Annotated in this window: 52 protein-coding genes (2 of these 52 only partly in view); 43 read left to right on the forward strand and 9 right to left on the reverse strand. The window is 37.1% G+C overall.

The window, feature by feature from the left end; translation table 11 throughout:
* The 23 genes from GON26_RS11385 to GON26_RS11495 all read left to right on the forward strand — a co-directional run.
* Positions 1–217 carry the 3' portion of a rhodanese-like domain-containing protein gene (locus GON26_RS11385; protein ID WP_041516039.1) on the forward strand. The gene continues 98 nt to the left of window position 1, outside the view, so only the last 217 of its 315 coding nucleotides appear in the window; the start codon falls outside the window, past its left edge; it ends in the stop codon at positions 215–217.
* Positions 210–839, forward strand: a complete 630-nt coding sequence (locus GON26_RS11390; protein ID WP_041516040.1) for a methyltransferase — start codon at positions 210–212, stop codon at positions 837–839. Before GON26_RS11385 ends, GON26_RS11390 begins: the two co-directional genes overlap by 8 nt.
* Before the next feature lie 4 nt (positions 840–843).
* On the forward strand, positions 844–1,053 hold the full coding sequence (locus tag GON26_RS11395; RefSeq protein ID WP_084607906.1) for a YgaP family membrane protein: 210 nt from the start codon (positions 844–846) through the stop codon (positions 1,051–1,053).
* Positions 1,050–1,307, forward strand: coding sequence for a heavy-metal-associated domain-containing protein (locus GON26_RS11400; protein WP_084607907.1), 258 nt, complete (start codon positions 1,050–1,052; stop codon positions 1,305–1,307). The genes GON26_RS11395 and GON26_RS11400 overlap by 4 nt, the downstream gene beginning before the upstream one ends.
* A gap of 2 nt (positions 1,308–1,309) precedes the next feature.
* Positions 1,310–1,543: a hypothetical protein gene (locus GON26_RS11405; RefSeq protein ID WP_041516041.1), complete on the forward strand. Its 234-nt coding sequence runs from the start codon at positions 1,310–1,312 to the stop codon at positions 1,541–1,543.
* A 40-nt stretch (positions 1,544–1,583) separates the two neighbouring features.
* Entirely contained in the window at positions 1,584–2,201 is a 618-nt protein-coding gene (locus GON26_RS11410) for a class I SAM-dependent methyltransferase (RefSeq protein WP_041516142.1), read from the forward strand.
* 181 nt (positions 2,202–2,382) lie between these two features.
* Positions 2,383–2,946, forward strand: coding sequence for a YeeE/YedE family protein (locus GON26_RS11415; RefSeq protein ID WP_160374919.1), 564 nt, complete (start codon positions 2,383–2,385; stop codon positions 2,944–2,946).
* A gap of 12 nt (positions 2,947–2,958) precedes the next feature.
* Entirely contained in the window at positions 2,959–3,456 is a 498-nt protein-coding gene (locus GON26_RS11420) for a DUF6691 family protein (protein WP_103913865.1), read from the forward strand.
* Positions 3,457–3,465: 9 nt separating this feature from the next.
* The gene (locus tag GON26_RS11425; protein WP_041516044.1) at positions 3,466–4,212 is read left to right on the forward strand and encodes a DUF2490 domain-containing protein; all 747 of its coding nucleotides are present in this window, start codon (positions 3,466–3,468) and stop codon (positions 4,210–4,212) included.
* Positions 4,213–4,282: 70 nt separating this feature from the next.
* Positions 4,283–5,758 carry an MBL fold metallo-hydrolase gene (locus tag GON26_RS11430; protein WP_041516143.1) on the forward strand — a complete coding sequence of 492 codons (1,476 nt, stop codon included), beginning with the start codon at positions 4,283–4,285 and terminating at the stop codon, positions 5,756–5,758.
* Between the two features lie 108 nt (positions 5,759–5,866).
* Positions 5,867–6,286, forward strand: coding sequence for a hypothetical protein (locus GON26_RS11435; protein ID WP_041516045.1), 420 nt, complete (start codon positions 5,867–5,869; stop codon positions 6,284–6,286).
* 111 nt (positions 6,287–6,397) lie between these two features.
* Complete coding sequence (locus GON26_RS11440; protein WP_041516046.1) at positions 6,398–7,780, forward strand: TolC family protein; 1,383 nt, start codon at positions 6,398–6,400, stop codon at positions 7,778–7,780.
* 10 nt (positions 7,781–7,790) lie between these two features.
* Positions 7,791–10,967 (forward strand): efflux RND transporter permease subunit, encoded by a 3,177-nt coding sequence (locus GON26_RS11445; RefSeq protein WP_103913867.1) that lies wholly within the window; start codon positions 7,791–7,793, stop codon positions 10,965–10,967.
* 20 nt (positions 10,968–10,987) lie between these two features.
* Positions 10,988–12,097 carry an efflux RND transporter periplasmic adaptor subunit gene (locus tag GON26_RS11450; RefSeq protein ID WP_052480059.1) on the forward strand — a complete coding sequence of 370 codons (1,110 nt, stop codon included), beginning with the start codon at positions 10,988–10,990 and terminating at the stop codon, positions 12,095–12,097.
* Positions 12,098–12,101: 4 nt separating this feature from the next.
* Positions 12,102–12,668, forward strand: coding sequence for a TlpA family protein disulfide reductase (locus GON26_RS11455; RefSeq protein WP_041516048.1), 567 nt, complete (start codon positions 12,102–12,104; stop codon positions 12,666–12,668).
* An 11-nt stretch (positions 12,669–12,679) separates the two neighbouring features.
* Complete coding sequence (locus tag GON26_RS11460) at positions 12,680–13,126, forward strand: protein-disulfide reductase DsbD N-terminal domain-containing protein (RefSeq protein WP_041516049.1); 447 nt, start codon at positions 12,680–12,682, stop codon at positions 13,124–13,126.
* Between the two features lie 10 nt (positions 13,127–13,136).
* Complete coding sequence (locus tag GON26_RS11465; RefSeq protein ID WP_160374920.1) at positions 13,137–14,816, forward strand: protein-disulfide reductase DsbD family protein; 1,680 nt, start codon at positions 13,137–13,139, stop codon at positions 14,814–14,816.
* 24 nt (positions 14,817–14,840) lie between these two features.
* Positions 14,841–15,419: a TlpA family protein disulfide reductase gene (locus tag GON26_RS11470; protein ID WP_041516051.1), complete on the forward strand. Its 579-nt coding sequence runs from the start codon at positions 14,841–14,843 to the stop codon at positions 15,417–15,419.
* 18 nt (positions 15,420–15,437) lie between these two features.
* Complete coding sequence (locus GON26_RS11475) at positions 15,438–16,064, forward strand: TlpA family protein disulfide reductase (protein ID WP_041516052.1); 627 nt, start codon at positions 15,438–15,440, stop codon at positions 16,062–16,064.
* Positions 16,065–16,074: 10 nt separating this feature from the next.
* Entirely contained in the window at positions 16,075–16,530 is a 456-nt protein-coding gene (locus GON26_RS11480; RefSeq protein WP_041516145.1) for a DsrE family protein, read from the forward strand.
* A 33-nt stretch (positions 16,531–16,563) separates the two neighbouring features.
* Complete coding sequence (locus tag GON26_RS11485; RefSeq protein ID WP_041516053.1) at positions 16,564–17,952, forward strand: bifunctional metallophosphatase/5'-nucleotidase; 1,389 nt, start codon at positions 16,564–16,566, stop codon at positions 17,950–17,952.
* Positions 17,953–18,041: 89 nt separating this feature from the next.
* Complete coding sequence (locus GON26_RS11490) at positions 18,042–18,758, forward strand: RteC domain-containing protein (RefSeq protein ID WP_230407927.1); 717 nt, start codon at positions 18,042–18,044, stop codon at positions 18,756–18,758.
* Positions 18,643–19,713, forward strand: a complete 1,071-nt coding sequence (locus GON26_RS11495; protein ID WP_317164708.1) for an IS91 family transposase — start codon at positions 18,643–18,645, stop codon at positions 19,711–19,713. The genes GON26_RS11490 and GON26_RS11495 overlap by 116 nt, the downstream gene beginning before the upstream one ends.
* Before the next feature lie 234 nt (positions 19,714–19,947).
* Here the strand turns inward: GON26_RS11495 and GON26_RS11500 are convergent, their stop codons facing one another.
* Positions 19,948–20,937 carry an alpha/beta fold hydrolase gene (locus tag GON26_RS11500; protein ID WP_160374922.1) on the reverse strand — a complete coding sequence of 330 codons (990 nt, stop codon included), beginning with the start codon at positions 20,935–20,937 and terminating at the stop codon, positions 19,948–19,950.
* A 273-nt stretch (positions 20,938–21,210) separates the two neighbouring features.
* Positions 21,211–21,432, reverse strand: a complete 222-nt coding sequence (locus GON26_RS21870) for a helix-turn-helix domain-containing protein (protein WP_160374923.1) — start codon at positions 21,430–21,432, stop codon at positions 21,211–21,213.
* Between the two features lie 505 nt (positions 21,433–21,937).
* On the opposite strand from GON26_RS21870, the gene GON26_RS11510 reads away from it, so the two are divergent.
* The 3 genes from GON26_RS11510 to GON26_RS11520 are packed head-to-tail and all read left to right on the forward strand — an operon-like array spanning position 21,938 to position 29,041.
* Complete coding sequence (locus GON26_RS11510; RefSeq protein ID WP_160374924.1) at positions 21,938–24,961, forward strand: SusC/RagA family TonB-linked outer membrane protein; 3,024 nt, start codon at positions 21,938–21,940, stop codon at positions 24,959–24,961.
* Between the two features lie 9 nt (positions 24,962–24,970).
* The gene (locus tag GON26_RS11515; RefSeq protein ID WP_160374925.1) at positions 24,971–26,374 is read left to right on the forward strand and encodes a RagB/SusD family nutrient uptake outer membrane protein; all 1,404 of its coding nucleotides are present in this window, start codon (positions 24,971–24,973) and stop codon (positions 26,372–26,374) included.
* 3 nt (positions 26,375–26,377) lie between these two features.
* Positions 26,378–29,041, forward strand: a complete 2,664-nt coding sequence (locus GON26_RS11520) for a S9 family peptidase (RefSeq protein ID WP_160374926.1) — start codon at positions 26,378–26,380, stop codon at positions 29,039–29,041.
* A gap of 59 nt (positions 29,042–29,100) precedes the next feature.
* On the opposite strand, the gene GON26_RS11525 is transcribed toward GON26_RS11520, so the two are convergent.
* From GON26_RS11525 to GON26_RS11535, 3 genes are all read right to left on the reverse strand, one after another.
* The gene (locus tag GON26_RS11525) at positions 29,101–29,361 is read right to left on the reverse strand and encodes a hypothetical protein (RefSeq protein ID WP_160374927.1); all 261 of its coding nucleotides are present in this window, start codon (positions 29,359–29,361) and stop codon (positions 29,101–29,103) included.
* Positions 29,362–29,464: 103 nt separating this feature from the next.
* Positions 29,465–30,982 (reverse strand): MauE/DoxX family redox-associated membrane protein, encoded by a 1,518-nt coding sequence (locus GON26_RS11530; RefSeq protein ID WP_160374928.1) that lies wholly within the window; start codon positions 30,980–30,982, stop codon positions 29,465–29,467.
* Positions 30,983–31,275: 293 nt separating this feature from the next.
* The gene (locus GON26_RS11535) at positions 31,276–31,569 is read right to left on the reverse strand and encodes a hypothetical protein (RefSeq protein ID WP_160374929.1); all 294 of its coding nucleotides are present in this window, start codon (positions 31,567–31,569) and stop codon (positions 31,276–31,278) included.
* A 361-nt stretch (positions 31,570–31,930) separates the two neighbouring features.
* Here GON26_RS11535 and GON26_RS11540 point away from each other — a divergent pair, with 361 nt between their 5' ends.
* The 5 genes from GON26_RS11540 (at position 31,931) to GON26_RS11560 (ending at position 37,915) form a co-directional block, all read left to right on the forward strand.
* Positions 31,931–32,323, forward strand: coding sequence for a plasmid mobilization protein (locus GON26_RS11540; protein ID WP_160374930.1), 393 nt, complete (start codon positions 31,931–31,933; stop codon positions 32,321–32,323).
* Positions 32,308–33,597 carry a relaxase/mobilization nuclease domain-containing protein gene (locus tag GON26_RS11545; protein ID WP_160374931.1) on the forward strand — a complete coding sequence of 430 codons (1,290 nt, stop codon included), beginning with the start codon at positions 32,308–32,310 and terminating at the stop codon, positions 33,595–33,597. Before GON26_RS11540 ends, GON26_RS11545 begins: the two co-directional genes overlap by 16 nt.
* A gap of 17 nt (positions 33,598–33,614) precedes the next feature.
* Complete coding sequence (gene mobC, locus GON26_RS11550) at positions 33,615–35,591, forward strand: conjugal transfer protein MobC (protein WP_160374932.1); 1,977 nt, start codon at positions 33,615–33,617, stop codon at positions 35,589–35,591.
* 33 nt (positions 35,592–35,624) lie between these two features.
* A complete protein-coding gene (locus tag GON26_RS11555) occupies positions 35,625–36,590 on the forward strand; it encodes a PDDEXK nuclease domain-containing protein (RefSeq protein WP_160374933.1) in 966 nt (321 codons plus the stop codon).
* 89 nt (positions 36,591–36,679) lie between these two features.
* The gene (locus tag GON26_RS11560) at positions 36,680–37,915 is read left to right on the forward strand and encodes a competence protein CoiA (RefSeq protein ID WP_160374934.1); all 1,236 of its coding nucleotides are present in this window, start codon (positions 36,680–36,682) and stop codon (positions 37,913–37,915) included.
* Between the two features lie 53 nt (positions 37,916–37,968).
* Here the strand turns inward: GON26_RS11560 and GON26_RS11565 are convergent, their stop codons facing one another.
* Both GON26_RS11565 and GON26_RS11570 read right to left on the reverse strand, forming a co-directional pair.
* Positions 37,969–38,463, reverse strand: a complete 495-nt coding sequence (locus GON26_RS11565; RefSeq protein ID WP_160374935.1) for a hypothetical protein — start codon at positions 38,461–38,463, stop codon at positions 37,969–37,971.
* Between the two features lie 63 nt (positions 38,464–38,526).
* Complete coding sequence (locus GON26_RS11570) at positions 38,527–39,666, reverse strand: hypothetical protein (protein ID WP_160374936.1); 1,140 nt, start codon at positions 39,664–39,666, stop codon at positions 38,527–38,529.
* Between the two features lie 316 nt (positions 39,667–39,982).
* Here GON26_RS11570 and dinB point away from each other — a divergent pair, with 316 nt between their 5' ends.
* The 3 genes from dinB (at position 39,983) to GON26_RS11585 (ending at position 45,440) form a co-directional block, all read left to right on the forward strand.
* On the forward strand, positions 39,983–41,167 hold the full coding sequence (gene dinB, locus GON26_RS11575; RefSeq protein WP_160374937.1) for a DNA polymerase IV: 1,185 nt from the start codon (positions 39,983–39,985) through the stop codon (positions 41,165–41,167).
* Positions 41,168–44,218, forward strand: coding sequence for a DNA polymerase III subunit alpha (locus tag GON26_RS11580; RefSeq protein WP_160374938.1), 3,051 nt, complete (start codon positions 41,168–41,170; stop codon positions 44,216–44,218).
* 214 nt (positions 44,219–44,432) lie between these two features.
* Positions 44,433–45,440, forward strand: a complete 1,008-nt coding sequence (locus GON26_RS11585) for a DNA/RNA non-specific endonuclease (RefSeq protein ID WP_160374939.1) — start codon at positions 44,433–44,435, stop codon at positions 45,438–45,440.
* A gap of 60 nt (positions 45,441–45,500) precedes the next feature.
* Here the strand turns inward: GON26_RS11585 and GON26_RS11590 are convergent, their stop codons facing one another.
* Together GON26_RS11590 and GON26_RS11595 are read right to left on the reverse strand one after the other, a co-directional pair.
* Entirely contained in the window at positions 45,501–45,860 is a 360-nt protein-coding gene (locus GON26_RS11590) for a hypothetical protein (RefSeq protein WP_160374940.1), read from the reverse strand.
* A 174-nt stretch (positions 45,861–46,034) separates the two neighbouring features.
* On the reverse strand, positions 46,035–46,292 hold the full coding sequence (locus GON26_RS11595; RefSeq protein ID WP_160374941.1) for a hypothetical protein: 258 nt from the start codon (positions 46,290–46,292) through the stop codon (positions 46,035–46,037).
* Between the two features lie 542 nt (positions 46,293–46,834).
* On the opposite strand from GON26_RS11595, the gene GON26_RS11600 reads away from it, so the two are divergent.
* From GON26_RS11600 to GON26_RS11640, 9 genes are all read left to right on the forward strand, one after another.
* Positions 46,835–47,224 (forward strand): single-stranded DNA-binding protein, encoded by a 390-nt coding sequence (locus tag GON26_RS11600; RefSeq protein ID WP_160374942.1) that lies wholly within the window; start codon positions 46,835–46,837, stop codon positions 47,222–47,224.
* A gap of 37 nt (positions 47,225–47,261) precedes the next feature.
* A complete protein-coding gene (locus GON26_RS11605; RefSeq protein WP_160374943.1) occupies positions 47,262–47,621 on the forward strand; it encodes a DUF7222 domain-containing protein in 360 nt (119 codons plus the stop codon).
* 30 nt (positions 47,622–47,651) lie between these two features.
* Entirely contained in the window at positions 47,652–48,032 is a 381-nt protein-coding gene (locus GON26_RS11610; RefSeq protein WP_160374944.1) for a PcfK-like family protein, read from the forward strand.
* Positions 48,029–49,345, forward strand: a complete 1,317-nt coding sequence (locus GON26_RS11615; protein ID WP_160374945.1) for a PcfJ domain-containing protein — start codon at positions 48,029–48,031, stop codon at positions 49,343–49,345. The genes GON26_RS11610 and GON26_RS11615 overlap by 4 nt, the downstream gene beginning before the upstream one ends.
* Before the next feature lie 238 nt (positions 49,346–49,583).
* A complete protein-coding gene (locus tag GON26_RS11620) occupies positions 49,584–50,054 on the forward strand; it encodes a JAB domain-containing protein (RefSeq protein ID WP_160374946.1) in 471 nt (156 codons plus the stop codon).
* A gap of 438 nt (positions 50,055–50,492) precedes the next feature.
* On the forward strand, positions 50,493–51,143 hold the full coding sequence (locus GON26_RS11625) for a hypothetical protein (protein WP_160374947.1): 651 nt from the start codon (positions 50,493–50,495) through the stop codon (positions 51,141–51,143).
* A gap of 62 nt (positions 51,144–51,205) precedes the next feature.
* On the forward strand, positions 51,206–53,296 hold the full coding sequence (locus GON26_RS11630) for a coiled-coil domain-containing protein (RefSeq protein ID WP_160374948.1): 2,091 nt from the start codon (positions 51,206–51,208) through the stop codon (positions 53,294–53,296).
* Positions 53,296–55,086: a hypothetical protein gene (locus GON26_RS11635; RefSeq protein WP_160374949.1), complete on the forward strand. Its 1,791-nt coding sequence runs from the start codon at positions 53,296–53,298 to the stop codon at positions 55,084–55,086. Before GON26_RS11630 ends, GON26_RS11635 begins: the two co-directional genes overlap by 1 nt.
* Positions 55,087–55,172: 86 nt before the next feature.
* A protein-coding gene (locus GON26_RS11640; protein ID WP_160374950.1) for an SMEK domain-containing protein crosses the window boundary here: on the forward strand, positions 55,173–57,671 show its 5' portion. It continues 2,040 nt past the right edge of the window; the window shows 2,499 of its 4,539 coding nt (coding positions 1–2,499); the start codon lies at positions 55,173–55,175; its stop codon lies off the right edge, out of view.

Here is a 57,671-nt window from a genome sequence, read left to right on the forward strand (position 1 = left end):
CGAGTTTTCGGCAGGCAGTGCAAAAGGAGCGGTAAATATTCCATTGGATAAAGTACCAATGGAATTACCAAAATTCAAGGGCAAGAAAAATATCGTTGTTTTTTGCAGAAGTGGAAATAGAAGCGGACAGGCAAAAAGTATTTTGGAGCAGAGCGGTTTTCAGAATGTTATAAACGGTGGCACTTGGGAAAATGTAAATCAGTTGATAAATGAGTAAAGAAGAAAATAATATAGCCTGTTGCGTAACACAATGCGAAAACCCACTTGACCAAAACTATTGGAATGAACGGTGGCAGAAAAATGAAACAGGATGGGATATGGGACAGGCTTCGCCCGCTATTACGGAGTATATGACACAATACCATGATAAAAATGCAGCTATTCTTATTCCGGGTTGTGGCAATGCCTATGAAGCAGAATTTTTGATAGCGAATGGATTTACGAACATTACACTAATAGATATTGCACCAAAAGCAGTTGAAGCGTTAAAAGAAAAGTTTGCTGACAAAACACAGATAAACGTTTTGTGCGAAGACTTTTTCAATCATCAGGGTAGTTACGATTTGATCATTGAGCAAACATTTTTTTGTGCCATTCCACCTGCTAGAAGAATTGAATATTCAAAAAAAACAGCTTCAATACTCAACGGAAACGGTAAAATAATAGGTGTGCTATTCGACAAACAATTTAACCAACCGTTTCCACCTTTTGGAGGTTGCCCTTGCGAATACAAACCTGTTTTTGAACCGCATTATTTCATCAAAACAATGGATGAATGTTATAACAGCATTCCTTCAAGAGCCAACTCGGAAGTGTTTATTAACCTCATAAAAAAATAGAGAAATGAAAAAGAACATGGGAACAGTCGATAAAGTAATCAGAATACTAGTTGCTGTAGTTATAGGTGTTTTGTACTTTACAAATGTCATTTCAGGAACATTGGCAATCATATTAGGCATATTAGCAGTAGTATTTGTGCTTACATCATTCATTAGTTTTTGCCCCTTGTATTTGCCATTTGGCATTAGCACTTTTAGAAAGAAAATAAGATGATACACAATATAGCAGTAGAAAACATTAAATGTGGTGGCTGTATGAACAGCATAAAAACCGCTTTAATGAAAATAAATGGTGTTGAAAATGTAAGTATTGACAAAGACACCGAAACCGTAACTATTGATGCTACGGTTGAAAAAATATTTCTTATAAATGCTCTTTCAAAAATGGGTTATCCCGAAAAAGGAAATAATGACCTATTAAAAAAAGCAAAATCGTATGTGAGCTGTGCTATTGGAAAAATAAATTGATTATGAAAAACTATCTAAGAACTTGGAATTTTATGCGTGTATTGCGATTGGCATTAGGCATTTTCGTGATAGCACAGGGTATTCAGTCAAAAGAATGGTGGTTTGTGGTAATGGGTGGATTATTTTCTTTAATGCCTATACTTAATATAGGATGTTATGGTGTTTCGGCTTGCAATACATCTATATCAAAAAACAACAAAAAATTGGAGAATACAGCCTATGAAGAAGTATGTTAGTTAAACAAATTTAATGTTGGAAATTAAAGATTTAGTGATTATGGATACAAATAACAAAAAACAGCATTGGGAAAACGTTTACGAAACTAAAAACCCTAACCAGGTAAGCTGGACACAGGAAATGCCTAAAACATCTCTTGATTTTATTTCTTCGTTCAGATTGGAGAAACAGGCAAAAATTATTGATATAGGAGGTGGCGACAGCAAATTAGTTGACCATTTACTTAATCAGGGGTATGAGAACATTAGTGTTCTTGATATATCAGCAAAAGCACTTGAAAAAGCTAAAAATCGCTTAGGAGACAAAGCTAAAAAAGTAAATTGGATAGTTAGTGATATTACAGAATTTCAACCCAATACACAATATGATATTTGGCATGATAGAGCAGCATTTCACTTCCTAACAACAACAGAACAAATTGAAAAATATTTGCACATAGCAAGGATGTCTGTAACTGGCTTCATGATGATTGGAACTTTTTCCGAAAGCGGACCAACAAAATGCAGTGGTCTTGAAATCGAACAATATTCTGAACAAAGTTTAACCAAAACACTTGAAAATGGCTTCGACAAAATCCTTTGCATTTCAGAAAGCCATACGACACCTTTCGATACAACTCAAGATTTTTTATTCTGCAGCTTCAAAAGAAATATGTAGGAGATGATGCAAGCATTATTAATATTGATGTTGACAATTAACCTCAAGCAGCAACAACACATAAAGTACGAAGTGTACCCACTTATTATTATTTAAAAATGGTAAACAGCTTTGGCGTCAGTCGGGCATAGTCCCCTTAAACAAATTGGAAAGATTAATTAACGAAAATATATAAAAATAAATGTTAGAATTTTTGAAACAACCCTGGCCTTGGTACATAGCCGGTCCGTTAGTGGGGCTTACAGTACCAGCATTATTAATTTTAGGAAATAAAAATTTTGGCATTAGTGCCAATTTACGTCATGCTTGTGCAGCTTGTTTGCCAGCTAATATTTCTTTTTTTAAATATGATTGGAAAAAAGAAATTTGGAATATATTTTTTGTAGTTGGAATACTAATTGGAGGTGTAATCGCTTTTAGTTTTTTAGCCAATCCAAACCCTATAATCATTAATGAGAATTTGAGAACTGAATTAGCAAGCTACGGTATAAAAAATATCAACGGAATGTTGCCACAAGAAATTTTTTCTTGGGAAAATCTCTTTACAATAAAAGGATTTTTAATGATGGTTGTCGGTGGTTTTATGATAGGTTTTGGTTCTCGTTATGCAGGTGGCTGCACAAGTGGACATGCAATTTCTGGATTATCAAATCTGCAATTGCCATCGCTAATTGCTACTTGCTGCTTTTTTATTGGCGGATTAATTATGGCAAACATTATACTTCCAATAATTCTCTCTCTTTAAATTATAATACAAATGAAAAATATAGATAAAAACAAAGATTTCGAAACCCGCTCATTAGACACAGTATGCATAAATGAAAGCCATTTAGAGCACAAATGGTACCACAATATCAAATACTTAATAGTAGGTTTATTATTCGGAATAGTATTTATAAAAGCCGAAATAATCAGTTGGTACCGCATACAAGAAATGTTTCGTTTTCAATCTTTTCATATGTACGGTGTTATTGGTAGTGCTGTTATAGTTGGTGCAATTTCGGTATTTATGATTAAAAAACTTAATATAAAAACCATTTATGGCGAAAAAATAGAGTTTCATGATAAGAAATTTAATAAAGGTCAGATCATTGGTGGACTTATTTTTGGTTTAGGCTGGGCTATTACAGGTGCGTGTCCTGGACCTATTTTCGCACAAATTGGAACTGGAGTGACTGTGATGATTATAACTTTATTCTTTGCGATTGTTGGCACATGGGTGTATGGTTATTTTAGAGATAAGCTACCTCATTAATTAACGTTTATGTATTGGTTTAAAAGATTGCTGGTAACAGCGATATGGATATCTATTGCTCAAACTTTACAGGCACAAGATCATTACAACGCTTGGTTTCGAGGTACCTTGAGCATTCCAGTCGGCGAAAAATTTAAAATAGATAACGAGCTTCAGCACAGGAGACAAAACGGCTTTGAAAACGAGAATATGTTAGGTGAAAACTTGATGTTTGCTTTCAGGAATTGGTTACATTATCAACACAGTCAAGATGTGAAATTTTCCTTATCTCCCTTAGCTTATTTTAAGAACTACAAGATTATTCAAAAACATTTAGACGAAACTACTATACCAAGCAGTGAAATTCGTTTTTCGGCGGCAGTTGAATTACAACACGAGATACTGAAAAAATTTTATATAGTAGATAGGTCAGCTGCCGAATATCGAATATTTGACAACAATCAAGCAGACATCATCCGGCTTCGAAACCGTTTTGGCTTTCGCTACGACTTTACTGGAAGACTAAAGATTGGTGTTTTTGACGAATTGCTTTTTAATCTTTCTGGCACAACATACCATCATTTCTTTGATCACGATCGTTTAGGGCTGAATATCGAATACAAACTTGTACCAAATGTAAAATTTGACATTGGTTATATGCACATTACTCGCTTACCTTTGAATAGTACAACAAAACTGCATGAAAATAATCTCTATCTCAATTTTACCTATCAACTAAAAAAGAAGAATAACAAAACATCAATTCCACCAATGTAACAAAAGTTACAGTGTAATGAAAACAGATAGCCTAACTTTGCGAGTTAAGAATTTCTAAATAATGTTGATTATGCTAATCAAAGGAAAGTTTACGACTATTATGGTTGTATTTATAATCTTGTTCTTTCACGGAAATAAATTACAAGCCCAAAGCTATTTTTTTGAGCGGGTATATGATGAAACACTTGCACAGGCAAGTTTTGTCATCGGTGATCTGAATACCAAAGAAGCTATTGTTATTGACCCCAAACGCGACATAGATACCTATTTGGAAATTGCCAAAATTAACAATCTCAAAATAATTAAAGCAACTGAAACGCACATCCATGCAGATTTTTTAAGTGGCTCCCGTGAATTGGCTGCTGCCACAGGTGCAGAGTTGTTACTATCTGATGAGGGAGGAACAGATTGGCAATATCAATTTCCACATACGGGATTGAAGGAAGGCAGTATAATCTTCATTGGACAGGTAGAAATTAGCGTAATGCACACACCCGGACATACACCTGAAAGCATCACTTTTTTGGTAAGAGATACGAAAGTTCCTGTAACACCACAAAGAGCCATTACGGGAGATTTTATTTTCGTGGGCGATGTTGGTCGTCCTGACCTACTGGAAAAAGCAGCTGGGCAAGAAGGCTCACAGGAGCTTGGCGCAAAACAGCTTTATGCTTCCATACAGAAGTTTTCAAAATTGCCTGATGATTTGGAGATATGGGCTGGACACGGGGCTGGATCATTCTGCGGTAAGAGCCTAAGTACCATTCCTCATTCTACACTAAGGGAAGAAAAGCAGAACAGCAAAGCATTCCAATTTAAAAATGATGAAAAGGGGTTTGTGCACTACATCTTGAACGGGCAGCCAACACCACCAAAATATTTTGCTATGATGAAGCACTTGAATAAAGTAGATCGACCGTTGCTGATACAGGTTCCTATTCATCCAACACTTAACCCGACCTCTTTTCAAAAAGCAATAGATAACAAATTACTGATTATTGATACCCGCAATAAAAACGAGATTGCCAAAGCTCACATTCCGGGAAGCCTGCATATAGAAAACGGAAAATCATTTTCCACTTGGGTAGGTTCTTTGATAGATTATCAACATCAAATTGTATTGATAACTGATGAAAACCACATGGAGGATCTGACACGTAAGATGATGCGTATCGGGATGGACAACATCTACGGGTTTGTGATCAGCTTAAATAAGATGAATGTGGCACTGGAAAAATCCGATCTCGTTAACATTGAGGAACTGAAAAAGCACTTGAACAAGAAAGATGTTCAAATCATAGATGTGCGAACCGAAAGCGAATACGACAACGGACATATCAAAGGTGTAGAAAATATTGTTCTTACTTCATTAGAAAAAAATATTCAAAAAATCAGTAAAGATAAGCCTGTCATTGTTCATTGCCAAAGCGGAGTGCGAGCTGCAATGGCATACTCTATATTGAGAAGAAACGGAATTAAAAACCTAAGTATTTATTTAGGTGGTATTAACGAGTGGACAGAACAAAAGAATGAATTAACCAGGTAATTTAAACTATCTAAAGCGTCAAATTAAAATAGTAGTGGATGTTAAAAAATATTAAAACACAGGCTTTCGTTTGGATTGTTAGTTTAATTAAAGTATTTTAGCATATTGATGGATAATAAAATATCACATAGTCTAAAAAGTTTTCAGCGATACCTTTTTGTATTCGCTGCATTTCTTGTGATGTTTCTTTCATCTTGCTCAGTTAAGGCTAGTATTAAAACACTTGCTGGTTTCCCTCCAAAAACTGAACAAGGTATACCTAAAGGCAACCATAATTTATCTGTAAATACATTTGAAAAATGTTCACAGATTGATTTTGTCGATAGCCAAATTGATCATAAATCATCGTATAGTCCTCACGATTTATTACCAGTAATTCTTCTTGCAGTTACTACTATTTTCTTTTTTGGTATCCGCCAAGAAAGAAAAGAAACTAAACACCCACTTTATGGTGGTAGTGGAAAAATTCGTAATTCTATCTCTATCTTTTTAGAATACCGAAAACTTCTCATTCATTTCTCCCTTTAGTTTCTTTTCCTAATTTGAACGCAATGTCTCATTTAGGATGTATTTCTATTTTTTCCCTTTTTAAAAAATAAACTGAAGTCGTCATGACGGCTTTTAAAATCGTACATCAATATGATAAAACATATTATGGCGGTCACTTTGTTGTGGCTAGCCGTTGTTGTTGCTTTTCCGCTATATGCGCAGCAACACAAGGAACACACCTTAGGCAGTTTGTGGCCTAAAGTTGAAGAAAATTATCCGGGTATTAGTGCAAAAACATCGGAGATTGATGCCGCAAAATTCAACCAACGGGCAGTTAAGGGCAATATGCTTCCCCAAATTAACGCACAGGCACAAAATACTTATGGAACTTACGAAGGTAGTGCAGGTGGTTTTTTCCCACAGCCTGGTTTTTTTAACGTAAATGGCCCAGTACCATTAGATGGTAGTTCTACCGCAGCCAATACCTTTGGCTCCGCTATTGTGAATTTTGAAATGTTCTCTTTCGGAAAGCTCCGTAAGCAGAACGAGGCTGCGGGTGCTTTATATAACAAATCGGTCAGCGATAAAGATGCTTACCTGCTCAACCTAAAAAAGACATTATCTGAAAGGTACATCATTCTTCTTTACAATAATGCTAAGCTGCAATGGACCCAAAAGAATGCCGAACGTCTTGACGACATCCGGAAAATAACTTCGGGATTGTCAGCATCAGGCCTAAGACCTGCGGCAGACAGCTTGCTTGCTTCATCATCGTATGTGCAGGCAATGGGCGAGCATGACAAATGGTATGGCTTTAAAAATGCTTCTTATATTAAACTATTGGAGTTGTATGCCAATGATACCATAGATTTCACAGCATCAATCGACCGTTTCGGTAATCCCACAGAAAATGGTTTAAATAAATTAAATACCATTAATCCTTCGCACCCCATATTAGATGCGCTAGACAAGCAGTCGGAGTATTATACTTTAAGTGGTGAGGCACAAAAAAGAGCTTCTCTGCCTTCGATCAACTTGCTGGGTGGTTATGCTTATCGGGGCACTGGCATCAGCCCTAACGGAAACGTATCGGGAGCATGGAAAGACGGGTTCAGCAATACCACCAATAATTTTTTGGCAGGTGTCGGCATTACCTGGAATTTGACTAATCTGCATACTAACCGGATGAAAGGCGAACAACTGTTTAAAGAAGCCGAAAGTACGAAGCTACTTCAATCACAGTACCAGCTGGCAATGCAAGCAGATTTATCTGCTTCGCAGGCAAAAATTGTTCAGCAATACCAACAGCTTCAGAAAACGAAGCTGGCCGTACAGCAGTCGCAAGATGCGTACAATATGTACCTCGCAAGGTACAAAAGCGGTTTAATTACGCTAAGCGAACTTTTACAGATACGCATTTTGCTTGAACAGGCAGAGAATGTACATATCGAGGCTTCCCGTGAATATTGGGGATTGCTAGCTTATGAAGCGGAGCTAACTGCAGATTTCGACTTTTTATTCAACAACCTTTAAATAATCGTATATGAACATTATAAGATTTGCGTTAAGAAAACCAATTGCGATTATGGTTGTCGTACTAGCAATAGCTTTCTTTTCCTATAATACCGTAAAAAAAATAAACGTAGACATTTTTCCCGAAGTGGAATTGCCTGCGATGTATGTTGCTATGCCTTACGGTGGACTGTCCCCAGCTTATATGGACGGGTTTATGGCTAACGAGTTCCAAAAGGTACTTCTTTTTGTGAGTGGAGTAAAAAACATTGATTTTAAAAGCGTACAGGGGCTAACCCTGATGAAGCTGACCTTTTATCCCGGAACGGATATGGCACAAGCTGCTGGAGAGGTATCAACATCGGTCTCAAGGGCAATGGGTTTCCTACCGCCCGGAGCAGTTCCACCTATGGTAGTAAGATTTGACGGTAGTTCGCTTCCAGTAGGTAACCTTGTTTTTGAAAGCGACCAGCGTTCCGTAAATGAAATACAGACATTGGCATTGACCAAAATCAGACCAATGTTCGTACAAATCCCAGGCATTACTTCTCCCGCTCCTTTTGGCGGAAATGTACGTTCCATTGTGATCAATATCGATCCTGACGCAATGCAAGCCAATGGATTAAGCCCCGAAGATATTACCGTTGCCATCACTAAAAATAGTCTTCCATCTCCTGCTGGAAGTATTCGCATAGGAGATGAAAACTTGATGGCTCCTATAAACTCTATCGCTAAAGGACCTGCAGAACTATTGAAGACCCCTGTAAAAACAAGCGACAACCGTACTATATATGTTGGCGATGTAGCCCGTGTGGAGGACGGAGCAGATCAAACAGTAGGCTACGCTTTGATAAACGGAAAACGTTCTGTTTACCTGCCTATTATCAAAAAAGCAGATGCCTCCACATTGGATGCCGTGGAGAACCTAAAAGCTGCCATTCCGATGCTGAAAGACCAATTACCTGAAGATGTAAAAGTCAGTTATGAATTTGACCAATCAAATTATATCGAACGTTCCCTTTCCAACCTTATACACGAAGGTATTTTAGGAGCTGTTTTCACGGGATTGGTCATACTATTGTTCTTGGGAGACACACGTGGAGCTATCATTGTGGTATTGACTATTCCAATTGCCATTCTTACAGCAGTTACTGTTTTATATCTCTTAGGGCAAACCATAAATATCATGACATTGAGTGGTCTTGCTCTTTCCATCGGTATTCTCGTTGATGAAGCCACAGTAACCATAGAGAATATCCACCAACATATGGAAATGGGTAAACCCAAGCAACGGGCAATTATAGATGCTTTAATCGAAATTTCTATACCGAAATTATTGATCTTACTATGTATTCTTGCTGTATTGACCCCTGCTTTCATTATGACAGGCATTCCTAGAGATATGTTTATGCCTCTGTCGATGGCGGTTGCCTTTGCAATGATTGCATCCTTTTTGGCTTCACAGACCTTTGTACCGATACTGGCCAACTGGATGATGAAGAACAAGCACAACACAGCAGCCAATACTCCAAGAAAGCGAGCTTTTTTTGAAAAATTCCGGGTAAACTATTCTTACAGGATGCGTAAATGGTCAACCAAGGCTATCCCACTTTTTGTTGTGTATGTGCTGGTAGCGAGTGTAATTGCTGGCGTTTTATTAACAGTTGTTGGCACTGATGTAATGCCAGTTTCCAATAATGGAGATTTTCAGATACGCATACAGGCTCCACAGGGAAGCAGAATAGAAAAAACAGAACAGATTGTTAAAGATATTACAGGAGATATCAAAGCAGAACTGCCTGACAACGGTTTAAATATTACCTCTGCATTTGTAGGTATGCACCCCGCAGGGTCTCCGATAAATCCGATATTCCTTTTCAGTAATTCTTCTCACGAAGCTATACTGCAAATATCTGTCAATAAAGAAGTGTATGATGGATCAATGGAAGAATTCAAAGAGAAAGTCCGTAAAAAGATTATAGAGAAGTACCCCGAAGTCGCTTTTAATTTCGAACCAATGGAACTGACCGAAAAGATTATGGGTCAAGGAGCGATGACGCCTATTGAAGTTAAAGTTGGAGCCAATCAGATAAAAGGTGCTTTTGCCCATGCATCAAAAATTGAAGCCAATTTAAAAAAAGTTCCATATCTGAGGGATGTGCGTATTGCCGAACCTATTGCCTATCCAACAATGGAAATTGACGTAAACCGTGACCTTGCTGGACAATTTGGACTGACGATGCAGGATATTACACGTAGCCTTGTTACGGCTACATCATCTACACGCTTTACGGATAAGAACCTATGGATTGATCCTAAATCAGGACTGGTTTTTCAAACACAAGTACAAATTCCAGAGGGCATTATGTCGGAAGAAAGACTTCGGTCACTTCCCTTGAAAGCTGGAAGTCTTCGCCCGGTACTTGAAGATGTAGCAACCATACGAAGGGTTACTTCTCCTGCACAAGTAAACAGAAAGGGGCCTAACCGTTACGTTACCATTGTGGCTAACCTTTACGGAAAAGATTTAGGTACAGCTTCACGAGCAGTTAAACAAGCTATCAAAAATGCTGGAGAGCCACCTCGTGGAACTATTGTTTGGACAGAAGGTACACTACAGCTTTTAGATGATACTTTGGGTAGTCTTTTGGCAGGTTTAGGTGTGGCAATTATAGCTATATTCCTTATGTTGTCGGCTTTTTATCAATCGTTCAAAGTACCGCTTATTATTCTATCGGTATTACCTGCCGTGATTGCCGGTAGTCTTATCATTCTATTCCTCACAGGTAGTACGCTTAACCTGCAATCCTATATGGGTATTATTATGTCGCTTGGTGTATCGGTTTCTAATGCAGTATTATTGGTTAATCAAGCCGAACATTATCGAAAAAAACTGGCACTTAAGCCTGCTAATGCAGCAAGGCTCGCTGCTTCGTCGAGGTTAAGACCAGTGTTGATGACAGCAGCGGCGATGCTTGCCGGAATGTTACCAATGGCAATGGGCTTAGGCGATGGAGCCGAACAAGTAGCACCCTTGGGAAGAGCTGTTATCGGGGGGCTGATTGCTTCCACTGTAACCATCTTGTTATTAGTTCCGCATTTCTTTTCTTCCCTAATGTCGAGGACTTCAATAATCAGTCCTTCGTTAGACCCTGATGATGAAGATAGTAGGTATTATGCAGAACAGTCCGATAAACAAACGATATAATAAACTTAAAAACAAAAACAATGTATCACAGCATTTCAATCAATAAAAAATCAACAACCATACTGGCATTTACCATATCAATGGTATTGTTGCTATCCGCTTGTTCACAAAAAGAGCAGGAAAAAGGACAAACGCAAAATAAGCAGGCAAAACCTGTAAACTATAAAACGGCTCCTCTACAGGTCATCAATCCCGAGTACGAAATAGCCGTTCCAGCAGAACTCAAACCTTTCGAGCAGGTAGCGGTCTATGCAAAGGTTACAGGATTTGTAAAACAAATGTATGTTGACCGAGGCGATCGAGTTCGCAAAGGTCAGCTTTTAGCCGTACTCGAAGCTCCTGAAATGCAACAACAGTATCTTTCTGATAAATCTACAGAGCAAAAGGTTTATAGTGATTACCTGTATGCAAAACAGGCTTATGACAGATTGGTAACGGCTTCCAAAACAACGGGAGCGGTTGCGGATATCGAACTTGACAGAGCTAAAAGTGCGATGGAAAGTGCCAAGTCTGCTTTTGATGCTTCTAAAGCGGGAACGGCACATTCTTCACAGTTACAAAAGTACCTTCGCCTTACAGCACCGTTTGATGGCATAATAACCCAAAGGAATGTTTCTGTTGGGGCATTAGCCGGAACAGGAGGTAATACACCTTTGTTTATGATGGCACAGAGTAATAAACTCCGCCTTACCTTATCCCTACCGGAAAAACACGCATCATCTGTTTATGACGGTATGTCTGCTTCTTTTACCGTAAGCTCGCAGCCAGGTAAGACGTTTGATGCCAAACTATCTCGAACATCTGGATTGCTCGACCAACATGATCGCTCGCTAACACTTGAGTTTGACGTAAATAATACATCGGGCGAATTGCAGGGAGGTGATTATGCGCAGGTCAAGTTGAAATTAAAACGTAAAAACGTGTCTAACTGGGTACAAAGCAAGAGTGTTCTAAACACCCAATCTGGAACGTATGTACTAACATTGAATAACAACGAAGTAAAACGGATTGCTGTAAAGGAAGGTATCCGTTTAGATACAATTACAGAGGTTTTTGGTAATCTTTCTCTGGCCGACAAAATCATTATCAAACCATCTGAAGAAATCAAAGAAGGGAAAATAAAAAAATAGTATTATGAAAATGAATATCAAAAAAATAGCCATACTTCCATTAATAGCAATTACGGGATGGGCATACGCATCAATAAATCGAAATGGCATTAATGCAACTGTGAGCGCAAATCAACAAATAAATATCGAACAGAAATTAGTAACCAATTCTCAAGAAACGCCAGATTTAAAGTTTAAGGACGAAAACGGTAAAACCATTTCGTTAAAATCCTTAAAAGGAAAGGTCGTTTTCATTAATCTTTGGGCTACTTGGTGTCCGCCTTGCATTCACGAAATGCCATCGATTAATGAACTGCGTAAGATTTTTAAGGACAATAAAGATGTCGTATTTCTAATGGTAGATGTGGACGGAAAAATAGAAAAATCAAAAGAGTGGATGAAAAGCAAAAAATTTGATTTGCCAGTTTATGTTCCCGATGGCGAAATACCCCGTGAGTTATTTTCAGGCTCTATCCCTACTACTATTATCGTAGATAAGCAAAACAATATCATCGCAAGGCATGTTGGCGGAGCTGACTATTCGTCAAAGGAAGTGGTTGACCTAGTGACTAAACTATTAAAAGAAAAATAATTAGTAAAACAATGAAAAAGATAATATTTTTTGTGGCATTTTTATTCGCAAGTGCCGCCTCTTTCGGACAAATACTAAAGCCTGTGAAGTGGTCGTATGCTTCTAAACGCGTTAGTGATAAAGAAGCTGTATTGTTCTTTAAGGCAACAATAAACGATGGCTGGCATATCTATTCGCAAACGGTTCCTAAAAACGGTCCACAGCCTACAAGTTTTTCTTTCCATTCGTCAAAAGCTTATCAGTTAAGCGGAAAGGTTCAGGCGGCTAAACCAATTGTCAAACACGACACGACTTTTGATATGGAAGTGGGTTATTATGAAAAATTAGTGGTTTTCCAGCAAAAGGTAAAATTAACAAGCAATGCGCCTACGGTAAAAGGTACGCTTACCTATATGGTTTGTAACGATAAGCAATGCTTACCGCCTGAAGAAGTGGCGTTCAGCATTCCCATAAAATAAAGAATTTAATATGAGATTAATATCAAAAATATTAACGGTACTATTCATCTTTGGTTTGGTGGCTGTTACTTCAAATGCGCAGACAGACAGCCTCGTATCGCATGATGATGTGGAGTTTACAGAAATAACCGAGCAGCAGCCCGTTCAGAAGGAAAGTATTGCAACATCCAAAGAGCCAGAAACTTTGCTAACTAATGAAAACGGGGTAACATTGCAAAAGAATGAAGCTACAACCGATAAAAGTTCCCTTTGGGCAATCTTTATTGCGGGTTTTATCGGCGGCTTTGCAGCATTGTTGATGCCCTGCATTTTTCCGATGCTGCCCTTAACGGTAAGTTTCTTTACCAAAAGCGGTCATACGAAACGCAGGGCGGTAATCCAAGCAATGATATATGGATTGTCTATCATACTCATTTACGTTCTATTGGGTATTTTCATTACGCTAATTTTCGGTGCGGATGCACTCAACAGTCTATCTACAAACGGGATTTTTAATTTTGCTTTCTTCGCTCTTTTAGTTGTATTTGCCTTTTCCTTTTTCGGTGCATTTGAGCTTACATTGCCTGCCTCGCTAGCGAACAAGTTAGACCGTAAAGCTGATCGAGGAGGTTTGCTAGGGCTTTTCTTTATGGCAGCAACATTAGCCGTAGTGTCCTTTTCCTGTACTGGTCCAATTATCGGAACGTTGCTGGTACAGGCTGCAACAATGGGGGAACTTTTAGGTCCCGCCATTGGGATGCTCGGCTTTGCATTGGCATTAGCAATACCGTTCACGCTTTTTGCAATGTTCCCAAGCCTTTTAAAAAGCCTTCCATCTTCGGGAGGTTGGCTGAATAGCGTAAAAATCACACTCGGATTTTTAGAATTAGCTCTTGCTTTGAAGTTTTTGAGCAATGTGGATCTGGCATATCATTGGAATTGGTTCGACAGAGAAGTCTTTTTAGCACTTTGGATTATAATCTTCGGATATTTAGGTTTCTATTTATTAGGAAAAATTCGGTTTCCGAATGATAGTCCAATGGATACATTGAGCCTGCCGAGAATGGTACTGTCAATACTTGTACTATCGTTTACCCTGTATATGGTTCCTGGATTGTGGGGAGCACCTTTAAAATCCATTTCGGCATTTTTACCACCACAGACAACACAAGATTTTGACCTGTATACTTCTTCATTTGGTAGGACAGAGACAAATAATGTCGTCGATAGCAAAGCCCGCAAATATTCGGATATATTCCACGCACCCTTAAACCTTAATGTCTTTTTTGACTATGAGGAGGGAATAGAATATGGAAAGAAAGTGGGCAAACCTGTCATGCTCGATTTCACAGGGCATGCCTGTGTTAATTGCCGTAAGATGGAAGCATCCGTGTGGTCTGATAAAGACGTACACAAGCTATTGAACGAAGAACTTATCATCATCCAACTTTATGTGGACGATAAAACAGAATTACCACAGGCAGAACAATTTGTATCATCATTTAGTGGCAAAAATATACGTACCATAGGAAATAAATGGAGCGATTTTCAGGCGAGTAAGTTTAACTCCAATTCGCAACCTCACTATGTACTTTTAGACCCATCTAACGAGGAAATACTGATCAAACCTACTGGAGCAGATTACAATCAGAAAAGCTATTACGGTTTTATTCAATCTGCAATTAACAAATACAAGAGTAAAAATTTATAGAATAAGTAATTAAAATCATTTAGTATGAAAATGCAATTTAAAAATTTGGCAATTCGTTCTGGTCTTTTCATAATCACAGCTATATCGCTGGCTGCTTGCGGGAATACGGATAAGAAGAAAGAAAATAAGGTAGAGAGCGAGCATTCGACGACGACAGGAGTTGGGACAACGGAAGCACAGGTCTCAACAACTGCCAGCCTTTCCTTTACTGATAAAGATGGAAAAACCGTATCGTTAAGTTCATTAAAAGGTAAGGTAGTATTTATCAACTTTTGGGCAACTTGGTGTCCGCCCTGCATTCAGGAAATGCCTACCATTAACGAACTAAAAGCAAAGTACAAAGGCAATAACGACATCGTATTCCTGATGGTAGATGTAGACAACAAGATGGAAAAATCCACTGCATTTATGGAGAAGAATAAGTATGATTTGCCTGTATATGTTCCAGCCAGCAATATACCTTCTGAATATTTAGGCAGTTCAATTCCAACTACGGTCATACTAGACAAAAGCGGAGATATGATTGCCCGTATCGAAGGTGGTAGGGATTATACAAGTCCCGAGATCATCAAAGTTGTGAATGAACTTGTAGATAGTAACTAATTGATAAAAGAATGAATTATGACTAACAATAAAGAAGTTTCTAATAAGAAACCACCACAGAAAAAGCTACAGTACATTAAGAAAAATGCATTTACCATATTTATGGTAATTGCCGTCGGGATATTGCTTATCAGCCCCGATGCAAAATCATTTGTGCTGCGCCAACTAATGTCAACAGGAATTTTTAACGCGAGTATAGACAAAAAGGATGCGGATACAGTAAGCCTTACAAATACTGATTTTACTTTTACGGACGGAAAAGGGAGCATACAAAATACCTCATCATTAAGAGGAAAAGTAGTGTTTATCAATTTTTGGGCATCTTGGTGTCCACCCTGTCGGGCTGAATTTCCATCTATTGAAACTCTGTATACCCAATTTAAGGATAACCCTGGCATTTTCTTTCTAACCCTCAACGAGGACAATGACCCGGCTGCGGGAAGGGCATATCTGGAAAAAGAAAATTTTTCAGTTCCAATGTATCAGTCCAGCGGTAATGTTCCAACGGAAGTGTTTTCCGGTTCATTACCAACAACCGTAGTATTGGATAAGAAAGGTAAAGTCAGGCTTCATCATACCGGATTTGCCAATTACGCATCTGAAAAATTTGTAAAGGAAATAGAAGAATTAATAAATGAACAATAATAACAATAAAATGAAAAAACTACAAGCTTTGCTAATAGCCGTACTATGTTTTATGTCTATTAGCATTTTTGCGCAACAAAAACCAGATACCACTTTTGAGCCCGCGAAAGCATACAAAAAACATTACAATGCGCTTTATATCTTGAACGAAGCAGAGGATAAAAAAATAAAGGGGATCCTTCGCAACATCAATAATGTACTAAGTGACCCACGGTTGAAAGGTAAATTACAGATAGAAGTCCTTGCGTTTTCTGACGGTGTGGAAATGTATAAAAAAGCTAACAGCTACCAAAAATTATTGGTTGCACTCAAAGATAAGGGCGTTTTATTTGTCCAGTGTTCTAAAACAATGGAAGAACGAAAAATTGACAAGAACGAATTGTTTGATTTTGTGAACTACGTCCCTAGCGGTAATGGAGAAATTATATTAAGGCAATACGAAGGCTGGGCAATTGTTCATCCATAATCAAAAATGCTTTAAAACTTTAAATTATATATAATGGAATTATCAATAGGATTTATAAATGATGTACACGGTTATCTTGAACCACACCCAGAACTATTTTATGGTAAGGACGGGGAATTTATTAAAACAGCAGGAGGCTATGCAAAAATCGCCTCTGTTTTCGAGAAGATAAGAAAAGAGAATGAACACACCTTGTTTTTTGACGGAGGCGATACCTTTCACGGAACCTTACCCGTAGTGGCTTCCAGAGGCGAAGTACTAATTCCAATTTTAAACAAACTTAGTTTTAGTGCAATGGTGGGACATTGGGATTTTGCCTATAGGCCGGAACATCTTTTAGCATTAGATAAACTACTTAATTATCCCGTATTAGGTGTCAATGTTTATAAGGATGACGGTACCCTACTGCTGAAACCGTATTCATTTATTGAGGTAGGTAATCAAAAAATTGCTGTAATCGGTATTTGTGCCAATATTATCGATAAGACGATGCCTGCTAAGTTCAAACAAGGAATTTATGTAACTGACGGAATGGATGAAATAAACGGTTATGTAAAAGAAGTAAAGGGATTGGGAGCAAGTTTGGTCATATTACTTTCGCACAATGGCTACCCGCAGGATATTGAATTACTTAAAAGTACAACAGGAATTGATATATGTTTAAGTGCGCACACCCACAACAGAATATATGAACCTGTAAAAGTAAAAGATACCATAATAATACAGTGTGGTTGCCACGGCTCTTTTGTGGGACATCTTAAACTTTCCATCGTAGATAATAAAATTATAAATTATCAATACAAGCTTATAGAAGTGAACGAAGATGTTGCGAGCCATAAACCAGTAGAACATATTGTAAATGACATTATGGCTTCATACAGAAACTTGCAAGAAGATGTTGTTGGGAGAACGAATACCATATTACATCGGTATGATGCTTTCTCATCATCTATGGATAATCTGTTATTAAAAGCAATTAGCAAGGCTGCTGGTGTAAACATAGCATTTTCTAACGGATGGCGTTACGGTGCGCCTATTGATAAAGGAAATATTACGATGTGGGATTTGTACAGTATGGTTCCTATGAACCCAATCATTTCTACCGTTGATATGACGGGACAAGAGATCATTGATATGTTGGAAGAAAACTTTGAACGTACTTTTTCAGCTAATCCTATGAAACAAATGGGCGGTTACTGTAAACGATATTTAGGATTACAGATCAAATTCCACATTGAAAATCCGTATGGCTATCGTATTGAGGAAATCTACTACGAGAACGAACATTTAAAAAAACAAAAAACATATAAGGTTGCCTATATCACTGAACAAGGTGTGTCAGAAAAATATGGAACCAACAGAACACATTTAAAAGTAACTGCGGTACAAGCTCTTGTTGATTATTTAAAAACAAATTCCTAACACCATAAATCTTTTTGCAATGAAAACCACATAGCTAAAATTATATCGGGGTTCTTACCCATTACGATTTTAATCTTAAACTAAAATCTATGGAAAAATACTATAATGAATGCGTACAGAAACTCGAAGAAAAAATCAAGGAGTTGACATTGGAAGTAGATGACCCAATCTTACTGCCACAGGAAGTTATTGTGCTTATAGTAGATTGCTTATCAAAGTTAAAAGAATTTGTATTAAAACGAGGTTTTAAAAATAAACAAGAAGAAATCTACTTCTTTAAAAAGTTGAAACCTGTTATTCTGTCCAAATTAATTTATTACAATGCTATTTATAAGATAGAAACCAAAAAGCCTTATGGAAATGGGAAAACAATAAAGAAGTATATTGACAATGAATTAGCAAAACTAAAAAGATTTTTTGATAACAACCTCGAATTTTATAAGTATTATAGAACCAATAGCATCTATCTTGATGAGAGGTATTTTGTAAGAGGTGGTTATGATGTGAGATTAAGCATAGATACTTACTATTTTGAAACTGATCACAATTTTACAACTTCACACGACTATGTCATGAACGCGTGGAGACGACGATGGAATATTTGCATGTTTGCCAGCTCGAAAACCAAAAAGTACACAGTCCAATTGATACCGTTTTTGCTTTATGCAGCCGCAGTGGGAAGTAGCCGATGTGCTGAGAAAAGTCGATTTGTCCAACCAAAACTTTACCGTTCATCAAGAAAAAACGTTAAGAGCATTGACTTTGTGCCGAACTGCTGCTTTGGGCGGACATGTAGATGCTTGTGATGCTTGTGGCAACATTAGTATTAGTTACAACAGTTGTCGCAATAGGCATTGCCCGAAATGTCAAGGTCATAAACGTGAAGAATGGATTCAGGCACGTGAGCAGGATTTGTTGCCTTGTTCGTACTATCATTTGGTTTTTTCCCTTCCAGATTCGCTTAATGGATTAGCGATTGCACATCCAAAAATCGTTTATAAAATCTTGTTTGATTCTGTTTGGTCGACATTAAATCAATTCGGAAAAACGGAAGGTTTGCAACTAGGAATGATTGCGATTTTACATACCTGGGGACAAAATTTAAGTTTACATCCACATTTACACTGCATTATTCCTGGTGGTGGAATTGATGCCAACGGTAAATGGAAACGCAAGATAAAAACCGATAAATACTTATTTGCAGTAAAAGCGTTAAGCAAGGTTTTTCGAGCAAAATTTGTTGCCTTGTTACGTAAAGAAAAGCTTGCCGATGCTCATGTTTTGCAAAGTTTATTTGATAAAAATTGGGTGGTTTATGCCAAACGCCCATTTGGAGGTCCCAAACAAGTAATCGAATATTTAGGAAGATACACCCATAAAGTTGCCATCAGCAATCATCGGATTAAAAATGTAACAAATCAAGAAGTTACCATTGCTTATAAAGATTATAAAGACGCAAGTAAAACTAAGCAACTCACCTTAAAAAACGAAGAGTTTACAAGGCGTTTTAGTCTTCATATTTTACCCAAACGTTTTGTAAGAATCAGGCATTACGGTATTTTAAGTAGCAGTTGGAAACGTGGCAAACTGCAACAATTACAACAAGATTTAAATATCATTCGACCTGAAATCGAAACCAAAACGCAACTTAAAAAATGTTATTGTTGTAAAGTTGGAAATCTGGTTACGTTACATGTCTTTGGGCAACGAGGTCCGCCAAAAGCATATCTTATCGAGAATACACTTGCCTATGTGAATTAGTTTTTACGGGTAAGGGAACTTGTATTTAATTGCGTCGGTAAATCGAAAAATAACAATAAGACAGCACAAGTTCAACCATAAAAAAAGCAGTAATCGTAAAATTACTGCTCGTATATCTTAAAGCTACACTTCGAAAACTCCATAATACGTATTAAGCTTCCTGCGGTTCCGTTCAACGGGCTTTCATCTCGTGCCCTCCGGGCAAGACGAAAGCTTAGTTATTGTAAGTAGTTTTTATTGCTCGGATTTATTTGTTTCCAATATCTGTATTATTGTATTTTGAAACTTTTCTGGTTCATCTTGATGTATTTGATGTCCTGAATTTTCAAATAAAAATAAATCTTTCTTTGGTGCTTTCAATTCCTCAAAATATTCTTCTGTAATTTTAGTCGATGTTTGAATATCGTTTTTGCCAACGAAAAAATAAATTGGACAGTCAATTTCCTGTAAAGTCTTTGGTAAATCAATATTCATCACTTCGTTCCACACAGGCGACCAAGTTTTTGACCATTGAAGAAAACCTTTTTTGAAATCATCACTTGTTACATATTCTTTACCATCTTTATAAAAAAGCCACTTTCTTAAATAAAATATGTCCTCGTCAATTTTAAAGGGAATATTTATGCTCGCCAATTCTTTACTGGCAAGAGCATTTTCTTTAAAATGAATTTTCAAAGTTTTGAGCAATTCTTTTTCACTCGCCAATTGACTGATAACAGGATTTACAGCAAAATAAGAATGTAATAATTCAGGATGATTTTTAACGATGTCAAAGCCTAAAACATTTCCCCAAGAACTGCCTAATAAATAGATTTTTTCTTGGTGTAGCTCCTTTATTAGAAAATTGATAACTTGATAAGTGTCCTCTTCCATTTGCTTAACAGAGAGTTTGCTTGGCGAAGGATTTAATTTCAATGTTTGTCCGGCATCTCTTTGGTCCCATTGAACAATAGTAAATTTATTTTTTAAAATGTTTGTAAAAGTGTCCGCATTTTTCATCATTGAACTTCCGGGACCGCCCGATAAAAAGAGAAGTATCGGTTTATTAAAATCATCTGTCTTAATTTCTATGACTTGTTTTATTCCGCCAATTTCAGGTGTTAGAAGCGTGTCAATTTTGACTGAACTATTTTCGGGATTAAGTTCTTTTTTATTTTGTCCATTACATCCATAAAATGGAAGCAAAATTGTCAATAGAATTAATAATAGGCTTTTTATTATCATAGGTTTATGGTTAGGCAAAATTACTTACAACTTACTTATTTAGGTGATAAAATTGCTTAAATAAGTACTATTTTGATGGCTTGATGCCATTGTTCAAAATTTCAAAATCAAACATACAAAACCGATTTTGTATTAGTTTATGGTTTTCCATAATCCGACTAAAGTATTAGGTTGCAAAATAATTCTTTTAGAAAAGATATAGATACCGTATAAATACCTGTTTTTGAATTTAATTGAGGGTAAAAAAAAAGATGCTTAAAGCATCTTCATATTTTATAATCCTATTAATTTAAAAAATTCTGATAGTTTCAAATTTTTTGCCTCACAAATCTTATTTATAGTTTCGAAACTCATATTGTAATTTGGATCATTTTTTATACTCCTAACCGTCTTTTCATCGAGATTATGTTCAACAGCAAAAGAACTCTGGGATTTAGCTCTACTAACCCATTCATTTCTTATAAAGTCAACAATAATACGGTTTGTACTCTTCATCTTAACAAAGTAAATCCAAGAGGATTAAATAATTCGGATTTAAATCCGAATTGTAAAATATTTTGTTATATTTGTTCATAATAATTTATATTTGCGACTCTTCATATAAAAATATTTGAAGCATTCGCTTTGAATCTCGTTTTCAAAAACTGGTAATTTTTAAACGCTCGAGATGATAAGTAAGATGCTCACGTCTTCTGGCGTGGGCTCACTTATTCGTGCGTAGGGTATACCAGTACCTTGAAAGCGTCTAAGATGAGTTCCGCGCCTTTTTTATGCTAAAAACTCTCCTTTCATTCTTAGCGATATTCCTTTTTTTATTTAAGTTTTGCGTCATAATGTTAAACCTTTAAACGCTTATGTCTGTGAAATAAAAAATTTATCCTTCTTATGACCATTAAGACGTTTACTTAATGCATAAAAAATGGCCCTCTACGACAGCGACTAAACTAGTATAGAGGACCGTAGCCAATCAAACTATCGTTTAACTAACCAATCCAATATTATGAATATTTTTTCATTTTACAAGGATGGGAAAGCTCTTTATTGCCTATTTTTTATATGGCTCTGTTTTTCTTTTTCATCTCTTTATGCCACAAACTCTATTAGTCGTAGTATTTCATTTGCTCAACAGTTTCAGGTTCAGGGAACTATTAGCGACGGCTCCAACCCGCTTCCAGGAGTAACCATCGCTATAAAAAGCAAAGGCAATTCTGCAACTATTTCCGATTATAGTGGTCAGTACACTCTTTCAGCTTCTCCTTCGGATACTTTAATTGTTTCTTTTATAGGATTTAAAACTATTCTTGTTTCTGTCCAGAATCGTAAAACAATAGACATTTCATTAGAGTATGATACCACGACGCTAAAGGAAGTTAAGGTCAATGCAGGTTACTATTCTATTAAAGAAAGTGAGCGTACAGGAAGTATTGCCCGAATCACTGCAAAAGATATTGAAAACCAACCCGTAACGAATGTACTTGCAACTATGCAAGGACGAATGGCCGGTGTAAGCATTACGCAGACCACGGGGGTTCCCGGTGGAGGATTTGATATTAAAATTCGTGGACAGAACAGTATTCGAAGTGATGGAAATAATCCCCTGTACATCATTGATGGTGTTCCTTACGCCTCAGACCCAATAGGGTATAATCAGACTTCGTCCACATTTCCCAGCGTTACAAGTCCATTGAATAGCATAAATCCCGATACAATAGAAAGCATTGAGATACTTAAAGATGCTGATGCCACCTCGATATATGGTTCAAGAGGAGCGAATGGAGTGGTGCTGATCACTACTAAAAAAGGTAAAGGAGGAAAAACTGTTGTGAGTGTTAAAGCTACAACAGGCGCTGGAACAGTAACTAAATTTATGAAGCTTATGGGTACCCAGCAGTATCTTGCCATGCGAAAACAGGCCTTTGTCAATGATGGTCTCACTCAGTATAATCCATGGGACTATGATATAAACGGAACATGGGATCAGAATCGTGAAACAGACTGGCAGAAAGAGTTTTTAGGAGGGACGTCGCAGATAACCGATCTGCAGGCTACACTCTCAGGTGGATCTGATAAAACGCAGTTTTTATTAAGCAGTTCGTACCACACAGAGTCCACCGTGTTTCCCGGCCAGTATATGTACAAGAAAGGAGGGACGCAGCTCAGTATGAGCCACCGCTCCGAAGATAATAGGTTCAAACTCACTTTTTCAGCGGGATACAATATTCAGGATAATGACCAGCCTGCATATGATCTTACTTCAAGCTCAAGATATCTTGCGCCAAATGCTCCTGCGCTGTATGACACCTCTGGAAATTTAAATTGGGAAAATGGAACTTGGCAAAACCCGCTTCGTTTCAGAGAAGCTAAGTTTAGATCCAAAACAAATGATCTTGTTACCAGTGCTGTATTATCTTATGAAATACTGGATAATTTAGTGCTGAAAAGTAATTTTGGTTTTACAGATTTAAGGCATGAGGAAACCCGTACTTCTCCTTCCACCATCTATAATCCTGCTTATCAGTTGACAAGTGCCTATTCGGGTATTTATTTAAATAATACAGACAGGCAGTCTTGGATAGTGGAGCCCCAGGTAAGTTGGGAAAAAGAAATGACGTTTGGTAAAGTCAATATTCTGGCTGGAGGAACTTTTCAAAGCCAGACCACTGCGCGGCTGTATCAATTCGGAAGCGGTTTCACATCAAATGACTTGATCTATGACCTTGCATCAGCAGCTACTGTGCGGGTTTTATACAGTGATGATGCCCTGTATAAATATCAGGCGTTCTTCGGACGGATCAACTATAACTTGCAGGATCGTTATATTATAAATCTTACGGGAAGGCGTGACGGCTCTAGTCGATTTGGACCGGGAAATCAGTTTGCCAATTTTGGCGCCGTGGGAGCGGCATGGATTTTCACCAAAGAAAGATTTTTAAAAGAGATCTCATGGCTGAGTTTTGGCAAACTGCGAGGAAGTTACGGAACAACCGGAAATGACCAGATTGGCGACTACCAGTTTCTGGATACTTATATCTCTTCGGGATTTAATTATGATTCAAACGTGGGCTTGCAGCCTTCAAGGCTTTATAATCCTGACTTTGGATGGGAAACAAATAAAAAAATTGAAGCTGCTCTTGAAGTGGGCATCCTGCAAGATAAAATATTTCTAACCGCCGCTTGGTATCAGAACCGCTCATCCAATCAGCTCGTGGGCATACCTTTGGCAGGAACTACCGGATTCCAGTCCATGCAGGCCAATTTAGATGCTGTTGTGCAAAACACAGGATTTGAATTCACTGTCCGGACTCAAAACTTCAATACTCAGAACTTTAAATGGACGACCAGCCTTAATCTTACTTTTGCCCGTAATAAACTTATTAGTTTTCCAGGACTTTCCGCGTCTCCATACAATGAGAAATATCGAATCGGAGAACCCTTAAATATTGAGCTGAATTATAAATATACCGGTATTGACAGCCAGACAGGTATTTATCTTTTCGAGGATATTAATAAGGATGGTGCCATATCGTTTCCCGAGGACAAACAAAGTGTAGTTGATTTCAACCCGCAGTACTTTGGCGGACTGCAAAATCAGCTCTCCTATAAACGATGGAAGCTTGATTTCCTTTTTCAATTTGCAAAACAGGAGAATCGCAGCTATTACAATGGTTTTGCCGGACAGATGTCCAATCAGCCGGCAAGGGCTGCGGACAGCTGGATAAAGTCCGGTGATAATGCAGCACAGCAAATTTATACCAGCGGCTACAATGAAGATGCCGTCACTGCTGACTATCTTTATAACCAGAGCACGGGTTCTATTACTGATGCGTCTTTTATTCGCCTAAAGAATATAGCTCTTTCCTATGACCTGCCTTTAGGTACGAAAAGTACACAGTGCCAGCTAATCCTGCAGGGGCAGAACCTGCTCACTTTTACAAAATATAAGGATGGCGATCCTGAATTTATAGCCTCAGGTTACCTGCCTCCCCTGAAAATCATTACTGCCGGAATTCAACTCACTTTTTAATTATCTGTCATGAAAACAATCTCGTTTAAAATTATTTCTATACACCAATTATTGCTTTTCCAAGCAATAACAATAGTGTGTCTGAGCTCATGTGATTCTTTTGTAGAAGTTGATCTGCCAAAATCACAATTAACAACAGTTTCAGTATTTGATAACTATTCAACTGCAAACGCTGCACTGTCGGATATTTATTCTAAAATGAGGGATCAGGGTTTACTTTCCGGTACTGCGTCAGGAGTTTCTAATCAGCTGGGCAGTTATGCTGATGAGTTAACGTGCTTTGCAAGCCCTGGAGATCCGACCCTTCCGTTTTACACCAATACACTTTTGCCTGCAAATTCAACTATCACAGATTATTGGAATATCAGTTATAATCAGATTTATGCAGCTAATGCAGTTATGGAAGGAGTGGAGCGAAGTAATGAATTAACTGCAATTGAAAAAGGGCAGTTAAAAGGTGAAGCTCTATTTATAAGGTCTTTGGTGCATTTTTATCTAACAAATCTCTATGGAGACATTCCTTATATTACTTCGACGAACCATAAGATCAATAACGCAGCTGAGAAGATTAAGGTCAAAGAGGTTTATGCCAAAGTTATTGTGGATTTGGAATCAGCGATAGCCCTGCTTGCACCTGACTATAAAAATGCAGAAAGAATACGGCCCAACCAATTTACGGCCAAAGCATTACTGGCAAGGGTATATCTGTATAACGAGTCATGGCCAGAAGCAGCAAACGCTGCATCAGCGGTATTAAATGCTGTAAATCTCTATGCTATTGAAGATAATCCATCCATTGTATTTATAAAAGGTTCCAAGGAAACACTTTGGCAGTTTCAGCCATCAGCTTCCGGAAAAAACACAGATGAAGCAGGTATTTTTATATTTTTTTCAAGCCCTCCGCCCCTTGTGGCTATAAGTAATAATCTGATCACATCATTTGAAACAGATGACCTGCGAAAAACTAATTGGACTGCATCTATTAGTGACGGTACTACTACGTGGTATCATCCCTATAAATATAAGGAGTTTGATTATACAGCTTCCTCAGTTGAGTACTCGGTGATATTTCGCCTAGCTGAACAATATCTAATAAGAGCAGAAGCAAGGGCACATCAGGGAGATCTCATAGGTGCTAAAGAAGATTTAAATGTTATAAGAAAGCGCGCGGGGCTGGCCGACACAGAGGCTGTCTCCGGGCAGGAAATTATTAATGCTGTTTTACGCGAAAGAAGATGGGAACTGTTTACAGAATACGGACATCGTTTTTTTGATCTCAAACGCTCGGGAGAAATTAATAGTGTTCTCTCTGTGTCAAAAGCAGGATGGAATTCGACAGATGTTTTATTCCCACTGCCTCAAAATGAGTTAAGTATAAATCCCAACCTGCGTCCACAGAATAGCGGATATTAAATTATGATACCTCAAAATATTTTACCAGTCGGAATCAAGAAACAGGAATCTCTGTATATGAATCTCAATTTTTTTTTAGTTTTATTTGTTATTTTGCCATTAGTAGCCTGTCCCTTATGGGGGCAGGTGGTGCAAAAGAAACAGTTGACTGAATTCGATTATCAGAAATGGGGAGAACTAATAGTTGAAAATATTTCTCAAAATGGGCAGTGGATAAGTTACAGGATGATTTATGATAATGATATAGATACTTTATTTGTACGCAATACAGCTAACCTTAAAACTTATAATTTTCCAAAAGGGATATTTCCTCGTTTTGCGGGTAATGGACATCTGATCTGTAAAGATAAAAATAACCTCAGGACTTTAAATTTAACTTCAGGAGATCAGGAAGCTTATCCCATGGATACACAGGTTGAATATTCATCCGCGAGAGACCAGATAATTACACTTTTAAAAAAAGACAAAATTCTGCAAATCCTTAATTTATCAACTAATGAGGTCAAAACAATTCACGAAGTAGTCCACTTTTCCCTGAGCCCCAATGAAAAAGAGGTTATTATTTCGATAAAAGAGAATTCTTATTATTCTGTTGGAATTCTAGGTTTGGATAATACCTCGGAAATAAACTGGATTATAAAGCAGGGGAGTGGTGAGTTTTACAACTTGACATGGGAGGAAAATGGAAAAGCAGTCGCTTTTTACACCGCATCGGATTCAAATGATGATAGTATGAGTCTTTGTTTGTATAATCTGCAGCTAAAGAAATTGTATAAGCTTGATGCAGGTGAGCAAAGTAATTTTCCTTTGGATAAAAATTTTGACAAGGATGGGACTTATCCATTAAGCATATCACCTGATTTAGAAAAGGTATTCTTTGGACTTGCTCCAAAAAACAGGCCTGCTCAAAAAAAAGCCAGTGATACAGTGGAAGTTTGGAATACTGCAGATAAGTGGATTTATCCCCGAGAACAAAGATCTGGGAGGTTTTACGAAAAAGCAAATCTGGCTGTGTGGTATCCTGCATCGGGAAATATTGTCCAAATTTCATCTGCGGATTTCCCCAGCGTTATGCTCAACGGCAATAAAACTATGGCAATTGTATCGAATCCTAAACAATATGAACCCCAGTTTGAAATTGAAGCTCCCAGGGATTATTATATAGTGAATCTGGTTACAGGTGAAAAAGATATACTGGTCAGAAAACAGAGCGAAATCCATTCGGATCTGCTCCCATCTCCTTCGGGCAGGTTTATTGCGTACTATAGGGATAATAACTGGTGGATTTACGATGCTAAAATTAAATCTCACAAGAACATCACACAGAAAATCAAAGTGGCTTTCTTTGGCAGAGTCTTTATATTGGGTGGTGATTCCGCATATGGTAATCCCGGATGGACTCCAGGAGACAAAGAGATCTTATTGTATGATCAATATGATATTTGGGCGGTAAGGTATGATGGAACTTCATTTAGAAGACTTACGAAGGGGAGGGAAAATAAAAATAAATTTAGATTAAGTACTCTGGGAGATTATGATCTTCTGGTCCAAAATTATGACGGCTGGAAAGGAGTTACTATAGATTTAAATGACAAGCTGATTCTTCGTGCAGAAGGCGATGACGGCAAGACTGGATATTACAGCTTGGAGAAAGACAGTGGCATGAAACAAATATTGTATGGTGATAGTTATTTTGATAATATGCATTACATAAAAAAACATCATCTATATATCTATCAGCAGCAGAAATTTAATCTTCCGCCGCGGCTGGTTGTAAAAGAAAATAACAGTGTGGAAAAAATCATTTTTCAAAGCAATTCCCATTACAATAAATTTCAATGGGGAACGTCTGAACTTATTTCATACAGCAATTCAAAAGGAAAAGAATTACAGGGCATTTTATACTATCCAGCAAATTACAGTCCAAAAAAAAAGTATCCAATGATTGTTTATGTTTACGAAAAGCAATCTCATGGACTTCATAAATATATTAATCCTACCTTATTTTCCGGCAGTGGCTTTAATGCATCTGTGCTAACAACAAATGACTATTTTATTTTATGTCCTGATATTGAACATGAAACTGGAAAAGTTGGAGAGGATACGGTCGATTGTACTGTTAGTGCAACCCATCACATTATAAATAAAAATTTGGTTGATCCATTAAAAGTCGGTTTGATGGGACATTCTTTCGGAGGGTATGAGGTAAATTTTATAATTACCCAGACAGACCTTTTTGCTGCAGCTGTTTCTGGCGCTTCAATTGCAGATCTTTACAGTTTTTATCTGACTGTAGGTTGGGACCTGAATATTTCTGATATGAGCCGTTTTCAAAGCCAGCAGTGGCGCATGGGGAAAACTCCTTTTGAGGATCCTGATTTATATTTAAAAAATTCTCCTATAGTAAATACAGCCGCTATTAAAACCCCTATTTTGTTATGGGCTGGAAAGGCAGACTGGCATGTCAATTGGCAACAGAGTGTGGAATTTTATATGGCCCTGAGAAGATTGGGGAAATCTGCAACAATGCTTTTGTACCCGAATGAAAAGCATGTCTTAATGAAAGAAAAAAATCAAATAAATCTTAGTCTCAGAATCAGTCAATGGTTTGATTATTACCTTAAAAATGACCAGTCTGTTACATGGCCAGAAGAGGCAGTTAATTAATTATTTAAACAACAATGCAGTTCTTTTTTAGAACTGCATTGCATTTAAGCATCCTTTGATTAATTAGGACGATAAAGAACCTCCTGGCAGTTATTATCCTTTCCAAAAGCCTGTTGTCCATTGGCCTGACAGATTTGAGGTCTCGGTGTAGTGTTACAACTTACCGGAACATTACAGGGCAATTGAGCGCTGTTTATATATCCAGTTTTAGGGGCAGCCTTTGAAGCACTCTGCATTGAAGTGGTCAAAAAAGCACCTGAGATTCCCATTACTGCAACTAGTGCAAAGGGCATTGTCGATTTTAAAAATGTGGTTTTCATAATAATATGTATTAAGGTTAAAATGATCTACTATTTTATACAGGTGTTCGATCTTATTCCTGGTACCGGCCGGTATACTTTTGTAAATTTTTATGGATGTCTGTTAATCAGTTTCCATCTCTTTTTTAAGGTTTTCCCTTAGCTCATACATCAATAGTTTTGTACCGATCATAACATACAAATGTCTATCGGTTAAAAACAAAGATTTAAGTTTGTCATCTCCAATTTCAAAAATGGGAAAACTTAAAATATAACTGTTTTTTCTAATGTTATAAACATCAATAACCGAAGCATGTTTCCAGATGGCAGGATCTTCATAAAATCCTGGAATTTTTGATTCTACAAGCAGCAGGTTGTTATGCAGAGTGCTTTGGGAATTAACCATAACCGGCGGAGCGGACATCTTACGTACAGTTTCGTTTTTGAGATATGCTACCTTAATTTTTGCTTTGGAAATAGTATCGATGGTCTTGCCGCAGTAATCTAATTTTCCATTCTTGTCTGCTACTATAATTTCATTCCGGTAAAAATACACATACACAGCCCTTTCCATTTTATTGCTGTACAGCAGCATGCCATCGGTATCAAAAATTCCGTCAATCTGCTGTATTAATAAATCCGGCGCATACTTGATTTTAGTGCCGTTTTCTGCTGAATATGTACCAAGAATGTTAGCAGATTTGACCCCGCTATTATTTCGAAAAATAAAAGTTGATTTATCAATTGGCTCCGCTGATGTAAAACGGGGAGGCTCTTTTAAATGAGAAGTAATCTTCCAGTTTTCAGTGCTGCCTGCATATATATAGGGAACAGTTCCATCCATTAAGTAAAAATGTTTTTCCCTTACTAAAGTTTTGATGGCACCAAGGGCAATACGGTGGCCATTAAGATCTATTTTATTTCTTTGCTGAAACTTGAATGAGGTATCGATCGATAAAATTTGAGAAGGTGTTGTGTAATTGCCCAAGTACAGTTTGCCTGTGCTACTGCCTGAGAAATAATAAGAATTATATTTTAAATCTGTGGAATGTACAAGGTGTACTGATCTCTTAATATAGCGTCTGATAAATGGATTTTTATGGTGCATAATTTCTTCAGATGATAGAAATAAAGCTATAACAAAGAATATACTTAATAGTATCGAAAAAGGAATAGTTTTAGCTGGCGACAATTTGTTTTTTAGACTATTATTCTCCGTTTTATATCGATGACTAAAAACTATTCCCAGCACCGCTATTCCAACAAAGAAAAGATTAAAGACTAAATGAACATTCCAGCTCATTTTCTCTAAAATTCCGCCACAGGAACAGGGAACGAAAGAACTGTAATGCAGGACAATATAAATATATGCCGTAAACATAGTCATCAAACAGAGACAGGCATACAAACCATAATTGCGGAATTTCGGAACAAAGAGTAGAAACGCAATTAAGAGCTCGAGAGTTGGGACCATCCATGATACGTACGATGCATAAGAACTCAATAATGGGGATTGTCCAAGCTGCACCTGAAAATTCTCAAAATCCAATAATTTGCTCACAGCTGCATAAACAAATAGCATCACGTATAAAAGACATATTATTTGTATGGTAATTGTTCTTATGTTTTTGTTTAATTCCATGACTTCAGGTAAAGTAATTAGTTGAAAAGTTCCTGATGAGTTATTAGGACTTGATAGGACCTCTATACTCTTTTGTAAATCTTAAAAAGCATCCAATAGGATCATGTATTTTGTTGATTACAACTAAGACAAATTTACAATGATCTGTTATTTTGGTTGTTATCAAAAACAGGCACAGATTATTCAATAGCATTCAATTGTTAGTTAAAAAATAAGATTGCCTCCCAGCATAAAAAGGAGATGCCAATAAACAATATTTGTTTATTGGCATCAATTGATTTTTTTAACTTTAATTACTTTCCGGTATCGCTCAGTGTACTGAGTTTTTCGCTGAATTCTATGAGTCCGGCTTTGTGAAGAAATTCATCTCCAAATTGTTTTAATTCCTGAAGATTTTCCTGTGGAATACTTGTCAAAAAGAGCGATGATTTATCATCACCTTTTGCCGCGAGCCCGCGTTCAATTACATGGTTTAATAAAAGTACATTCTTCCGTGAAATTTTTAAATCCATCTTCACTACTTCATTCATGCCCGGGATACTAAATATAGTATCGAAAACCTTTGCTACATCATTTGTTGTCATCATAATTTCACGTCTTTAAATTAATATTTATTAATACAAAGATATATATAGGCTTCTTAATTATCATGGACATAATATGTCCATGATAGGCTCAATAGGCAAAGCTTGCCTAACTTCGTACAGATTTAGAAATAATCTGTAAATGTTTGCTTTAGGCAGTTTATTGTGATTGGATTTAAGGTATACTTCAGAAAATGCCGAAACCCTAAAAAGACATTAATAAAGCTGAAAGATCGCCACGTTCCTGCAATCGGCCAGATGTCCGGTTGTTAAACAACCGAATCTGGCTGCCCTGTACTCGGAACTCGTGGGCAGTGACACTGGAAAGAGAAAGAGAGTTTGAAATTAATGAAAAGGAAAGAAGATGGAAAAAGAAAATTCAAACAGAACACGTATTGTAGGGTTGCGTTTTACGCCTGCAGAGTACGAAAAAATTGAACGTAAATGGAAAGCTACAACCTGCAGGAAATTAAGCGAATATATCCGCAAATATCTGTTTAATAAAACCATAACAACCAATTACCGAAATGAGTCCCTTGACGAATTTATGGGCGAAATTATCCGCCTGCGAAATGAACTTAAAGCAATAGGAAATAACTTAAATCAGGCTGTAAAAAGATTGCACACCCTAAACCAGATTCCTGAGTTTCGCACCTGGATTATAAGCCATGAACTGGAACAGAAAATACTGCTGGGTAAGATTGAAGAGATAAAGAAATATACTCAAAAAATTTCTGAAAAATGGTTGCAATCATAAAGACAGGATCCTCTGTTCATAATGTTTTTAATTATAATGAAAACAAAGTAAAACAAGGTGTTGCACAGTGTATCGCGGAAGGAAATTACCCTGTTGATCTGGAGCAGATGAATATTTCAATGAGACTCAACAGGCTGCTCAAACAAAATGCCTTAAATGAGAATGTAAAGCGCAATAGTGTTCATATCTCACTGAATTTTGATCCTTCTGAAAGTACATTATCAAGAGAGAAATTAATTGCAATTGCACATACTTACATGGAAAAAATTGGCTTTGGAGAGCAGCCCTATCTGGTATACCAGCATCACGATGCAGCGCACCCGCACATCCATCTGGTATCCATAAAAGTGAAGCCGGACGGAAGCCGTATTGACATGCACAATATTGGTCGGAACCAATCTGAAACTGCCCGAAAGGAGATTGAGAAATCTTTCGGGCTTGTAGAAGCACAAGGCCGTAAAAGTAATAGTGATTCTACACTTAAACCTATAGCTGCATCAAAGGTCAGTTATGGCCGGATACAATCAAAAAAAGCAATTTCTGCAGTGCTTGACGGTGTATTATCTTCCTATAAATATACCAGTCTTTCGGAATTGAATGCAGTATTGCAGCTATATAATGTAATGGCTGACCGCGGAAACGAGAACTCCAGAGTATTTAAGACAAATGGACTTGTATATCGAATACTTGACACGGAGGGAAAGCCTATTGGGGTGCCTATTAAAGCCAGCGACTTTTATAACAAGCCGACACTTAAGTTTTTAGAGCAGAAATTCGCATCTAATAATAATGTAAATACAGGAATGAAGAACAGGGTAAAAAATGCAGTTGACCTTGCTCTTTTTGCGAAAAACATTCGATTTTCCCAGCTGACCAAATTACTTGAAAAAGAAGGAATTAATATCGTGTGCCGAAAAAATACTGAAGGATTAATTTACGGAATTACCTATGTGGATCATACCACTAAATGTGTTTTTAATGGCAGCGCATTAGGTAAACAGTACAGTGCAAAAGCAATACAGGAACGCTGTAGTTTAATTGGCAGTAAAAAGCCCCATTTTGATACTGACAGTTCTTTAAAAACACATGCAGATAAGATTTCCGATGCAAACAGTAAGGATTTATTCCAAGATAATAATGTGACCGATACAGGCGTGCTGGGCAAGATCGTGGACGTTTTGACCCAGCCACAATTTGATGCCAATTATATTCCAAATCAGCTTAAAGGCAAGCGAAAAAAGAAAAAAAGAAAAGGACAATCTGATAATCAATAACACTAAATATCATGGCGATGCAGACAGGAGAAAATGAACAGGCGCTTAGAAAAATACTTGATATGACAAGGCTGATTGGCATTATCATTCTTATAATTCACTTTTACTTTTATTGCTACTCCGCTTTTAGGCAATGGGAGCTCACAAGCGCGTTTACCGATAAAATATTGGACAATATCTACCGTACGGGATTGTTCTCGCATTTCCATAAATCTAAATTTTTTGCACTCAGTTTTTTGATGATTTCTCTTTTGGGTGCAAAGGGTCGCAAAAATGAAAAACTTAATTACAGAACAGCTTTTGCCTATTGTTTAACAGGATTGGTTACTTATTTTATTAGTTATTTTTCGCTGTTCCTGTTTTCACTTGGCTCCCGTAATGCTATTGTCTATATGATGTGTACCTCGGCCGGATTTCTAATGATTCTTTCCGGGGGCACTATGCTTTCCCGGATTATAAAAAACAGGCTCAGTCAAAAAGATATTTTCAATAAGCTCAATGAGACTTTTCCTCAGGAAGAAAGACTGCTGGAAAATGAATATTCCATCAACCTGCCCGCCCGATATTATCTAAAGGACAAACAGCGCAGCAGCTGGATCAATATTATAAATCCATTCAGGGCGCTGATGGTTCTTGGCACTCCTGGATCGGGCAAATCGTATTTTGTGATCCGCCACGTTATAACCCAGCACATTCGAAAAGGGTTCAGCATGTTTGTTTATGATTTTAAATATGATGACCTCTCCAAAATTGTCTATAATACATTTGAAAACAACAAACATGTTTATAAAATACTACCTAAATGTTACTTTATAAATTTTGATAAGATCATGCACAGATGCAATCCGCTGGATCCCCACAGTATGGAAGATATAACTGATGCTTCGGAATCGGCAAGGACTATTTTAATGGGGCTTAACAGGGAATGGATTAAAAAGCAGGGAGACTTTTTTGTGGAGTCGCCAATTAATTTTTTATCGGCCGTAATCTGGTATCTCAGAAAGTATAAAGATGGAGAATTCTGCACCCTGCCTCATGTAATTGAACTCATGCAGATGGATTATGACAGTCTCTTTACACTGCTTCGCACAGAGAAAGAAATTGAAGTACTGATAAATCCGTTTATTAATGCTTACCTCAACGAGGCGACTGACCAGCTTGAGGGGCAGATTGCTACGGCGAAAATCGCCATGGCCAGGCTTTCCTCCCCGCAGTTATATTATGTTTTATCAGGAAATGATTTCACTTTGGATATCAACAATCCCGAGGAGCCTAAAATTGTGTGCATGGGAAACAACCCGCAGAAAATACAAATATACGGAGCCGTATTATCCCTTTATGTAAACAGGCTTGTAAAGCTGGTAAACAAAAAAGGAAAAATGAAATCAAGCCTGGTCTTTGATGAATTCCCTACTATATATCTCAATAATATGGACAGTTTAATCGCCACTGCAAGAAGCAATAAAGTGGCGACCTGCCTGGGTGTTCAGGACTTCACCCAGCTTCGTAAGGACTATGGTAGGGAACAGGCAGATGTCATTATGAATATTGTGGGAAATATAATTAGCGGACAGGTTACAGGAGATACTTCCAAGCAGTTATCAGAGCGATTCGGCAAAATTATGCAGGACCGCGAAAGCCTCTCTATCAACAGCGCAGACACGTCGATCAGCCGCTCCAAACAATTGGAATCTGCTGTTCCGCCTTCGAAAATCTCGGCACTGAGTTCCGGGGAATTTGTTGGCATGGTTGCCGATGATCCCGATTGTAAAATTGAGCTCAAAACCTTTCACAATGAAATTATAAATGATCATGAGGCGCTTAGAAAAGAGATGGAGAATTATAAGGAAATACCACCTGTCCGAAAACTTGACAACGCAATGATACAACGTAATTACCTTCAGATAAAGCAGGATATTCAGGACATAAATCATTCCGAAATGGAACGCCTGCTGAACGATCCCGCGCTGGCTTATTTAGTATTAAAGAAATAACATGAACAATAAGAAATTTAATATTTAGAAGCGATGTTACAGGAGCAATTTTCAGATGTAGTCCAGTTAATAAAGCAATCCAGATCAAAAGCTATCTCAGCGGTCAACACCGAGATGATAAATCTGTATTGGAGTATTGGGCAGTACATCCATATCCGTGTTGAAAGCCAGCAGTGGGGACAATCGGTGGTTACCGAATTAGCACTGTTTTTAAAAAATACCGAACCTGAAATAAAAGGTTTTTCAGATAAAAATCTTTGGAGAATGAAGCAGTTTTATCAGACCTATAAAGATTTTCCAAAACTCTCAGCACTGCTGAGAGAAATTAGCTGGACAAATAATCTAATCATTTTAAGCAGGGCAAAATCCATTGAGGAGCGCGAGTTTTATCTGGGGCTCTCAAAGCAGGAGAAGTTCAGCTCAAGAGAGCTAGAGAGACAAATAAACAGCGGCGTTTTTGAAAGGACTATTCTGGGAAATACAAAACTCTCATCAGCGATGAGAGAATTACATCCCGATATCGCCAATACATTTAAGGACAGTTATATTTTTGATTTCCTTAATCTTTCAGATTCCTTCACTGAGAACGACCTTCAAAAAGGACTTATCAGCCAGATGAAAAACTTCATACTGGAACTAGGTAAAGATTTTTTATTTATTGCAGAGGAATATAAAGTTCAGGTTGGACATAGTGATTTTTTTATTGACCTGCTTTTTTATCACAGGGGACTTCAATGCCTTGTAGCATTTGAACTAAAATCAGATAAATTTAAACCCGAACATCTAGGACAGCTCAATTTTTATCTGGAAGCATTAGACCGCGATGTCCGCAAACCAAATGAAAACCCGAGTATAGGAATCTTGTTATGCAAGGATCAGGATTATGCTGTGGTGGAATATGCGCTAAGCAGAAGTCTTTCTCCCACTATGGTAGCAGAATACAAAATACAGCTGCCGGATAAAAAGATGCTTGTCACCAAACTGAACGGTCTTCTTTAAGGTGCCATTTTATTAATTAAAAAACGATATATTTGGAAGTAAGAATGAATGATTTTTCATATAAATAATTAACTTTCATTATTTGGACCATGCAGCATGCGATAGACATTAGTGGAAAAAAGATTACTCCTGCTTATTCCGGCGAAAAAGCCGTATGCGGCTTCTGTAAAAAGGAGGTAAGAGGAAAATGCGGAAAAATTTACATTTGGCATTGGCAACATGTCCATAACGCAGCTTGCGACGTATGGAAAGAAGGAGAAACCGAGTGGCATCGGGCCTGGAAAAACAAATTTCCATTTGACTGGCAGGAAACAATTATAGAAAAAAACAGCGAAAAGCACATCGCTGACATTTTTACGCCAAATGGGATTGTAATTGAATTTCAAAATTCCACGATTTCTTCATCAACTATTGCCGAGCGGGAAAAGTTTTATGAAAAAATGATTTGGGTCATAAATGCGCAGACGTTTAAAGATAATTTGATTACTGAAAATAAATCAGATGAACAACTGGCAGAAATCGAGCTTCGCTATTTGACACAGCGAAGTCAATTAAGTAAACACAATTCTGTTGGACTGCAGAATATAAAGAAAAAACAAACCGCTTTGACGTCTGAAATCCAATCCAGGGAAGATGATTTGAGAGCATTAGAGTCTGTGACTGATCTTTTTAAAAGCTACAATAAAAATGCAGAAACATTTGCCGAGCAGATTATAATTATCTGGCAAAGCGAGAACTTATTTGTCGACTCATCTCTTATAGATATTATCAGTCACGATGCAATACCTACTAAAAAGACATTTTTCAGGTTATTGGGGGACTTGAAACGTAACAAGCACTTTTTAGGGGCAGCTATCAAAAATAGTATAGAAATTGAGGAACTGTATATGGAACGTAATGAGATTCTGAGTGAACTTGAAAATCTGAAACCAGCCGTGAAGGAGGAATTGAAATACGTCGCCTCGGAGTATCTAGATCTGGAAGTCGAAATTGCCCAGCTGAAAAGAGAAATTTCGTTTTTGAAGTTGGAGAATGATGAGAATGATAGGGAATATCAGGATCTGAAAATCTCAATCGACACTTATATCAAAACAAATTTGGAAAAATTAGAAGCTGATTTTGATGAAGAAAGAAATAAAATCATTAAAGATAAAGACAAACTGACCCTATTTTGGAAACGCGAAAGGAAAAGCTGGGGTTCAGCTGCCGCGCCAATTTTCCTCGACATCGGGGATGGTAATATGCTGTATAAACAGCCCAATAATAAAGTCAGCAGAGTAAATGTTTGTGATTTTATCAGTAAATATAACCCTGACGAGTGCTAGTCTTCGGCTCCTATTGCTAATTGTTTGCAAATTAAGATTCAATTACAAGATAGTTATTTTTTCTTGATTATTTTTTCTTTTTCGCTATGCATTGAATCTTTCAAATGTTTTAGTTCTATTTTGATACTTTCGATTTCCTGATTTTTTCGGGAGTTAGAAATCCAGTTGCCGATAAAAGTAATTACAGCCAATAGAAGCAGAATAAATGTTGAAACATTCTTTAATACATCATAAATATTATCCAGATATTCTTTTCTGCCCTTAGTGAGGTATTTCTGGTCATGATAGGCTGCTGTACCTGAATCTGAGATGGAATAATAGAATCTGCTGTATTCAAATTCCGCTTCATTTATTTCTTTTTCATTTATCAGATATCTGATCTGCTGGATAACATCAGTTTCCGGCAGTCCTGAGTTCTCTGTAAGTTTATCAAATTCAAGGGAGGTATCCCGTATGTCAATATTGTCCGGAGACCATTTTTGGTCCTTTCTTGCCTGAAGTGTCTTCAAAAGCTCATGGCGGCTGGTGTATTTTGGATTTATTTTCATTTTTATTGCTTTTTTGAAAAATCTGGATGGTCTGTTTTTTTTAAGACTGATTGAAAATGGCGCTTAGCAATCGTAATCATCTTCTTTTAAAATTCTGCTGATTAATTTATGTGAAGACAGATATTCCACATCATTATCAAGATGATTTCTCATCCTTTCAAGTTCAAAAAGCACAGTTTTATGACTGCATTTTGCTTTTAAAAAACCGCTGAAAAAATCAAATTCTTTAGGCTGTCTTTTGGTTGATAGTTTACCAAGCTCATAATGATAGCTTTCTTTTTTTCTTCCCTCTTTGACTTTTAAAGGAAAAATATTGATTAAATTACCATCATCATCAAAAAGGGGTAGTTCAATATGGTGGTCGGTAAAAACAAGCTTGTTGAAAATAGTATTACAGTTCTCCTGCATTTCGAAAATACGTTTTTTCAGGTCACTAAGAAAAGAATCGTATACTATGGAATATCTTTTATGCTGTTTTCTTTTTTCATATATTTCCAGAATAGATTTTTCGTCATATAGAAATGTATTTTCTAAAAAAGGTTTAAATTTTTGGGATATTATTTTTACAAGTGAGGGGAAAGAAACTGTTTCCATTTTATTTTTTACTGCTTCAAGTTCTTCGGAGTATTTCGCAGTTACTGATTTCAGTTTTTCAATTATGATGTCAAAATAAGTATTAAGAAAAGAAGTATGCCGTTTTGTAATATCTTCGATTTTCACTTTAATGATTTCACAATTAAAATTATTGTTAGTATGGTATCTTAAATAAGTTATTGTATCTGGAGATCGCTCATAACCAAATACTGTAGATGATATAACCTTACTGTCTAATTTTCTGAAAGGATGGCCCACAAGCTCATTGCGGATTTCCCTGTTTAAAGAATAATCATTGTCCAGTTTTAAATCTCCCTTAACTATATTAGTTTTGAAAAGGATCAGCATCTCTTCAATGAAATCCTGCTGGACATAAATGGATTGAAGAAAGCTGATATGTGATGCAAAATTCTCAGCATGTTCTGCTCCGTTTTTTTTCTTGTAGATAATGTCAAATGTATCGTAAAAATATCCAAGGATATCTCCGAAGTAATTACTTTCGGCTTCAGGAGAAAAATTAATCTGATTGCGGCAGAATTTATTATCCCAGATAAAATCATTCCATACATCTGCGATTATATCCAATTTATCTTTTATCTGGTCTTTCATATTTATTATGTTTTGTTAATTGGCTTTATTCTTATTTTCGGATTTATTTAAAATTTAAAAGGTGTAAGTTTCCAAGATTTTCTATTCTGTATCATTAGTAGTACATTCTTAAAAAGTAGTTTGAATTTACCTTAATAATTCTGAGTTTTGAATTGGAAAGTTAATCAATAAGTTTTTTCTTTAGTTTCTATTTTTGAAGTTTATTTGAAGGCTTGTAAATTAAGAGATTTTACAATTTGTTCTAAAATGTAACATTTAAAAATTTTATTTTGTTCTTATCTGTACTAATTTTGACTCGTATAAAAATGGGAAGGATATGGCAAGATCGATTGTACACATAGATATGAACACATTTTTTGTCTCCTGTGAAAGGCTGACAAATTCTGCATTAAACGGGATACCGCTGATTATCGGAGGAGGGGAAAGGGGAGTAGTAGCATCATGCTCCTACGAAGCCAGGCGCTTTGGGGTACGCTCAGCCATGCCCATTCATATGGCCATGAAACTCTGCCCGCAGGCCAAAATTATGAAAGGAGATATGGAATTATATTCGCGTCTCTCCCACGATATTACAGAAATTATTCAGGAAAAAGCTCCGGTGGTAGAGAAAGCCAGTATCGATGAGTTTTATCTGGACATTACCGGAATGGATAAATTTCATGGCAGTTACAAATGGACAAATGAACTTGCCCAGACTATAATACGTGAAACAGGCCTCCCATTAACCTTTGCACTTTCCGTTAATAAGACCGTTTCCAAAATTGGTACAGGCGAAGGAAAACAAAAACAGAATCTTGAAATCCCGGAGCATTTGGTGCAGCCTTTCCTAAATCCGCTTTCCATCCAGAAAATTCCAATGGTAGGGGAGAAAACTTTTCAGATGCTTTCCAGAATTGGAATCCGTACCATTCAGACCCTCTCTGAAATGCCCGCAGAAGCCCTCCAGCGAATGATCGGCAAAAACGGAATCGAGCTATGGAAAAAAGCCAACGGCATTGACAATAATCCTGTCGAGCCTTACACGGAAAGAAAATCAATTTCTACCGAGGAAACCTTTCCTCAGGATACCATCGATATTGATCTCATTAGAAGAATACTGCATGGTATGGTCGAGAAACTTGCCTTTCAGCTGCGATCAGAGCAGTGGCTAGCCTCGACAGTAACGGTCAAAATCAGATACGCCAATTTTGATACCGAAACCAAGCAGTGCAGAGTTCAATATACCTCTGCAGATCATATACTGAACCAAATTGTTACGGAATTGTTTGAAAAATTATACCAGCGCCGCATGCGTCTTCGCCTTATCGGAATTCGTTTCAGCGGGCTTGTCCGCGGTACCTATCAGATCGATCTTTTTCAGGATACCGAGGAAATGCTCGCACTTTATCAGGCCATGGACCGAATGAAAACCCGATACGGTTTTGACTCCGTGATGCGCTGCGCTGGGGCAACCTTTAAACCCAACAATAAAAATGAAATTTTAAAACGTAAATCCCGGTAGATGTATCTCAATTGCCATTCCTTCCATTCCCTGCGTTACGGCACCATTTCCATCGAGGAATTGATTGCCCATGCAGTAAAATGCGGGGTTACTGCTATGGCACTCACCGATATAAATACTGTTACAGGAATTTACGAATTTATAAAAGGATGTAATGATGTGGGCATTAAGCCTATTGTCGGGATGGAATTCCGATATGAGCATCAGCTTCGTTTTATAGGCTTGGCAAAAAATGCAGAAGGGCTGGCTGAAATGAACTTTTTTTTGACCCAGCATAATATTCACGACATTGTTTTACAGCCTGCAGCTCCGGATTTTCAGCATGTCTTTATTATTTATCCATTGGAGAATGTACCTTTAGTTTTAAAAGAAAATGAGTTTATCGGTATCCGCCCCGAGCAGTTGCCCAAACTGATTTTATCGGATTGGAAAAACAGACAGGAAAAAATGGTTATACTCCAGCCGGTAACTTTCAGAAACAAAAAGGAATATAAACTGCACAAAATCCTGCGCGCAATTGACCTGAATATTCTTTTATCCAAACTAACCCCTGCTGACAGCTGTAGGGAATCTGAGGTAATGGTGGATATTCAGAGGATTTTGTCCTGTTACGGCCAGTATCCCGGGATCATAGCCAATACCAAGAAAATTATCGAGCAATGTAATTTTGAGTTTGATTTTAAAACCCCGAAAAACAAGAAGTATTTCACAGGTAGTCGTGAGCAGGATATGGTAAGGCTGACCTCGCTGGCAGAGCAGGGAATGGAATGGCGCTATGGAAAAAATAATGAAGAGGCAAGGGTCCGAATGATTAAGGAACTCAAAGTAATAGATCAGCTCGAATTCAGTGGGTATTTCCTAATTACATGGGATATTGTCCAATACAGCATTTCTAAAGGGTTTCTGCATATCGGGCGAGGAAGCGGTGCCAATAGTATTGTTGCCTACTGCCTGGGTATCACCGATATATGCCCATTGGAGCTGGATTTGTATTTTGAAAGGTTTCTGAATATAAACCGTAAAAGCCCGCCGGATTTTGATATCGACTGGTCTTGGAAAGAGCGCGATACAATCCTGAAATACATTTTCTCTAAGTATGGTCAGCAGCACGTTGCTTTCTGCGGTACTAACGTCGAGTTTAAGTATAAATCCATATTTCGAGAAGTGGGCAAAGTCTTTGGGCTCCCAAAAGAAGAACTCGATGCCCTGACTAAAAATCCAATGGAACTGCAGGCCAAAAATGAAGTGGTCAGAGAAGTACAGGAATTTGGAAAACTACTGGAGAAATATCCTAACCAGCGAAGTATGCACTCCTGCGGAATCCTGATCTCCGAGGAGCCTATTACCAATTACACCGTATTGGAGATGCCTCCAAAAGGCTTTCCCATCGCACTTTTCGATATGCATACAGCGGAGGATATTGGACTTGAAAAATTTGATATTTTAAGCCAGCGCGGTATCGGTCATATTGATGACAGCGTAAAACTTATTGAAAGGAATCGTGGCATTAAAGTTAATATACGGGATACTTCTATTTCGAAAAATGAGGTAAGTTGTAATGAGTTTTTGGGAATGGGCAGGACTATTGGCTGTTTTTACATAGAAAGTCCGGCCATGAGGGGACTTTTGCGCCGTCTGAAATGCAACAATTATAAAACTCTCGTTGCGGCATCCTCAATTATTCGTCCCGGCGTAGCCCAAAGCGGAATGATGAAAGAGTATATTTTCCGCCACAATCATCCCGATAAATTCGAATACTTTCATCCTGTCTTCAAGGAGCAGTTGGGGGAGACTTACGGGATCATGGTCTATCAGGAGGACGTTATTAAAATTGCCCTGCACTATGGAGGGCTTCCTGCGGCAGATGGGGATATCCTGCGCCGTGCCATGTCAGGAAAGGGACGCTCCAAGGCAGCTTTAGAGAAAGTGAAGGATAACTTTTTTACTTCCTGCCAGGCGCAGGGACATCCTATGAAACTCAGTGAGGAAATTTATCGTCAGATTGAATCCTTTGCGGGATATTCATTCTGCAAGGCCCACTCTGCTTCCTATGCAGTGGAAAGCTACCAGAGCCTATACCTGAAAGTCCACTATCCTATCGAATTTATGGTGGCAGTCATTAACAATCAGGGAGGTTTTTACCGAACAGAGGTATATGTGCACGAAGCCAGAATGTCCGGCGCAGTCATTCACAATCCATGTGTCAACAAAAGCGAATTTGAAACTACGCTATATGGAACCGATATATATCTTGGATTTATGCACCTGCAGGGATTGGAGGAAAAAATTGCCATTATGATACAAGAGGAGCGCTGCCAGAACGGTGATTATAAATCACTCGATGATTTTATAAATCGTATTCCTATCGGTATCGAAGGCATACAAATTTTGATTTTTATTGATGCATTTCGCTTTACCGGAAAAACAAAAAATCAATTGCTGGTTATAGCACGACTTATAATGGTGAATTATAAACCCGAGAACAGAACCCCCCTTCTGCTGCAGGAGCCTGTCAGGGAATATGTACTGCCGGAACTGCTCCGCTCTCCTTTTGAAGATGCCTTTGATGAGATCGAACTTTTAAGTTTTCCGGTTTCCTGCTCGCCCTTTGATTTGCTGCAGACTAAATTCCGGGGTGATGTAATGGCCAGGAATCTGCTGAAACACCATAAAAAGACAGTCCGTATGCTGGCCTATCTGATCTCCCGTAAGCACGTTCCTACCAAGATGGGCGCGATGTATTTCGGAACCTGGATAGATGCCGAAGGTGAGCTCTTTGATACGGCCCATTTCACAGGAAGCCTGAAGGAATATCCTTTTCAGGGAGGAGGTTGTTATTTGTTGCTGGGCCATGTGGAGGTGGATTATCACTTCCCGACTATTACCGTTACCAAAATGGCAAAAATGCCTTTTATTCCTGATCCCCGATATTCTAACACCAATGACAGGCAGTACAAAGTGCATGAACAATTACGTGAAGATATTAGTATGACGCATCGTGCACCATATCCGCAGGAACATGAGATTAACTTACCGCGCCACAAAATGTAACAGCACTAAGATCGAAAGATAAAATTTGAAAATTAAAACCCAATATGTATTTAGAACATATGAAAATATCGAAAGATTATTTACTGGTATGGAGAAAGGTGCAATTATTTTGAGTTTTTTTTCTCTGCAGTTAACAGTAAATTAGGTAATTACCCTTAGTGCAGTTCGGAAGATTATCATTAGTTTTAGATTGAAAATTATAATAAATATTATTATGGCAGTATTTAATTCTCGTGATCTTTCTGTTTTAAAAAGCAGTTGCGGATATATCGATACCTTTATAGATGGAAGTACGGTAGTTGGTATTGATAAGATTTTAACTAGCGAACAAAGAAAAGTGCTGCCAGACGTGGATGGCAATGCATCTCAACTTTTGAGGTATACGATGCTGAGTATATGGTATAATAAAGAACGAAAAGTTCCTTTTTTGGCAGCTTATAATATTGATGGCAGCCTTAAAAGAACTGGTGCAAATAGGGTTCAGTTTAAGGATGATCCAAGAATATCAGCCTCACTACAGCTTAATAACTCATTTTATAACTTAATATACAATAGTAAGGAAACTGAATTTGAAATTGGTCACATGGCTTCTCATAATGAAATGGCTTGGGGATTAAAAAAGGAGATACAGGCTGAGCAGACTTTTCATTTTACCAATAGTGTCCCTCAGGTGGAAAAATTAAATTCTGGTTTATGGAGTAAACTTGAGAGTTACGTTATTACTGAAACTAATGAAAGTGATAACAAGCGAATATCCGTATTTACAGGACCAATGATTGCCGATGATGACCCTACATATGTTAAAGACAGATCATTTCAGCTTCCGCTGTTTTTCTTTAAAATAGTAGTTTTCTCTTTTGAAGGAAAGCTATATAGTACAGCTTTTGTTATGAGCCAGCTTAAAAGGCTTAGGGAACTTGAACTCATTGATGCTCCGGTAACAGGATACGAGAAAGGTTTTGTTTTACCTAAACCATTCAGTGACTACAAGCATAAGGAGGTTTTTCAGGTTAATATCCAAAAAATAGAGGCATACACTGGTCTGAATTTTCACTGGGATAATGTGGAACCTCTAAATATTGAAGAGGATGAAAGAAAAATTTATAAAATTGCCCAAACAGGCGGGAAGCTCAAAAATAAGCTGGCAAACAACAATACTTATAATTCAGTCCCTATTCTGACCAATATGGTGCTGCCTGGAAGAAATAATATTTTGTTTTAAATAACGTTAGTCTTCACCTGTGGCGATCTTTTTAAATGATATTTCAGAAAAGTTCTTCTATTAGACCACCTGTTTTCCTATTACAAATAATTGGGGTTTATTTACTCGTCCAATAAACTTTATTTCCGATCCCAGAAGAAAATTCACATAGGCATCAGGATTTCCGGTGCTTTCAATTTTTCCATTATCGTAATAAGTTATTGAACCGCTTAAAGCCAATTTACCATTTGCATGGTAAGCTGTTACACCACTCCATGCCAATTTTCCATTATCGTGATAAGCTGTAACTCCTGTCCATGCAATTTTGCCATTAGCATGGTACGCTGTTGATCCGCTCCAGGCAAGTTTTCCATTATCATGATAGGCAGTAGGGCCGTTCCATGCAATTTTTCCATTTTTATGATACGTAATAGTAGGCATATGCAGATGAGTTAATAAATTTATTAAAATTAGATTACAGGCAATGTGTGATTTTTTATTCTGAATCTACTGACAAAAATAAGAATTTATGCTGAAATATTTGATTATTATTAAAATTATATTATTCTCATCTCGAGGATTGTAATGTGCGAAATTTATCCTGTGTTGCCTGATTTATCTCAGAATTTGCTCAATTTTAAAAGTGCGGGCAATACCACTGCAATCGCCGCTGCTTTCTATTAATTCCAAATCTCCTTGGTTATCTGCATTGATATTTATAGCTTCTCCACTAAAAAATTCTATATGAATTTTCTTTTCCTTGTTCCAATGCGAAACTATGCTTGTACTGACCAATTGGTTATTGCTGAGTTCTTGAATTCTTTGAATCAAACTGTCTATTTCAATTCCTATATTTTCTATTTCTGTTAACATTTTATAAGTGTTTTATATTATAGTGCAGGAAGTGTGTTTTGTTTATTTTATGTAAGGCATTTTGATTTTATTTTCTGCTATTTTTTTAAATAAAAGAAAAGTGACGATTTCTCCTCCTAATTATCACTTTCCTTGCTACCGCTTATTAAACTTCCCCGTAAATACTCATAGAATTCTAATTTTAGTTCGAGTTCTATCCACCTTATTTTATATCAGTTTCAGCATACGTTCGTTTAATTCCTTCGCCATTTAAACTCTGCCACCTCTCCTGTGCAGTAAGTCATCATTTCAGGTCTGTGTATAAAAGAAATTGAAGTTTATTTTCATTCGAAACGGACTAAAAGGGCAGCCAAATTAGTGTCCGCCGGGTACTGCATGCGCATAACAGCTGCGCTGCCCTTCGGGACTTATAGCACTCCGTACCCGTTAACCGGACACTGGATTCTTGCTTTCTTTTTTTCCGTTTTTTCTTTTGAAAACAATTTTTAGAAAAGGCAGGGAAAAAGAAATTTTAAAAATAGTAATCACTAAAATTTAGAATTATGGAAATCACAGGACGCTTAACCAGAGATGCTGTTGTTGCTAATACAGCAAAAGACAGACAGGTTGTTAACTTCTCCATTGCAGTTAATGACACCTACAAAACCAAAGACAGTAATGAAGTTAAAAAAATAGTCACTTTTATTGACTGCTCGTATTGGCTCAGTGCAGGTATAGCCCAGTGGCTCAAAAAAGGCACAATGGTAGAACTATTCGGGAGAATCGGCGTGAATGCCTATCTAAGCAGTGAGGGTAAAGCCGTAGGCAGTCTTACTTTTCACACCAGCAATATTAAGATACTGATTTTCGCCTCAGACACTCAGCCTGTACAGTCGGAAAATTTTTCTGCCAAGAAAATTAAAAAAGAAGAGCCTGATGACCTGCCTTTTTAATTCGGATGATAAATGTATAAGTCTAAAGAAATGAGTTATGAAAGCCTTAGAAAAATCAATATACGCCCATTACGATGTACGCCTAGCGTTCAATAAAATCATTCTTTCCGATTTGGAATCGTATGACGGAACTAAAAAAGAACAGCTTAAATCTTTCCTTGAAGACCTGCAGAACGGGGGATGCATTAGCGGTATGATCTCCGAATTTATTTATCATGCGGATTGCAAGAAATTCTACATCCAGCATCTTGAAGATTTGGAAAACATCAGGGAAGAAATCGAAGATTCGCTTGGCGAAGCTGTAAAAATCCGAAACAGCCTGCCTCACTACACTTTTATGTGCTGGCTTTGTTTCGAAGAATACTGTTTTGACATCTACAGAAGCAGTTTTGAATAACACTTACTGTTCAATCTTAAATCAACTATTATGAAAGCTTCAGACAAGTTTAAAACCATTATAGAAAATTATCTCAATGAAACTGCGCAGAGCGATACCATCTTTGCGCAGAACTTCAGTAAAGCATCCAAAAACTTGGAGAGCTGTTTCAACTACATTTTTGGTGAGGTAAAAAAGACTGGATTCTGCGCCTTTGACGATTCTGAAATATTTTACATGGCAGTTAAATATTATACCGATGACAGTATTGCCGAGCCTGAGCCTGTACACTGCAGAGTTTTGGTAAATCCCCCTGTAAAGGCTGATTTGTTTAGCTCTGCAACAGAAGTTCCTCAAAACAGCATCGTTCCAAAAACGGAAGTGCCTGCTCTAAAATCCGCACCAAAAACCTTAACGCTCTTTGACCTATGATACCTAAAACCATCATCGAAAAGCAGATTACAGCTTTGAGCGTCTCCCTTAAACCTGTAACAGAAAACATGCAAAGGAGAGCGGAAAGAGAAATTTTCCTGAAATGGACTGTGCTCTCAAGGGGAAAATTCCATTGTTTGGAATGCACCCATACTTGGAAGCCTGATGCGCAGAAATCATCCTGCAAAAACTATATGAACTGCAAAGCATGCAGGGGGAAACTCAAAATACAGCAGTACAATCAGGTGCATTTCAAGGAAATAGAGTACTGGGCAGTTTTGAATGTATACGCAGGATTTCAGGTGGTGCGTATTATCTGCTCGCATAAAAACATGAAAAAGAATTTCATGCCGACTTACTTTCACAAGGAAGTCATGCAGCACTGGATAAATCCAAAAGGGGAGGTACGTACACTCTCGCTCGGCACCAATGTTTTTTCAAATACCTATGATGCGTGGCAATATTACTCGCCCCTTGAAATCCGTCCCAAAAATTTTGAGGATTCTCCCAAATACCGCATTAATCCTTATAAGGTTTATGCAGGAGGTAAGGTACTTGATGTCCTGAAAAGAAACGGCTTTCAAGGCAGTTTTTACACCATAGCACCGCAGGTGCTTTTTACGGCTCTTTTGAAAGATTCTTATGCTGAAACACTGCTTAAAGCAGGACAGACAGATTTTTTGAAACATTATCTGTTGTCTCACGTACAGCAAGTCAGGGAGAACTGGCAGGCGGTTAAAACGTGTTTTAAAAACAGTTATAAGGTGTCAGATTTTACGATTTGGGAAGATTACATCTCACTTCTCAGATGGTTTAAAATGGATTTAAGCATTCCTCAGAATGTCTGTCCTGAAAACTTAGCTGAACAGCATGACAGGCTAGTGGAAAGAAAGCGAAAAATCCAGAGACGCCTTAAAATAAAGGAACTCCGCTCGGAAATACAGCAGGCGCAGATTATTTATGAAGAGCATAAAAAACAGTTTTTCGGACTCGAGTTCACAAAGGAAAATCTCAGTATAAGCGTTATGGAGAGCGTTCAGGATTTTCTCGAAGAGGGTGAAGTGCTGCGTCACTGCGTATTTACCAACGAATACTATAAAAAGAATAACTCGCTTATCCTTTCGGCTAAATTTGAAAACAAGCCTGTAGAGACCATAGAGGTAGCGCTTCCCTCACTTGAAGTTGTGCAGTGCAGAGGAAATAAAAATAAGGATTCCCCGCATCACAAACAGATCCTAAAACTCTTGAATCAGAACCTGTATCTGATTAAAAAGCGTCTAAAAAACAAAAAAGTACTCCGAGCCGAAAATTAGTTTTTGGCTTTTTTTTAACAAAATGTTAAATTTCGGCGAGCAGACACTTTAAGGCGGGGATATTGTCTCAGGGGTTCAGGCTTAATTTCAGAACAAAGTTCGGGAACGAAAGGCGGTTCGCCGAAAAAAATTCCCCCATAAACGCAGGTGAAAAACCTGCTTTATTGCGTTGCTTTTTTCGCTCGCTTTCTCATTCCCGGCTCAGGTTCCATAATTAATCTTAAAAACTTTAGAAATCATGGAAACTTCAAAAACACTTCAGAACTGGAATCAGGTAGCAGAAATTGAATTGGTCTACAAAACAAAAGTAAAAGCATCCGAAAGACCTTTTATAAATTCTTCAAAAACGGCTTACCAGCTGGCACTCCAGTCCTGGAATCCTGATACAATAGAATTTTTCGAGCAGTTTAAAATCATACTTTTAAATCAATCCAATAAAGTGCTTGGCATTTACGAAGTATCTTCTGGAGGTATTTCAGGCACTGTGGTTGACCTCAGACTAATATTTGCAGCAGCACTGAAAGCAAATGCAGTATCGCTGATTATGATTCATAACCATCCTTCAGGACAGATTAAACCTTCTGAAGCTGATAAACAGATAACCGGAAAAGTCAAGGAAGCTGGCAGAATACTCGATGTTGCACTGCTGGATCATATTATCATTACTCCCGAAACCTACTATTCTTTTGCAGATGACGGAGCTTTTTAGCTCCGTTATATTTTTAGTAAATAGCTTAATTCACTTCTCTAGTAACCGCAGCAAATTTTAAAAGGCTTCTACATAGAAAATTTAGCGGCCAAAAATGCAAGTGTATTCAGATCTGATGGCTCCATGATTATGGGATTCGATTATGAAGCTTAAGGAGGAACAAAATAGTTTTAAAAAAAATCTATAATTCACATAATTCTGTCATGCTGTGGGTTGAAGCCTGCCGCCCCGCAATTGCACTTCCTTCGTCGGGACATTTTCGGGGCGCTAGATACTCAAATCTTCAAGTACTACTGTTAAGAAAATTGATTCACAAAAGATTTTATTGCTAATTCCAAATTTAATTAATAAATAGATTGGCAATAATTTATATATTAGCGAAAAATCTTAATTTATATACAAGAAAATTATTAGATATTTATTTATTTCAATGCTGATATGGAGGATTTTTTAAGAAAATACAGAGACCGTCTGCGGATTATAATTATCCTATATGTTTTTTGTGAGCAGAGCAAAATTGCGGATTCGGAATATTTTGGAGTATTCCGCAGTGAAATAAAAATTCAGGCTTTGGATTTTCTGCTGAGGTATCCTGATTTTCTATCAATGGAACTGATTGATTTAATGGACAATGATAGTACTATAAATCAAGATGAAGTAAGCGAAGTTATATCAAAGATATATTTAGATAAGGAACCAGAATTAAGGGTTGAAGAAATGGAAAAATTTTTTCATGGAGCTTATGAAAGTATTGATGAAGTTATTGCCTTTCATGTCAGCATAGGGTTTCTTAAACATGAAAGTAAAAAAAGAACTGATGGAAGGACATATGATAAAAACTATTATATCACAATGCATTGTGCCGAAAGGATTGAGAATCATCTGAAATCAATTTCCGCTGTGCAATGGTATTTTGAGCGTTGCGAATTAATTAAAAAATACTTCGGCAGTTTTACAGGAACCCAGCTGAAAAGTAGGCAGTATAATTATTCCGAATACAGTAATATATCATATAAGAGGCATATTCAGAATGTAAACTCAAAAGTTCGAGCAGCCTATCATGAGAGATTTAATAAACAATTATTATGAGCAGTACAGAAATCAATTATAAAGACTTTGTTACATATGTTCACAAAAAATTCGAAGAGGAATTGTCTTTTGATGAAATTGAGGATATCCTTTTTTTGGAGGAAAGCTACAATAAAGACAGTCCTGCATCTATAGGTAAATCACTCTTACTGAATAGACTTGTTTTTTCAGGAAAAAAAAGTACAGGCGAAACCGTTGCTTTCGATCAGACCCTTTATAATGGGATTAATATCTGGATTGCAGATAATCACAAGGGAAAATCGACAATATTTAAGATAATTAAATTTGCTCTTACCGGAAATGACAGCATCAAGAAAGACATCAAACCCTGGATTGAGGAAATTCTATTGGAATTTACTATCGGCAAAGTTACGTATACGTGTCATATAGACCGGACTGGACGAGATAGAGGAAGTCTTTACCGCTTTACTATCGAACAGTATAAAACCTATAAAAGTGAATTTAAGTTAGATGTAATTGAAAAACAAGTTGAGTTTTCTTTTAACAGCAGGCAGGATCTTGAAGATAAACTACAGAGTTTCTTTTTCGAACAGTTTTCATTTTATATTTTAAAATATACACAGAAGAGCAGTGCTAAAGATTCTTTTGACTTAAATACCTCAAGCCTGAGCTGGTCAACATATTTTAAATCAATTTATCTTGAATCCAATAATTATGAGCATTTATTTTTTGAACAGGAAAAAATAGGGCTGCAAGGGAAGAAAATTTTTGAAATGGTTCTGGGTCTGCCCCTGACTTATCCTATAAATATGCTGAAGATTCAGCAAGATCGTGTGAATGAAAATATCGGAAAGATAAAACTTGTTGACAAATCAAGAATTGATACTGCAAAAACTTCGAAAGAAGAACTTGATAAAAGGTATCAGGAAGTAATAAAAGAACTGGAGTCAGCAGGCCAAAACTCTGGAATTACCTTTCAAGAGCGTCCTTTGATTGAAGAGTATTCAGCTATTCAGCATAAAGTCAACAAAATAAGAAAAGAGCAAAGGGACTTCACAGAATTTTATCAGGCAGAAAAAACTAAACTTAACCGCATTGAAGACGAATTTAGTAATCTTCAGAATGACAGGAGAAAAGTTGATGCAGAAATTTTACGGCTTCAAAAGCAGGAATTGAATATGGATCTGTACAGACAATCGCAGAGTTTTTTTACTAATTTGGATATTAAGGCATGTCCTCATTGCGAGATTAAGGTCAGCGATGATAAAAAGGAAAAGGAAAAAGAGCAGCACATTTGCAGCCTATGCGGAGAAGAATCTAAGGAACAGAAGATAGAAGAAGCCGAAATCCTGCAGAAATCAAGCCAAATTCAGCAGGAAATTAAAATCCACAATGAGCGTCTTGCCAAAATCACCAAAAGTTTGGATGAAAAATCAATCCTGATTAAAGATGTAAAAAAGAAGGCAGAAGATTATAGCGCAAAAATCTCTTTGAGTCCATCCATTGAGATGGATAACAAAAGGCTTAATGAAATAGAAGACGAAATAGCATTGATTGCAAGAGAACGTGAGAAACACAAAGATAAGGTTGAAAAGAAAGAAGAGCTCATAAAAGAACAGGCTGTGCTGAATTTCCAATTGGAAGAAATTAAACGAAATCAAAGCACTATCATTTCTGATGAACTTGACAACCTAAATTTTAAAAAAACTGTTTTAGAGTTTGCCCTGTCTGCACTTGAAAAAAAGCGAAGCCTTTTGAACAAGGATATTTTAGGAAAGCTTGAGGCACTCATCCTAAAAGAAGTGAATGCATTTGGACTAAAGAGTATTACAAAAGTTATTATAAGTGAAAAATATGAATTGATTTATACTCAAAATGATGTTCAGATAGGTTTTAATGATTTAAGTGAAGGAGAAAAGCTAAGAGCAAAACTGGCATTTTACCTGAGTCTTATCCAATTAGATATTGAGCATAGTCTTGGAAGACATCCGCGATTTTTGATATTTGATTCTCCCGGCAGTGAAGAAATGGTTCCCCAGCATCTTAAAGGATTAGCAGAAATTTTTAAGGATATTAATAATAGGTTTGAAAAAGAGCTCCAGATATTCGTCGGATCTGCATTAAGAGAGTTTTCTCAAATTACTGATGAGGATCGTACATTTATAAAAAAAGAAGACGAATTTGTTTTTTAATGGATAATTATCACAAACATTTAGAACTTTTTAAAAGTGGAAGTATATTTGAGCAAGTCAATTTCTTAGATAATTTCAACAGCAGTAATTTGGTTGATGATTTAAGCCCAACCGACTTGTCTAATATTTTATTCAAAGGGGTGGAGAATTCTTCTAACGCATATGTAAGACGTTCGTGTTTTAAAATAATTTGCGATTTGACTCTTAATGGAATACTCAGCAATAAATTTAAAACCGCTGGTCTTTTACATGATTTTCTTAATAATGACGATCCGGAATTGATAACAATTGGCTTGAAATATCTTCCATACTTTCCTGAAGTATTTACGCAAGAAATAGAAGAATTTCTTAAAACACATTCTGATAGCCAGAATGCAGAAATATCCAGCCAGTCTTATGTATGTCTGGGATTAAACAGCATTTCCGAAAATATAGGAATTGAGGATGTATACCAATTGGTAGAAAATCTTGCAATAGCGGAACGTTATTTTAAAGCTGCATCAGCTGCTGTTGAAAACCGTGACGATGCTGATTATTATATACTGCTGATCCAATGGATATCGGCAATAATGTCAAATAATTTATATGAATCGGATAATAAACTAGAAGCACTGCAAAAATCCCTGATGCTTAGAAATCTTTATGAAAGGGACGGAATGGAACTTGATTTTCTAATTTTTAAAATGATTCAGAATATCAAAACAAGTTATGATATTTTACACAATTCAGGGGAATGGGTAGATTTTATAACTAGTGTCCGTAGTCTGATGAAAGTGAACTCTGAGATTGAAATATTACGCAGTTTTCAAGGGAGTAGTAAAGGTTTGATGAAAAAGATTGATGATAATTTTTTTAATAAGTTAGAGAGCCACATTTATAAAGCCCATCTTATAGCTGAAAAGAAAAGGTTAGATGTATTGAAATCCAGTGATGAAGAGAGTTTTGTAAAATTTATTGAGAAAATAATAAGTTATTTCCCTGATGTTCCTGATCCAAATCCTGAAAATTACGATCTTCTTATTTTGCTTCAGCAGAATTTTGGACAGGAAGGAATTGATGCTTACCAAAAGATTAGAAATAAAGAGTTACCTGTAGAGAAAGCTTTCTCTGATCTTCTAAAGAAAAATAATAATAATGAGCTGCCATTTAAGACAGGAAGTATTCATGGACAGGAAGTATTTACAGCTCTGGTAACTCAAATAGATACTCTTCTTCCAAGTTACAGTGATGAGAAAAAAACAGTATTTTTAAATATTCTTGAAGAAGTCATCAGATATGCTAGATTGACTTTTGTAAATAATGATAAAAGCCGTTTTTCTTTTCTATACAGTAAATCTGAAAAAAACGGAAAAGGACAAGATGCAGTAGAGCAGGATCTGCAGGACAGCATGCTCTTTTTTTTCGAGCATTCAAAAATTGCTGATGGACTTGGTCACGAACAATCAAAATTTGTTGATGGAGGAAGGGTGGATATACTTTATAAAAAGGACATTATTACAATTCCAATTGAATTAAAAAGGTCTTTAATACGGCCGAATGAATCTATCTTAGAGGAGAATTATTTGGCTCAGGCACAGACATATACAGCAGGATATGATCAGCTGGGGATTTTTGTTCTTCTTGAACTAAGTGAAAAGGAAAAAGAAGCGCCTGCAAATTTTAAAGACTGGTTTAAAATTCATCATCTCAAGCCATCAACTAATCTTACAGTTAATTTTCCTGATTTTGTTGTCTCAGCAGTTATTCCTGGAAACCGTACCGGCCCGAGTTCAAAAAGCACTTATAAATAAATTAGTGTTCACGATAAACAGTAGTGGATGCTTTTTTAATTCACTATATATTGTTTTATATTTGAATAATTCTCAACCTTTTATTTATGAGCTCTAGTACTTTTTATGATAATATTCAAAGAAATCTGCTGCTGTATTCGATGGAGCTTGAGATGTCTAATTCATCAGGTTTATCCAGTACCTCTGTGCATGCTGAAAACGTTTTCTTAAGACTCTTTAACATGATTTTCGGATGGGAACTAGTTAATGGCAACGCTGAGAAAATGAATCAAAATGGGTACGATCTTATTGATTTAAAACGCAATCTTTATATACAGATAACGGCAAATAAAACATATAAAAAGAAAATTGATTATTCGCTTTCGCAGATGCATAGCGTTGAAAAAGCTGAAGGTGCGGAGCTTATCATTTTTTTTATAAGACAAAAAATAACACCAAGCCATAAAAAGAAATCCAATCTTAATGGACTTAATTACTGCGCAGCAGATATTAAATGGTTGTTGAAAGAAATTCTGCAGCGTTGTGATGCCAAAGCTCTCGCGGAAATTGATACTTTTTTAAGAGTAGAGCTTGCTCCTTTGAAAATACAACTCGCAGTACATTCATCAGCAATACCCGATGGGAGTTTAATGCAGGAACTGATTCCTGAAAAAGATGGCTTTTATGTCCAAAGGAATGAATTGGTTAAAAACATATTTGAGTTCAGTCAGCAAGATAATGGTCTGCTGGTGGGAGGACCGGGTTTTGGTAAGTCATTTATTATTGATGCCCTCCAGCGGTATTATTATCAACAGAATATTCCCTGTTATGTGCTGCGTATTAATGAGCTTATTGATGGTGACCTGACAGAAATTAATGAAAATCTCGGTTTTACTGATGGATGGCTCGATAAACTGGCTTTAATAAGTTCAGATGATAAGCAGTTTAAAAGCCTTCTGATATTTGATGGCTTAGATACTGCAAAAAACGAACGGCTGAAAGATAAAGTGTTCAAATATATCCGCAGTGCTTTAAAGAGGCTTAAAGGTTCATGGAATATTTTAGTGGGATGTCGTACTTACGATGCAGCAAAATCTATATCCTTGCAGTTATTGTTCCCCGGGGCAGGCTTTGACAGCGGTATATTAGGCTGCAGGAACATAGAAATCCCTTGTTTTAGTGAACAAGAAGTCAAAGATATATTTTCTACTTATCCTAAAATGGGCGAGAAAGTAAAAGGCTGTACAGAAAATCTGCTGAAATTGTTAAGTGTTCCTTATTTTATGGGACTTCTTGAACAGATTGTGAATCATGGAACAGATGAAAAATTAAATCTCTCGGTAGTAACAACAGAATCACAGCTCTTAAATTTTTATTGGAGAATCAAAATACAATCAAACCGTGCGCTTGACCTATTTGCCCACAAAATCACCAGTGCTTTTGCAGGTATTCCAAGCCTTTCAATAGAAACATATAATATAGTTGCTGCTCAGGATGCCGTAGAGTTTGAAGAACTTTTAAAACAGGGAATAATAGTAGAACACGGGTTGCATCGAAAGAATATTTCATTTGCGCATAATATTTTATTAGAATATGCAGTCAGTTATTATCTGCTTTATAATCAGGCGAATAAACAGATTGACTTTATTAGCAGTAACAACAGACTGCCTTTTTTGTTCAGGCAGAGCTTTGTTTATTTCTATAATGATCTCTGGCACTACAATCGTGATTTATTTTGGGATCATTATTTCCAGATCAAAGCAATAAAGGAACCTCTTTTCAGGCTTTTCCATCAGACAATTCTTGACTACGTTATTATAGATACCTATATAAGCTCAGAAGACTTAAAGCCTCTTGCCGAAGAATTGGGTACTTTAGAATATGGAGAATCCGTCCGCAGGATTCTTGAATCATTGTGGTTTATAAATAAGGGCAACGTGCGCTTAAAAGATGTCATTTTTCTAACCGGGCTATGTGATAAACTGCATCCTGATTTATTATGGCAGCTAGGAGTTCATTTAGAGGCGGCAATCAGATTTTATTCAAAGAATAATAATGATATTATGACAGAACTCTCTAAGGCTTCCAGAGAGTACATGAGTTATGTGATGAAGGAGCGTTTAGTGTCTGATCAAAAAAAATATATTGACAGTAATGCCGGATATCGCGGTATAAAAAATCTCTGTTCTACTTTTTCTTTCGAACCTGGGAGTGCGGAAAATATTTTAAAAAACGTTCTTGAACTGCTTGGCGAAGATGATTTTCCTATTACTTTCTTTCATACCCTTGGTGAATGTTTAGAACAAGTTTTTGCATCAAATGCTCAATTTGGAGCCGATATCTATAGAAAGATTTATTATCATAGAGAAACCAGCAATAAAGTTACGTCAATGGGCACTGCTGTTCTGCAGCTTAACAGCAATCGAAAACAAGATTTTGCACATAATTATTTTGTTCTTGAAAAGAAATTCAAAGAACTTCTTCAGATTAATTTTCTCCCCGCAGCAACTCTGGGTGCTGATATTGTAAATAAGGCCAATGCAGAAGGGAACTATAAACCTGAGAAAAATATATTCTCTGTCTGTGTTGGGGCAGTGGAAGCATCA

Source organism: Flavobacterium hydrocarbonoxydans (assembly GCF_009789235.1).
Classification (GTDB): domain Bacteria; phylum Bacteroidota; class Bacteroidia; order Flavobacteriales; family Flavobacteriaceae; genus Flavobacterium; species Flavobacterium hydrocarbonoxydans.

What these genes read in the sequence shown, in the direction of transcription:
- GON26_RS11390 (WP_041516040.1), top strand. Translation starts at nt 210, where the DNA reads ATGAGTAAAGAAGAAAATAATATAGCCTGTTGCGTAACACAATGCGAA.
- GON26_RS11395 (WP_084607906.1), top strand. Translation starts at nt 844, where the DNA reads ATGAAAAAGAACATGGGAACAGTCGATAAAGTAATCAGAATACTAGTT.
- GON26_RS11400 (WP_084607907.1), top strand. Translation starts at nt 1,050, where the DNA reads ATGATACACAATATAGCAGTAGAAAACATTAAATGTGGTGGCTGTATG.
- GON26_RS11405 (WP_041516041.1), top strand. Translation starts at nt 1,310, where the DNA reads ATGAAAAACTATCTAAGAACTTGGAATTTTATGCGTGTATTGCGATTG.
- GON26_RS11410 (WP_041516142.1), top strand. Translation starts at nt 1,584, where the DNA reads ATGGATACAAATAACAAAAAACAGCATTGGGAAAACGTTTACGAAACT.
- GON26_RS11415 (WP_160374919.1), top strand. Translation starts at nt 2,383, where the DNA reads ATGTTAGAATTTTTGAAACAACCCTGGCCTTGGTACATAGCCGGTCCG.
- GON26_RS11420 (WP_103913865.1), top strand. Translation starts at nt 2,959, where the DNA reads ATGAAAAATATAGATAAAAACAAAGATTTCGAAACCCGCTCATTAGAC.
- GON26_RS11425 (WP_041516044.1), top strand. Translation starts at nt 3,466, where the DNA reads ATGTATTGGTTTAAAAGATTGCTGGTAACAGCGATATGGATATCTATT.
- GON26_RS11430 (WP_041516143.1), top strand. Translation starts at nt 4,283, where the DNA reads ATGCTAATCAAAGGAAAGTTTACGACTATTATGGTTGTATTTATAATC.
- GON26_RS11435 (WP_041516045.1), top strand. Translation starts at nt 5,867, where the DNA reads ATGGATAATAAAATATCACATAGTCTAAAAAGTTTTCAGCGATACCTT.
- GON26_RS11440 (WP_041516046.1), top strand. Translation starts at nt 6,398, where the DNA reads ATGATAAAACATATTATGGCGGTCACTTTGTTGTGGCTAGCCGTTGTT.
- GON26_RS11445 (WP_103913867.1), top strand. Translation starts at nt 7,791, where the DNA reads ATGAACATTATAAGATTTGCGTTAAGAAAACCAATTGCGATTATGGTT.
- GON26_RS11450 (WP_052480059.1), top strand. Translation starts at nt 10,988, where the DNA reads ATGTATCACAGCATTTCAATCAATAAAAAATCAACAACCATACTGGCA.
- GON26_RS11455 (WP_041516048.1), top strand. Translation starts at nt 12,102, where the DNA reads ATGAAAATGAATATCAAAAAAATAGCCATACTTCCATTAATAGCAATT.
- GON26_RS11460 (WP_041516049.1), top strand. Translation starts at nt 12,680, where the DNA reads ATGAAAAAGATAATATTTTTTGTGGCATTTTTATTCGCAAGTGCCGCC.
- GON26_RS11465 (WP_160374920.1), top strand. Translation starts at nt 13,137, where the DNA reads ATGAGATTAATATCAAAAATATTAACGGTACTATTCATCTTTGGTTTG.
- GON26_RS11470 (WP_041516051.1), top strand. Translation starts at nt 14,841, where the DNA reads ATGAAAATGCAATTTAAAAATTTGGCAATTCGTTCTGGTCTTTTCATA.
- GON26_RS11475 (WP_041516052.1), top strand. Translation starts at nt 15,438, where the DNA reads ATGACTAACAATAAAGAAGTTTCTAATAAGAAACCACCACAGAAAAAG.
- GON26_RS11480 (WP_041516145.1), top strand. Translation starts at nt 16,075, where the DNA reads ATGAAAAAACTACAAGCTTTGCTAATAGCCGTACTATGTTTTATGTCT.
- GON26_RS11485 (WP_041516053.1), top strand. Translation starts at nt 16,564, where the DNA reads ATGGAATTATCAATAGGATTTATAAATGATGTACACGGTTATCTTGAA.
- GON26_RS11490 (WP_230407927.1), top strand. Translation starts at nt 18,042, where the DNA reads ATGGAAAAATACTATAATGAATGCGTACAGAAACTCGAAGAAAAAATC.
- GON26_RS11500 (WP_160374922.1), bottom strand. Translation starts at nt 20,937, where the DNA reads ATGATAATAAAAAGCCTATTATTAATTCTATTGACAATTTTGCTTCCA.
- GON26_RS21870 (WP_160374923.1), bottom strand. Translation starts at nt 21,432, where the DNA reads ATGAAGAGTACAAACCGTATTATTGTTGACTTTATAAGAAATGAATGG.
- GON26_RS11510 (WP_160374924.1), top strand. Translation starts at nt 21,938, where the DNA reads ATGAATATTTTTTCATTTTACAAGGATGGGAAAGCTCTTTATTGCCTA.
- GON26_RS11515 (WP_160374925.1), top strand. Translation starts at nt 24,971, where the DNA reads ATGAAAACAATCTCGTTTAAAATTATTTCTATACACCAATTATTGCTT.
- GON26_RS11520 (WP_160374926.1), top strand. Translation starts at nt 26,378, where the DNA reads ATGATACCTCAAAATATTTTACCAGTCGGAATCAAGAAACAGGAATCT.
- GON26_RS11525 (WP_160374927.1), bottom strand. Translation starts at nt 29,361, where the DNA reads ATGAAAACCACATTTTTAAAATCGACAATGCCCTTTGCACTAGTTGCA.
- GON26_RS11530 (WP_160374928.1), bottom strand. Translation starts at nt 30,982, where the DNA reads ATGGAATTAAACAAAAACATAAGAACAATTACCATACAAATAATATGT.
- GON26_RS11535 (WP_160374929.1), bottom strand. Translation starts at nt 31,569, where the DNA reads ATGATGACAACAAATGATGTAGCAAAGGTTTTCGATACTATATTTAGT.
- GON26_RS11540 (WP_160374930.1), top strand. Translation starts at nt 31,931, where the DNA reads ATGGAAAAAGAAAATTCAAACAGAACACGTATTGTAGGGTTGCGTTTT.
- GON26_RS11545 (WP_160374931.1), top strand. Translation starts at nt 32,308, where the DNA reads ATGGTTGCAATCATAAAGACAGGATCCTCTGTTCATAATGTTTTTAAT.
- mobC (WP_160374932.1), top strand. Translation starts at nt 33,615, where the DNA reads ATGCAGACAGGAGAAAATGAACAGGCGCTTAGAAAAATACTTGATATG.
- GON26_RS11555 (WP_160374933.1), top strand. Translation starts at nt 35,625, where the DNA reads ATGTTACAGGAGCAATTTTCAGATGTAGTCCAGTTAATAAAGCAATCC.
- GON26_RS11560 (WP_160374934.1), top strand. Translation starts at nt 36,680, where the DNA reads ATGCAGCATGCGATAGACATTAGTGGAAAAAAGATTACTCCTGCTTAT.
- GON26_RS11565 (WP_160374935.1), bottom strand. Translation starts at nt 38,463, where the DNA reads ATGAAAATAAATCCAAAATACACCAGCCGCCATGAGCTTTTGAAGACA.
- GON26_RS11570 (WP_160374936.1), bottom strand. Translation starts at nt 39,666, where the DNA reads ATGAAAGACCAGATAAAAGATAAATTGGATATAATCGCAGATGTATGG.
- dinB (WP_160374937.1), top strand. Translation starts at nt 39,983, where the DNA reads ATGGCAAGATCGATTGTACACATAGATATGAACACATTTTTTGTCTCC.
- GON26_RS11580 (WP_160374938.1), top strand. Translation starts at nt 41,168, where the DNA reads ATGTATCTCAATTGCCATTCCTTCCATTCCCTGCGTTACGGCACCATT.
- GON26_RS11585 (WP_160374939.1), top strand. Translation starts at nt 44,433, where the DNA reads ATGGCAGTATTTAATTCTCGTGATCTTTCTGTTTTAAAAAGCAGTTGC.
- GON26_RS11590 (WP_160374940.1), bottom strand. Translation starts at nt 45,860, where the DNA reads ATGCCTACTATTACGTATCATAAAAATGGAAAAATTGCATGGAACGGC.
- GON26_RS11595 (WP_160374941.1), bottom strand. Translation starts at nt 46,292, where the DNA reads ATGTTAACAGAAATAGAAAATATAGGAATTGAAATAGACAGTTTGATT.
- GON26_RS11600 (WP_160374942.1), top strand. Translation starts at nt 46,835, where the DNA reads ATGGAAATCACAGGACGCTTAACCAGAGATGCTGTTGTTGCTAATACA.
- GON26_RS11605 (WP_160374943.1), top strand. Translation starts at nt 47,262, where the DNA reads ATGAAAGCCTTAGAAAAATCAATATACGCCCATTACGATGTACGCCTA.
- GON26_RS11610 (WP_160374944.1), top strand. Translation starts at nt 47,652, where the DNA reads ATGAAAGCTTCAGACAAGTTTAAAACCATTATAGAAAATTATCTCAAT.
- GON26_RS11615 (WP_160374945.1), top strand. Translation starts at nt 48,029, where the DNA reads ATGATACCTAAAACCATCATCGAAAAGCAGATTACAGCTTTGAGCGTC.
- GON26_RS11620 (WP_160374946.1), top strand. Translation starts at nt 49,584, where the DNA reads ATGGAAACTTCAAAAACACTTCAGAACTGGAATCAGGTAGCAGAAATT.
- GON26_RS11625 (WP_160374947.1), top strand. Translation starts at nt 50,493, where the DNA reads ATGGAGGATTTTTTAAGAAAATACAGAGACCGTCTGCGGATTATAATT.
- GON26_RS11635 (WP_160374949.1), top strand. Translation starts at nt 53,296, where the DNA reads ATGGATAATTATCACAAACATTTAGAACTTTTTAAAAGTGGAAGTATA.